Source organism: Halorubrum sp. Ib24 (genome assembly GCF_002252745.1).
Classification (GTDB): Archaea; Halobacteriota; Halobacteria; order Halobacteriales; family Haloferacaceae; genus Halorubrum.
Genome location: NZ_NHOX01000040.1, coordinates 167,442 through 224,610 on the forward strand (window position 1 = coordinate 167,442; position 57,169 = coordinate 224,610).

48 protein-coding genes and 1 pseudogene (2 of these 49 only partly in view) are annotated in these 57,169 nt (G+C 65.8%); 29 read left to right on the forward strand and 20 right to left on the reverse strand.

All coding sequences use genetic code 11. From position 1 onward, the window contains the following. From DJ82_RS10925 to DJ82_RS10955, 7 genes are all read left to right on the forward strand, one after another. On the forward strand, positions 1 to 571 hold the 3' portion of the coding sequence (locus DJ82_RS10925) for a CocE/NonD family hydrolase (protein ID WP_094581792.1). Its footprint begins 473 nt before the window's first position; the window shows 571 of its 1,044 coding nt (coding positions 474–1,044); the start codon falls outside the window, past its left edge; it ends in the stop codon at positions 569 to 571. 181 nt (positions 572 to 752) lie between these two features. After that, positions 753 to 1,802, forward strand: a complete 1,050-nt coding sequence (locus tag DJ82_RS10930; RefSeq protein ID WP_094558582.1) for a succinylglutamate desuccinylase/aspartoacylase family protein — start codon at positions 753 to 755, stop codon at positions 1,800 to 1,802. A 278-nt stretch (positions 1,803 to 2,080) separates the two neighbouring features. Beyond that, positions 2,081 to 3,793, forward strand: a complete 1,713-nt coding sequence (locus DJ82_RS10935; RefSeq protein ID WP_094581793.1) for an ABC transporter substrate-binding protein — start codon at positions 2,081 to 2,083, stop codon at positions 3,791 to 3,793. Positions 3,794 to 3,866: 73 nt separating this feature from the next. Then, positions 3,867 to 4,850: an ABC transporter permease gene (locus DJ82_RS10940; RefSeq protein ID WP_094523997.1), complete on the forward strand. Its 984-nt coding sequence runs from the start codon at positions 3,867 to 3,869 to the stop codon at positions 4,848 to 4,850. 4 nt (positions 4,851 to 4,854) lie between these two features. Then, positions 4,855 to 5,835, forward strand: a complete 981-nt coding sequence (locus DJ82_RS10945) for an ABC transporter permease (RefSeq protein ID WP_094523998.1) — start codon at positions 4,855 to 4,857, stop codon at positions 5,833 to 5,835. Next, positions 5,832 to 6,872, forward strand: a complete 1,041-nt coding sequence (locus DJ82_RS10950) for an ABC transporter ATP-binding protein (RefSeq protein ID WP_094523999.1) — start codon at positions 5,832 to 5,834, stop codon at positions 6,870 to 6,872. Before DJ82_RS10945 ends, DJ82_RS10950 begins: the two co-directional genes overlap by 4 nt. After that, positions 6,869 to 7,960 carry an ABC transporter ATP-binding protein gene (locus DJ82_RS10955; protein WP_094524000.1) on the forward strand — a complete coding sequence of 364 codons (1,092 nt, stop codon included), beginning with the start codon at positions 6,869 to 6,871 and terminating at the stop codon, positions 7,958 to 7,960. Before DJ82_RS10950 ends, DJ82_RS10955 begins: the two co-directional genes overlap by 4 nt. 5 nt (positions 7,961 to 7,965) lie before the next feature. On the opposite strand, the gene DJ82_RS10960 is transcribed toward DJ82_RS10955, so the two are convergent. The 4 genes from DJ82_RS10960 to DJ82_RS10975 form a co-directional block, all read right to left on the reverse strand. Next, on the reverse strand, positions 7,966 to 9,426 hold the full coding sequence (locus DJ82_RS10960) for a metallopeptidase TldD-related protein (protein WP_094524001.1): 1,461 nt from the start codon (positions 9,424 to 9,426) through the stop codon (positions 7,966 to 7,968). Between the two features lie 97 nt (positions 9,427 to 9,523). Beyond that, a complete protein-coding gene (locus tag DJ82_RS10965) occupies positions 9,524 to 9,766 on the reverse strand; it encodes a hypothetical protein (RefSeq protein ID WP_094524002.1) in 243 nt (80 codons plus the stop codon). A 116-nt stretch (positions 9,767 to 9,882) separates the two neighbouring features. Next, positions 9,883 to 12,675, reverse strand: coding sequence for a PGF-CTERM sorting domain-containing protein (locus DJ82_RS15000; protein ID WP_094581794.1), 2,793 nt, complete (start codon positions 12,673 to 12,675; stop codon positions 9,883 to 9,885). 147 nt (positions 12,676 to 12,822) lie between these two features. Further along, positions 12,823 to 13,749 carry an NAD-dependent epimerase/dehydratase family protein gene (locus DJ82_RS10975; RefSeq protein WP_094581795.1) on the reverse strand — a complete coding sequence of 309 codons (927 nt, stop codon included), beginning with the start codon at positions 13,747 to 13,749 and terminating at the stop codon, positions 12,823 to 12,825. Between the two features lie 546 nt (positions 13,750 to 14,295). On the opposite strand from DJ82_RS10975, the gene DJ82_RS10980 reads away from it, so the two are divergent. The 4 genes from DJ82_RS10980 to DJ82_RS14595 all read left to right on the forward strand — a co-directional run bounded on the left by DJ82_RS10980 (position 14,296) and on the right by DJ82_RS14595 (position 18,731). Then, positions 14,296 to 15,000 (forward strand): glycosyltransferase family 2 protein, encoded by a 705-nt coding sequence (locus tag DJ82_RS10980; protein ID WP_094581877.1) that lies wholly within the window; start codon positions 14,296 to 14,298, stop codon positions 14,998 to 15,000. Continuing rightward, positions 14,997 to 16,469 carry a sulfatase gene (locus DJ82_RS10985; RefSeq protein ID WP_094581796.1) on the forward strand — a complete coding sequence of 491 codons (1,473 nt, stop codon included), beginning with the start codon at positions 14,997 to 14,999 and terminating at the stop codon, positions 16,467 to 16,469. Before DJ82_RS10980 ends, DJ82_RS10985 begins: the two co-directional genes overlap by 4 nt. After that, positions 16,466 to 17,365, forward strand: a complete 900-nt coding sequence (locus DJ82_RS14590; RefSeq protein ID WP_143420538.1) for a glycosyltransferase family 2 protein — start codon at positions 16,466 to 16,468, stop codon at positions 17,363 to 17,365. Before DJ82_RS10985 ends, DJ82_RS14590 begins: the two co-directional genes overlap by 4 nt. A 769-nt stretch (positions 17,366 to 18,134) precedes the next feature. Continuing rightward, positions 18,135 to 18,731 (forward strand): hypothetical protein, encoded by a 597-nt coding sequence (locus DJ82_RS14595; protein WP_143420540.1) that lies wholly within the window; start codon positions 18,135 to 18,137, stop codon positions 18,729 to 18,731. Positions 18,732 to 18,753: 22 nt separating this feature from the next. Here the strand turns inward: DJ82_RS14595 and DJ82_RS10995 are convergent, their stop codons facing one another. Beyond that, positions 18,754 to 19,818 carry a Gfo/Idh/MocA family protein gene (locus DJ82_RS10995; protein WP_094581798.1) on the reverse strand — a complete coding sequence of 355 codons (1,065 nt, stop codon included), beginning with the start codon at positions 19,816 to 19,818 and terminating at the stop codon, positions 18,754 to 18,756. A 108-nt stretch (positions 19,819 to 19,926) separates the two neighbouring features. Here DJ82_RS10995 and DJ82_RS11000 point away from each other — a divergent pair, with 108 nt between their 5' ends. From DJ82_RS11000 to DJ82_RS11015, 4 genes are all read left to right on the forward strand, one after another. Beyond that, positions 19,927 to 20,832, forward strand: coding sequence for a glycosyltransferase family A protein (locus tag DJ82_RS11000; protein WP_094581799.1), 906 nt, complete (start codon positions 19,927 to 19,929; stop codon positions 20,830 to 20,832). Positions 20,833 to 20,923: 91 nt separating this feature from the next. After that, positions 20,924 to 21,925, forward strand: a complete 1,002-nt coding sequence (locus tag DJ82_RS11005) for an LTA synthase family protein (RefSeq protein WP_143420541.1) — start codon at positions 20,924 to 20,926, stop codon at positions 21,923 to 21,925. Between the two features lie 159 nt (positions 21,926 to 22,084). Then, a complete protein-coding gene (locus DJ82_RS11010; protein ID WP_094581801.1) occupies positions 22,085 to 22,282 on the forward strand; it encodes a hypothetical protein in 198 nt (65 codons plus the stop codon). 1 nt (position 22,283) lies between these two features. After that, a complete protein-coding gene (locus tag DJ82_RS11015; protein WP_094581802.1) occupies positions 22,284 to 23,732 on the forward strand; it encodes a lipopolysaccharide biosynthesis protein in 1,449 nt (482 codons plus the stop codon). 50 nt (positions 23,733 to 23,782) lie between these two features. On the opposite strand, the gene DJ82_RS11020 is transcribed toward DJ82_RS11015, so the two are convergent. Together DJ82_RS11020 and DJ82_RS11025 are read right to left on the reverse strand one after the other, a co-directional pair. After that, positions 23,783 to 24,820 carry a glycosyltransferase family 4 protein gene (locus DJ82_RS11020; protein WP_094581803.1) on the reverse strand — a complete coding sequence of 346 codons (1,038 nt, stop codon included), beginning with the start codon at positions 24,818 to 24,820 and terminating at the stop codon, positions 23,783 to 23,785. Further along, a complete protein-coding gene (locus tag DJ82_RS11025) occupies positions 24,817 to 25,959 on the reverse strand; it encodes a glycosyltransferase (RefSeq protein WP_094581804.1) in 1,143 nt (380 codons plus the stop codon). The genes DJ82_RS11020 and DJ82_RS11025 overlap by 4 nt, the downstream gene beginning before the upstream one ends. A gap of 154 nt (positions 25,960 to 26,113) precedes the next feature. On the opposite strand from DJ82_RS11025, the gene DJ82_RS11030 reads away from it, so the two are divergent. The 4 genes from DJ82_RS11030 (at position 26,114) to DJ82_RS15505 (ending at position 31,577) form a co-directional block, all read left to right on the forward strand. Beyond that, the gene (locus tag DJ82_RS11030; RefSeq protein WP_094581805.1) at positions 26,114 to 29,254 is read left to right on the forward strand and encodes an oligosaccharyl transferase, archaeosortase A system-associated; all 3,141 of its coding nucleotides are present in this window, start codon (positions 26,114 to 26,116) and stop codon (positions 29,252 to 29,254) included. Between the two features lie 6 nt (positions 29,255 to 29,260). Continuing rightward, a complete protein-coding gene (locus DJ82_RS11035) occupies positions 29,261 to 30,205 on the forward strand; it encodes a DUF368 domain-containing protein (RefSeq protein ID WP_094581806.1) in 945 nt (314 codons plus the stop codon). A 66-nt stretch (positions 30,206 to 30,271) separates the two neighbouring features. After that, positions 30,272 to 31,399, forward strand: coding sequence for a CapA family protein (locus DJ82_RS11040; protein ID WP_094581807.1), 1,128 nt, complete (start codon positions 30,272 to 30,274; stop codon positions 31,397 to 31,399). A 46-nt stretch (positions 31,400 to 31,445) separates the two neighbouring features. Beyond that, positions 31,446 to 31,577, forward strand: a complete 132-nt coding sequence (locus tag DJ82_RS15505; RefSeq protein ID WP_254922203.1) for a hypothetical protein — start codon at positions 31,446 to 31,448, stop codon at positions 31,575 to 31,577. Positions 31,578 to 31,715: 138 nt separating this feature from the next. Here the strand turns inward: DJ82_RS15505 and DJ82_RS11045 are convergent, their stop codons facing one another. Continuing rightward, the gene (locus tag DJ82_RS11045) at positions 31,716 to 32,984 is read right to left on the reverse strand and encodes an amidohydrolase (RefSeq protein WP_094581808.1); all 1,269 of its coding nucleotides are present in this window, start codon (positions 32,982 to 32,984) and stop codon (positions 31,716 to 31,718) included. Positions 32,985 to 33,109: 125 nt separating this feature from the next. Here DJ82_RS11045 and DJ82_RS11050 point away from each other — a divergent pair, with 125 nt between their 5' ends. After that, positions 33,110 to 34,132: an NADP-dependent oxidoreductase gene (locus DJ82_RS11050; RefSeq protein ID WP_094581809.1), complete on the forward strand. Its 1,023-nt coding sequence runs from the start codon at positions 33,110 to 33,112 to the stop codon at positions 34,130 to 34,132. A gap of 174 nt (positions 34,133 to 34,306) precedes the next feature. Here DJ82_RS11050 and DJ82_RS11055 read toward each other — a convergent pair whose 3' ends face one another. Further along, positions 34,307 to 35,473, reverse strand: coding sequence for an FAD-binding oxidoreductase (locus tag DJ82_RS11055; protein WP_094581810.1), 1,167 nt, complete (start codon positions 35,471 to 35,473; stop codon positions 34,307 to 34,309). Positions 35,474 to 35,614: 141 nt separating this feature from the next. On the opposite strand from DJ82_RS11055, the gene DJ82_RS11060 reads away from it, so the two are divergent. The 5 genes from DJ82_RS11060 to DJ82_RS11080 all read left to right on the forward strand — a co-directional run bounded on the left by DJ82_RS11060 (position 35,615) and on the right by DJ82_RS11080 (position 42,318). Beyond that, positions 35,615 to 36,598, forward strand: a complete 984-nt coding sequence (locus DJ82_RS11060) for an ornithine cyclodeaminase family protein (RefSeq protein WP_094524944.1) — start codon at positions 35,615 to 35,617, stop codon at positions 36,596 to 36,598. A gap of 172 nt (positions 36,599 to 36,770) precedes the next feature. Next, positions 36,771 to 38,051: an amidohydrolase gene (locus tag DJ82_RS11065; protein WP_094581811.1), complete on the forward strand. Its 1,281-nt coding sequence runs from the start codon at positions 36,771 to 36,773 to the stop codon at positions 38,049 to 38,051. Positions 38,052 to 38,144: 93 nt separating this feature from the next. Continuing rightward, positions 38,145 to 38,792, forward strand: coding sequence for a hypothetical protein (locus DJ82_RS11070; RefSeq protein WP_094524942.1), 648 nt, complete (start codon positions 38,145 to 38,147; stop codon positions 38,790 to 38,792). Positions 38,793 to 39,251: 459 nt separating this feature from the next. Then, entirely contained in the window at positions 39,252 to 40,889 is a 1,638-nt protein-coding gene (locus DJ82_RS11075; protein WP_094524941.1) for a BCCT family transporter, read from the forward strand. A 67-nt stretch (positions 40,890 to 40,956) separates the two neighbouring features. Then, the gene (locus tag DJ82_RS11080) at positions 40,957 to 42,318 is read left to right on the forward strand and encodes an aminotransferase class III-fold pyridoxal phosphate-dependent enzyme (protein WP_094581812.1); all 1,362 of its coding nucleotides are present in this window, start codon (positions 40,957 to 40,959) and stop codon (positions 42,316 to 42,318) included. A gap of 309 nt (positions 42,319 to 42,627) precedes the next feature. Here DJ82_RS11080 and DJ82_RS11085 read toward each other — a convergent pair whose 3' ends face one another. The 5 genes and pseudogenes from DJ82_RS11085 to DJ82_RS11105 all read right to left on the reverse strand — a co-directional run bounded on the left by DJ82_RS11085 (position 42,628) and on the right by DJ82_RS11105 (position 45,900). Next, complete coding sequence (locus DJ82_RS11085) at positions 42,628 to 42,852, reverse strand: HalOD1 output domain-containing protein (RefSeq protein WP_094581813.1); 225 nt, start codon at positions 42,850 to 42,852, stop codon at positions 42,628 to 42,630. Between the two features lie 39 nt (positions 42,853 to 42,891). Beyond that, positions 42,892 to 43,272 (reverse strand): hypothetical protein, encoded by a 381-nt coding sequence (locus DJ82_RS11090; protein ID WP_094581814.1) that lies wholly within the window; start codon positions 43,270 to 43,272, stop codon positions 42,892 to 42,894. 92 nt (positions 43,273 to 43,364) lie between these two features. Next, on the reverse strand, positions 43,365 to 44,024 hold the full coding sequence (locus DJ82_RS11095) for a helix-turn-helix domain-containing protein (protein ID WP_094581815.1): 660 nt from the start codon (positions 44,022 to 44,024) through the stop codon (positions 43,365 to 43,367). A gap of 268 nt (positions 44,025 to 44,292) precedes the next feature. Continuing rightward, a pseudogene (locus DJ82_RS11100) lies at positions 44,293 to 44,581 on the reverse strand (serine/threonine dehydratase); the annotation flags it as partial. After that, on the reverse strand, positions 44,578 to 45,900 hold the full coding sequence (locus DJ82_RS11105; RefSeq protein WP_094581816.1) for an amidohydrolase: 1,323 nt from the start codon (positions 45,898 to 45,900) through the stop codon (positions 44,578 to 44,580). The pseudogene DJ82_RS11100 and the gene DJ82_RS11105, both read right to left, overlap by 4 nt. 135 nt (positions 45,901 to 46,035) lie before the next feature. Here DJ82_RS11105 and DJ82_RS11110 point away from each other — a divergent pair, with 135 nt between their 5' ends. Beyond that, entirely contained in the window at positions 46,036 to 47,022 is a 987-nt protein-coding gene (locus tag DJ82_RS11110) for a D-2-hydroxyacid dehydrogenase (RefSeq protein WP_094558332.1), read from the forward strand. 63 nt (positions 47,023 to 47,085) lie between these two features. On the opposite strand, the gene gdhB is transcribed toward DJ82_RS11110, so the two are convergent. Both gdhB and DJ82_RS11120 read right to left on the reverse strand, forming a co-directional pair. Further along, positions 47,086 to 48,372 carry a glutamate dehydrogenase GdhB gene (gdhB, locus tag DJ82_RS11115; RefSeq protein ID WP_094581817.1) on the reverse strand — a complete coding sequence of 429 codons (1,287 nt, stop codon included), beginning with the start codon at positions 48,370 to 48,372 and terminating at the stop codon, positions 47,086 to 47,088. 168 nt (positions 48,373 to 48,540) lie between these two features. Then, positions 48,541 to 49,722: a M24 family metallopeptidase gene (locus DJ82_RS11120; RefSeq protein WP_094581818.1), complete on the reverse strand. Its 1,182-nt coding sequence runs from the start codon at positions 49,720 to 49,722 to the stop codon at positions 48,541 to 48,543. Positions 49,723 to 49,948: 226 nt separating this feature from the next. Between DJ82_RS11120 and DJ82_RS11125 the strand changes: the two genes are divergently transcribed. Continuing rightward, on the forward strand, positions 49,949 to 51,616 hold the full coding sequence (locus DJ82_RS11125; RefSeq protein WP_094524932.1) for an aldehyde ferredoxin oxidoreductase family protein: 1,668 nt from the start codon (positions 49,949 to 49,951) through the stop codon (positions 51,614 to 51,616). Between the two features lie 82 nt (positions 51,617 to 51,698). On the opposite strand, the gene DJ82_RS11130 is transcribed toward DJ82_RS11125, so the two are convergent. After that, complete coding sequence (locus DJ82_RS11130; protein ID WP_094526003.1) at positions 51,699 to 53,075, reverse strand: aspartate aminotransferase family protein; 1,377 nt, start codon at positions 53,073 to 53,075, stop codon at positions 51,699 to 51,701. A 179-nt stretch (positions 53,076 to 53,254) separates the two neighbouring features. On the opposite strand from DJ82_RS11130, the gene DJ82_RS11135 reads away from it, so the two are divergent. Next, the gene (locus DJ82_RS11135) at positions 53,255 to 53,614 is read left to right on the forward strand and encodes a hypothetical protein (RefSeq protein ID WP_198948055.1); all 360 of its coding nucleotides are present in this window, start codon (positions 53,255 to 53,257) and stop codon (positions 53,612 to 53,614) included. A gap of 733 nt (positions 53,615 to 54,347) precedes the next feature. Here the strand turns inward: DJ82_RS11135 and DJ82_RS11145 are convergent. Beyond that, positions 54,348 to 54,677 (reverse strand): cupin domain-containing protein, encoded by a 330-nt coding sequence (locus DJ82_RS11145; protein ID WP_094524929.1) that lies wholly within the window; start codon positions 54,675 to 54,677, stop codon positions 54,348 to 54,350. Positions 54,678 to 55,286: 609 nt separating this feature from the next. Between DJ82_RS11145 and DJ82_RS11150 the strand changes: the two genes are divergently transcribed. Continuing rightward, the gene (locus tag DJ82_RS11150; protein WP_094524928.1) at positions 55,287 to 55,748 is read left to right on the forward strand and encodes a DUF4112 domain-containing protein; all 462 of its coding nucleotides are present in this window, start codon (positions 55,287 to 55,289) and stop codon (positions 55,746 to 55,748) included. 324 nt (positions 55,749 to 56,072) lie between these two features. On the opposite strand, the gene DJ82_RS11155 is transcribed toward DJ82_RS11150, so the two are convergent. Then, the gene (locus tag DJ82_RS11155; protein WP_094524927.1) at positions 56,073 to 56,513 is read right to left on the reverse strand and encodes a DUF6653 family protein; all 441 of its coding nucleotides are present in this window, start codon (positions 56,511 to 56,513) and stop codon (positions 56,073 to 56,075) included. A gap of 131 nt (positions 56,514 to 56,644) precedes the next feature. Beyond that, on the reverse strand, positions 56,645 to 57,169 hold the 3' portion of the coding sequence (locus tag DJ82_RS11160; RefSeq protein ID WP_094524926.1) for an NADPH-dependent FMN reductase. The gene runs 72 nt beyond the window's last position; 525 of the gene's 597 nt are visible here — the last part of the coding sequence; the start codon falls outside the window, past its right edge; the stop codon is at positions 56,645 to 56,647.

Here is a 57,169-nt window from a genome sequence, read left to right on the forward strand (position 1 = left end):
GGAGCCGACGTCGCACCTGTTCGAGGCGGGTCACCGGATCCGACTCGCGGTCGGGACGGCGCTCTTCCCCGAGGTGGCGGCGATTCCCGGACCGGACGGGCCGTCGCTCGGCGAGCCGACCACGGTTCGGTCGAGCCCGGCCGCGCCGTCTCGCCTGCGGTTCCCCGGCCGCCGGCACGCGGCGGCCGACCCCGCGTTCGCCGACGCGATCCGGATGGCGGGACCGGACGAGGAACGGATCTCCGCGCGCGCCGAGCGGGCGACCGGATCGACCGAGTGGGAGACGTCGCGGACGCACGTCTCGGACGGGGTCCGCGCCGTCAAGTCGAGCGAGCAGCGCGTCGACCTCCCGCACGGAGCGTTCGCCGCCGAGTCGACTCACGAGGCGACGGTCGACGGGGGCGATCCGGCGTCGATCGACGCCCGGAACGCCCACCGGATGACCGTCGAGAACGACCTCGGAACGTTCCTCGTGGACGCGACGAGCCGGATCTCCCCGTCGGAGTGTCGCGTCCGGACGACGGTCGCTCACGAGGGAACCACGCTGTACGAGGGCGAGTGGACCCGGTGAGTGACCGGCGGTCTCGTCCGCGCCGCGGTCGCCTCCGCCCGCCGGCGTGCGCCGCGGTCGCGTCTGTCCGCTCGCCCGACGGAGCACAAGTCAGCACATAAACTGATAGTGCCGGGCCCACTCGAAGCGACGTGATGACCGCTCGAAACGACGACCACCGAGGGCACGACGGGGGAGACCGATGAAGGTCGGCACGGCCGAGGCCGGCCCCGGCGAGACGGCGACCGGGCACCGGACGGTGGCGGAGCTCCCGGTCGGGGGGTCCGAGGACCTCCCGGTGACGGTGCTCAACGGCGGCGAGACCGGTCCGACGGTGTGGGTAACGGGCACGATCCACGGCGACGAGCCCACCGGAACGGCGGTGATACACGACCTCTCGGAGCGAGTCGACGTCGCCGAGCTCGCGGGGGCGGTCGTCTGTCTCCCGGTGATGAACCCCACGGGGTTCCGAACCGCCTCCCGGACGTCCTCCTATCACGGCGACGACCCCAACCGCTACTTCGGTCGTGACGACGGCTCGAAGACGCCGCCGCGCGTCCAACAGGTGATCTGCGACCGGATATACGACGACATCCGCGCGACGGCCGACGCGCTCGTCTCGCTTCACACCTCGTGGGTCGCGACCCACCCATACACCATTCAGCCGCGGGTCTCGTACGGCGAGGACCGGAGCGTCTCGGACGCGGCGGTGCTCCGCGACCGGCTCATCGAACTGACGGAGGCCTTCGGGCTGCCGGTCGTCAACCAGTTCCCGCCGGACGAGACCGAGACCCGCGATCTCCAGCACTCGCTCAGCGGCGCGGCCGTCGCCGACGGGATCCTCGCGTTCACGCCGGAGCTCGGCGGCCGGCTCGTCGTCGAGCGCGACGTCGTCGCGGCGGCCGTCGACGGCGTCTGGAACGTCCTCCACGCGCTCGAAATGGTCGACCGGCCCGCCGACCGGCACCCCGAGTTCGCGTTCGACCGCGACGGCGACCTCAGGCGGTTCGACGGTCCCCACACCGACGTCGCGGGGATCGTCCGCTATCGGGCGACGGAGGGCGACTTCGTCGAGGCGGGCGACGTCGTCGCCGAAATCGTCGACCAGCACGGCGAGCTGAAGTCCGAAGTCGCCGCCGACCGCGACGGATACGTCCTCAGCCGCCGCGAGCGCGCCGCGGTGTACGAGAACGACGTGCTACTCGACATGGCGGTCCCCGACGACGACCCGCTGTTGGTCGAGTCGGAGTGAGGCCGTTCGCCCCGGTCCCTCGGACGGGCCGGCCCTTTCGCCGCCTTCCGCGGGCGAACACCGCGCGGTCGGGAGACGAGGCCGAATCGAACGCGGGCTCGGTGTTTCGATTGTTTATAATTAACGACCATGAGGATATGTGGGTTCAGAAATAGGGGCCAAAACAGTACATTCACAGGGGGAAACGGCGATTGTCTCCCACGTTATATGGATAAAAGACTGCTGAAGCGGATGGGCCGTAAATTTATATACTATCTCCTGAAATGGTAGGCCGTTCCATGGTCCTGTCAGACGAGGACGTTAATCGACGCAAGTTCCTGAAAGCGACGACTGCGGGCGGTACGGCCGGTCTCACGGCCCTCGCCGGCTGTAGCGGCGGCGACGGCGGCGACGGCGGCGACGGCGGCGACGGCAACGACAGCAGCGAGGACGGCAGCGACGGCGGCGACGAAGCCGGCAACGAGGGAAGTAACCTCCCGACGTACACCTACGTCAACAACGCGCAGAGCTACAACCCACCGCGACACGACGCGATCAACCTCATCGCGAGCCAGTTCGGTGACGAGCTCGGCCTCGACATGGAGGTCGACGTGCTCGAGTGGGGGACGCTGTTCAGTCGCGTCTCCCAGGAGTACAACTACAGCTTCGCGACGTGGCACACGTTCTTCGTCTCGGAGCCGGTGACCGAGCTGAACAACCTGTTCAACTCGGGGAACACCGACCCCGGCGAGGGCAACTACTCGGGGTACGAGAACCCCGACCTCGACGAGCTGATGGGCAACTACCTGGGCGAGCCGGACGCCGACACCCGGATCGACCAGTGTCACGAGATCCAGCAGATCCTGATGGACGACGTGCCGACGATGCCCATTACCCAGATGCCCCAGGCGGCCATCTTCAACAGCAACCAGGTGAGCAACTGGCAGGCGGACCTCGCGAACGGGTTCAACTCGTACTGGACGATGATCAACCTGGAGATGGAGGGCGACACGAGCACCCTGAAGGGGTACTGGCCGGAGACGCTCTCGACGATGAACGTGCTCGGGCACAACGACGAGAGCAAGCACGTCTACCAGTTCAACATGATGTACGACTTCCTGGTCCAGCTCAACAACAACGCCGAGCCGGACCCGGAAGTCAGCCTCGCGACCGACTGGAACCGCGTCGACGAGACCACGATGGAGTACACGATCCGGACCGACCACTCGTGGCACGACGGCGAGGACCTCACGGCCGAGGACGTCGCGTTCACGTACAACTACATCAATGACAACGAGGTGCCGCTGTACTCCACGCAGTCGCAGTACATCGACAGCGCGGAGGTCGTCGACGAGGAGACCGTTCGGATCAACATGGCCGAGCCGCTCGGGCCGTTCAACCTCGCGGTCGCGAACCTCATCCCGATCATCCCCGAGCACATGTGGGCCGACCGGGACAACCCCAGTCAGGCGAACATCGAGGAGCCCGTCGGGAGCGGTCCGATGATGTTCGACTACTGGGAGCAGGGCAGCGAGTTCGGGATGGTCAAGTTCGACGACCACTTCGCGCCCGTCAGCTTCGAAGAGCGCTTCTGGCGCGTCATCCCCGAGGCGTCGACGGTGTGGGAGAACCTCATCAACGGCGAGCTCAACTACGAGCCGTTCGGCCGGATCGACCGCCAGCTCGACCAGAACCAGGACAACGAGAACATCGGGACCCAGTTCCAAACCGCTCCGACGTTCTGGATGTTCACCCCCAACGAGCGCCAGGAGGGACTCGGCGACGTCCAGATGCGGAAGGCGCTGGTCGAGGCCATCCCGCGGACGGCCATCGTCGACCAGATCCTGTTCGGCTTCCCGGAGCGCGGGTTCAACATCGTCTCGCCGGCGTTCGGGCCGCTCCACACCGAGGACGTCACCGAGTACGAGGAGAGCATCGACGCCGCCCGGAGCCGGCTCGAGGAGGCCGGCTACACGTGGAACGACGACGGCGCCATTCAGGCGCCTGAGTAGAGCGAACGGCCGTTCCACGGGTTTATCGACACAAAGTTTAAACGAATAACTGTGATACCAGTGAGCAAGTAACATGGGAAAAGCTAGTTTCGTCGTCAGGCGCACGCTCCAGCTCGTGGTGACGCTGTGGGCCGTCGGGACGGTCCTGTTCGGGCTGTTCAGGCTCATGCCCGGCGATCCGACGTCGTACGTGATCTCCTCGCAGATGACGCAGGAGGCCCGCAGACAGCTCATCGAGAGCTACGGACTCAACGACCCGTTGTACATCCAGTACTTCCGGTTCCTCGAGAACCTCGTCGTGTTGAACTTCGGCCAGTCGTTCCACTCGAACCAACCGGTCACCGACGTCATCGCGACGTACCTGCCGAACACGCTCGTGCTCATGCTGACGGCGTTCGTCATCGCGTACGCCATCGGCATCACGCTCGGGGTGTTGTCGGGGTGGTACCGCGGCTCCCGCTTCGAGCGGAGCACGGTCATCACCGCCCTGACCGCCCGCAGCGTGCCGACGTTCTACGTCGGCCTCATCGTGCTGTGGATCTTCGGCGCGACCTTCGGCGTTATCCCGATGAGCGGGATGACCAGTCTCGGCACCGGCGGGCAGAGCACTGGGTTCCTCGATATGGTGTTCACGATGGACTTCGTCCGTCACCTCATCGCCCCGGCGGCGGTGCTCGCCTTCTACTACATGGGGTACCCGCTGTTGATCATGCGCTCGAGCATGCTCGAGGTGCTCTCCGAGGACTTCATCGACGTCTGTCGCGCGAAGGGACTCAAAGAGCGGACGATCATGTTCAAACACGCCGCCCGCAACGCCCTCCTGCCGATCATCACCGCGGCGGCGATCGCCCTCGGCTACGCCGTCGGGGGGAGCGTCCTCATCGAGACGGTGTTCGCGTGGCCCGGTATCGGCCGGGAGATGGTCCGCGCGGTGCTCCGACGCGACTTCCCCGTCGCGCAGGGGACGTTCATCGTGCTCGCGTCGACCATCATCTTCCTGAACTTCCTCGCGGACCTCGCGTACGGCTACCTCGACCCGCGGGTGACTTACGACTAACACAATGGCCCAAAAAGAACAATCGAGCCAGTCGATATTCACCGACCTCGACGACGCCAGTACCGACGCGGAGGTCAACAAGTGGCAGCGGACGTTCCGCCTCTGGCGGGAGACCCTCCGAGAACACTGGGGGATGCTGACCGACGAGCTGTCGGTCAAGCTCTCGATGCTCACGGTGGCGGGGTTCGTCGTCATCGCCATCTTCGCGCCGTACATCGCGACCCACCAGCCCCTCGTCCGGCAGTACCAGGGCGACGCCGGGGTCCTCATCGACAAGTGGGTGGAGCCGTCGCTGCTCGGCGCGGACTCCGAGTACCTGCTCGGAACGACGGCCGCGGGCTACGACATCTTCAGTCAGCTCGTGTACGGCACGCGCGCGGCGCTGATGGTCGGCATCATCGCCGCGGTGTTCACCGCGGGGATCGGTACCCTCGTCGGGCTCGTCGCGGGCTACTACGGCGGGAAGGTCGACGACGCGCTGATGCGGCTCGTCGACTTCCTCTACGGGATGCCGCTGCTCCCGACGGTCATCGTCCTCGTCGCGGTGTTGGGGCCGAACCTCTGGAACATCATCCTCGCGCTGATCGTCCTCCAGTGGCGCTCGACCGCCCGCGTCATCCGCTCGCAGTCGCTGTCGCTCCGTGAGCGCCCGTTCGTGAAGGCCGCAGAGGTCGCCGGCGCCAGCGACTGGCACATCATCAGCAGACACCTCGCGCCCAACGTGCTCCCGATGACGTTCCTCTACGGGTCGTTCGGCATCGCGTGGGCCATCCTCGCCGAGGCCGGCGTCTCCTTCATCGGTCTCGGCGACCCCAACACGGTCTCGTGGGGAACGATGCTGCAGGCCTCCCGCGCCTACTCCGCGCTCTCGTTCGGGGCGTGGTGGTGGTTCGTGCCGCCGGGAATCTGCATCGGCCTGCTCGTCATCAGCGGTTTCCTCATCGGCCGCGGCTACGAAGAGATCACGAACCCCAAACTACAATGAGCCAATTGGAAGTCGAAGACCTCGAAGTCTACTACGAGACCGAAGACGGGCCGGCACAGGCGGTCGACGGCGTCTCCTTCGAACTCGAACAGGGGGAGAACCTCGGCATCGTCGGCGAGTCGGGCTGCGGGAAGACCACGCTCGCGAAGGCGATCATCGGCATCCTCCCCGACGCCGGCTACATCAACAACGGAAGCATCAACTTCAAAGGCGACGACCTGACGGAGATGCCCGAGCCCCAGCGCCGCCGCCTCAAGTGGGAGGAGATCTCCATGATCGCCCAGTCGGCGATGAACTCGCTGGATCCGGTGTACACCATCCGCGAGCAGATCGTCGAGGCGATCGAGACCCACCGGCCGGGAACCGGCCGCGTGGAATCCGAGGAGATCGTCACGGAGATGTTCGAGCTCGTCGGGTTGGACCCGGAGCGCGCCGACGACTACCCCCACCAGTTCTCCGGGGGGATGCGCCAGCGCGCCATGATCGCGATGGCGCTCGCGCTCGAACCGTCGCTGATGCTGGCGGACGAGCCCACCACGGCGCTCGACGTCATCATGCAAGACCAGATCCTCAAGCGGATCGGCTCGATCCAAGAGGAGATCAACTCCTCGATGCTGGTCATCACGCACGACGTGAGCGTCGTCGCCGAGACCTGTGACCGCGTCATCGTGATGTACGCCGGGAAGGTCGCCGAGGAAGGTCCGGTCGAAGAGATATTCGACCAACCGTATCACCCGTACACGATCGGGCTGAAGCGCGCGTTCCCGAACATCCGACAGAGCAACCAAGACCTCCTCTCCATCTCGGGGTACCCGCCGGAACTCATCGATCCGCCGCAGGGGTGCCGGTTCGCCGAGCGCTGTCCGATGGCGACGGACCGGTGCCGAGAGGAGGAGCCCGAGGCCCACTACGAGAACGGGCTCCGGTCGTACTGTCACTACGCGGACGAGATCGACACCGAGCTTCGGCCGTACGCGGATGACCCCGGGACGTGGAACCAGACGACCGCCGCCCCCGACGGTGGTGTCGAGGAATGAGCGGCAACGACGTCCTCCTCGAAGTCGAGGACCTGAAGAAACACTTCAAGGTCAATCAGGGCTGGATCGCGAGCCTGATGGAGTCGTTCGGCGGCGGCGGGCCCGACTACGTCCACGCGGTCGACGGGGTGAGCTTCGAGCTCCGCCAGGGGGAGACGCTCGGGCTGGCGGGCGAGTCGGGCTGCGGCAAGACCACGACCGGCATGTCGATGGTGAAGCTCCACGAGCCGACCGCCGGCGACATCGTCTACGACGACACGCGGCTCTCCGAGGCGAGCGACGCCGAGATCAAGCGGTTCAGGCAGAACGCGCAGATGATCTTCCAAGACCCCTTCGAGAGCCTGAACCCGCGGATGACGGTGTACGACACCGTCGCCGAGCCGCTGCGGATCCACGACATCCGCAACGAGACGGCGCGGGTCCAGCGCGCCCTGGAGTTCGCGGAGCTGCTCCCGCCCGAACAGTACTTCAACCAGTACCCGCACGAGCTGTCGGGCGGCCAGCGTCAGCGTGTCGCCATCGCGCGGGCGCTCGTGCTCGACCCGGACTTCATCGTCGCCGACGAGCCGGTGTCGATGCTCGACGTGAGCCTCCGTGCGGGCGTCCTCTCGCTTCTCGACCGGATGACCGAAGAGTTCGGCCTCTCAGTCGTCTACATCAGCCACGACCTCTCGCTGCTCCGGCACATGTGCGACCGGCTGGCGATCATGTACATGGGAAAGATCGTCGAGAAGGGCCCCACCGACCAGGTCATCGAGAACCCCCAGCACCCGTACACCCAGGCGCTCATCAACGCGGTCCCGGTCCCCGACCCCTCGGTGGGACGGGAGCGCGTCGAGCTCCAAGGGGAGGTCGGCGACATCGTCGACGTCCCGACCGGCTGTCGGTTCAAAGACCGGTGTCCCGACTACATCGGCGACGTCTGCGACCAGGTGGTGCCGCCGCTCGAGGCGAAGACGGCGTTCGAACAGGAGGTCGCCTGTCACCTCTACGAGAGCGCGGAGGGGTACGACCCCTACGAGGAGCTCGAGGGGAGGCCGTCCGCGGCGGCCGGTGACGGCGCCGAGTCGACGCCGGCCGACGACTAGGCCCGTTACTCCTTCTCGCGGATCGGCGCCGTCAGTCGGACGCCCGGCGCGGTCACCGCGAACGGGAGCCGCGACTTGTGTTTCTCGCAGACGCCCGTCACGGTTTCGCGGACGGCCCCGATCCGCGATATCGTCTCCAACACCTCGGGCGTGTAGTCCACGGCGAGCCCGTCGACGCGGCCGGCCCGCGCTCCGCCGTCGAGCCGGTACGCCTCGGCGACCGGGAACTCCGCGGAACCGCAGTCGGGCCGGTCCTCGCTCTTCCGGTCGATGTCCCTCGCGTAGAGGGCGCTCGGCGGGAACAACCCCTCCCGCTGGACGCGTTCGAACTCGTCGCGGAACCACGGCTCCCCGAACCGCTCGACGTACACGTCGGCGCCCTCGCGGAGCGCTCCGGGGTCGGCGTCGCCGGCGCCGACTTCGAGGTGGCGGGCGTGGATCCGCGGCGGCTCGGCGAACCCGAGGCTCGGGACGCTGTTGCCCGCCGGATAGGCGTCCTCCTCGGCGGCGGTGGTGGTGTTGTGGAGCCGTCGCTCGATCCGCCCGTCCGAGACCAGCCGCGTCGGCGTGGTCGGCTTCACCTCGGTGTCGTAGGCGCGGGCGGCCCACGAGCCGGCGCGGATCCCGTCCTCGATATCGAGGTCGTCGGGACCGATACGGTCGCCGACGGCGTAGGGGCTCATCCCCATGTAGCAGGTGTCGGTCTCGAGGTAGTGCGACACGAAGTGGAACAGCTGGCCGGCCGCTTCAGGGCTCAACGCGACCGTCGTCTCCCCGGACGGCGCGTCGACCGGGTCGGCGCCCGACAGCGAGCGCGCGTCGGCCGCGGCGGCCGCGAACGCGTCACCCATCTCGTCGAGGAAGGCCGCCCCCGCCGTCGACCCGGCGTGACGGCTCACCTTCGGCCCGTCGGCGAGCGAGAGGCTGAAATCGACTTTCGCCCGGTCGAGCGTCGTGCGGACGACGCTCCCGGTCGTGGTGCCGACCGCCTCCTCGACGTGCGCGTCCGTGTAGTTCGCCCACCGGCGGTCGAGGGCGAGGTCGTCCGCCGCCGCGAGCCCGTCCTCCACCGCGGCGACCTTCTCGTCGAGCGGGCGGGCGTGTATCCCCTCGTCCGCCCAGCCGCCGTGGGTCCCCCGGTGAACCGTGTAGGCGTCGAACCGCCCGGGCTCCTCCTGCGCGAGCACCTCGCCGCTCCGGATCGCCCGGTCGGCGGCGTCGCGCAGGCTCTCCTCGTCGAGCGCGTTCGTGTAGCGGTAGTCGGCCGCGCCGTCGGCGAAGACGCGGAGCCACACGCCCGTCTCGGTGAACTCCGTCGCGTTCCGGGGGCCGTCGCCGGTGACGACGAGGTCGGTCTTCTCCTGGTAGACGCCGCCGACCTCCGCGTACGACACCGCGTCGTCCGCCTCGAACTCGTCGAGTAGCCAGTCCATCGCGTCCGACACGCTCTCGCGTCCGTCGCTCATGCTCGTGGTATCTCCGTTCACTCACATGAAACCCCGGACTCTCCGGCGGCGATTTCCGGGGACGGCGCCCGGACCGGCGCGGAGCGCGTCCCGCCGATCAGTTCCCGCCGTCCCGGCGCTGCTCCTCGGCTTTGGCCTCGTACTCCCTCGCCACTCGCTTCTCTTGGAGTTTCTTCCTGTACTCCCAGTAGCCGGCGCCGAAGACGAGGAGGCCGAGGACGACGCCCTGAATCGGCGCCCCGGCGATAGCGAAGTAGGCGACGGCGCCGACCGCGAACAGCAGCGAGAGCCCGAGGGTCGCCCTCGCCCACCGCTGTTTCGGCACGCGAGGGAGGTTCATGCACGTGAATCCGACGCGGGACGTATCAACGTTGGGCTTCGAGGGGCGCGTTCGGCTCTCTCCTATGCCCTCGCGGTCGGCGTTCGAGACCACGGGTCTACGGACCCACGGGCGGGCTACGGCCGTCGCCTCCGGACCCCGAGCCCCGCCACCAAGAGCGCGAGCACCGCGGCGACCACGCCGAATCCCGGGGCGGTCTCGCTCGTCTCGGCGCCCGTCGACGTCGACTCGGCGTCGCCGTCGCCGTCGCCGCGGAGTTCGATCGACCCCGCTTCGTCCCCTTCGAGCGACACCGTCCCGCTCTCGGGCGGTTCGAACGTCACCCCGATGGTCGCGCTCTCGCCCGGGCCGAGCGACACGCGCCGCTCGGCGACGGGGTCGCCGTGCATCGCGACGGTGAGATTCCGGGTCGCCGGGCGGTCACCGGGGTTTTCCACCGTCGTCCGGAGGGTCGCCTCGTAGCCGGCCCGGACCCAGTCCGCCGGCACCTCGCTCTCAGTGATCCGGACGCGACCGGGTTCAAGCGCGACGACCGCCACTGGCGTCGCGTGCGGCAGCGTGACCGTGTGGGTATCGCCCTCCCGGTCGTGCGAGACGTTCTCCGTCGTCCACTCGCCGTCGGCGTATCGCAACGCCGCGACGTGCTCCGGGCTCGCCTCGCTCGGGAGCGACTCGGAGTCGACGGCGAACCGAAGCGTCGCCGCGCTCGTGTCGGCCGGGTCGAGCGTGGAGTCGAACGCCACGTACCCGAGCTCCGTCCCGCGCGGGACCGGGTCGGGACCGTCTGGCTCGGCCGCCGGTCGTCCGATCGTCGCCTCGTACGCCCTGGCGTCACCGGCCGGGTCGATACCGACCGCGGACACCGACACGACCGGTCGCGAGTCCGACGGGCCGGCGAGGTCCACGGCGACGTCGCGGCGTTCGCCGTCCGCTCCCTCGACGTCGACGGTGACGGCCCCCTCCGATTCGGAGCGGATCACCGTCGGCTCGGGGTCGTCCGGCTCGTCCGGCTCATCGTCGTCGTCCGACGCGTCGAAATCCCGCGGGGATTCCGACTCGTCAGGCTGGCTCGACTCGTCGGGGTCACTCGACTCGCTGGACTCGTCCGAACCGTCTGACTCCTCGGTACCGTCCGACTCCTCGGTACCGTCCGACTCCTCTGCCGGCTCAGTGTCGTCCGAATCGCCAGACTCGTCCGGTTCCGCTGAGTCCTCGGGCGCCTCTGACACCTCGGTATTCTCGGAATCGTTCGGATCTGCCGATTGAACCGAGTCGTTTGAAACGTCTGAGTCGGTAGACCCCGCAGGATCGTCCGACCCCTCGGGTTCGTCCGATTCCGCAGACCCCACCGACCCGTCGGGGTCGTCTGAGTCGTCGACCTCCTCAGCCTCGTCCGGCTCGTCGGTGTTCTCGGACTCCTCAGAGCCGCCTTCGTCGTCGGTGTCGTCGCTCTCTCCAGCGTCGCCCGGGTCGGCAGACCCCGCAGATCCGTTCGAATCATCAGACTTTCCGGAGCCGTCTGGCTCGTCGGTATCGCCCGCTTCCCCGGACTCTTCGGTCTGTTCGGGATCGCCCCCTTCGTCGGCCTCGTCCGACGCGTCCGGTCCCTCGGAGTCGTCCGATCCCTCAGCGTCGCCCGGATTCTCGGGACCGTCCGACTCCGCAGCGTTCCCCGGGTCGTCGCGATCGTCCGTCCCGTTCGGCTCCCCGTGGCCACCGGTGTCGTCCGACTCGTTCGACTCCTCAGCACCGCCCGGACCGCCGGGATTGTCAGATCCGTCCGAGCCGTCTGAATCCGCCGACTCATCGGCCTCTTGCGGATCTTCCGACTCGTCGGAGTCGTCGGGATCGTTCGACTCCCCAGAGTCGTTCGACTCCTCCGGGTCGGTGGGACCGTCCGTTCCCCCGGGGTCGTCCGAATCGTCTCGCCCGTCCGAGGCGTTCGACTCCTCAGAGCCGCCGGGGGCACCCGTCTCGTTCGACTCCCCAGTGTCGCCCGGACCGTCGGAATCGTCAGGACTCTCAGAGCCGTCGGAACCGTCTGACTCACTCGGATCTTCCGATTCGTCCGGTTCTTCCGACTGGTCTGACTCCTCGGTTTCGTCCCGTTCGCTGGGATCGTCCGACTCCTCAGGACCGTTGGACTCTGCAGGCGCCTCGGATTCGTCCGTCTCGCCCGGATCGTCTGTTCCCTCAGAGTCCGTCGAATCGTTTGTCTCCTCAGATTCTCTCGGTTCGTCGGGCTCGTCAGACGCGTTCGACTCCTCCGACTCCCCGGGGGCGTCCGGCTCGTCTGAATCGTCAGACTCCTCAGTATCCTCCGGATCGGTCTGCTCCTCGTCGGTGTCGTCCGAATCGTCCGGTTCCTCGGAGTCGTCTGGCTCGTCGGCGTCGCCGGATTCGTCCGACTCCTCGGTCTCGTCTGCCTCCTCAGAGTCCTCTGGCTCGTTCGAATCTCCGGGCGCGCCCGACTCGCTAGTGTCGTCCGAATCGTCGCTCTCGTCTGGGCCTCCCGGTTCACCGGGCTCGTTCGACGCGTTCGACTCCTCAGCCCCATCAGGGTCGCTTGGCTCGTTCGGCTCCGCAGGCTCGTTCGAATCGTCAGGCCCCGCAGGCTCGTCCGGTCCTTCGTGGCCTTCTGACTCCTCGGATTCGCCCGTGTCGTCCGTCTCCTCAGGGGCGCTTGGACCGTCCGACGCGTTCGACCCTACGGGCCCATCGATTTCGCTGGTCGCGATGACTGTCGCGCGGTCGGCTCCACCGGTCGTGTCAGCCGCCGGATCGGCGTCGACGACTCGTAACTCGGCGTCGATATCGGCGGCCGAGACGCCGACGCCTCCGGAGAATGAGACCACGGCGAAGACCACCAGGAGGCAGGCACCGCCGACGGCGACCTCGCGGCCGAACATACGCGCTCAACCCGACCGAGAGTGATTGTAATAAACGACGAATTTGAATTAAGTCAGAGTTAGGGCTACTGTGTCGGATCGGTGACTGTCAGTCCGAGCGATCGTTGCCGCCTCGTCTCGGTCGGGCGTCGTCGACCGAGGGACGGCTCAGCGCTCCGCGTCGTTCAGGTACGGCTCACACACCAGCTCGACGCCCTCCTCAAAGCCGATCTCGGGTTCCCAGCCGGTGGCCTCGTGGAACTGCGAGTAGTCGGCCATCGTGTCGTGGACGTAGCCGTCGAAGGGGCACTCAATGTACTCCGGGTCGATATCGGTGCCGAGCGCGTCGTTGATCATCGCGACCATCTCGTTGAACGAGTACGCCTCTTGGGTGCCGACGTTGTAGACGCCGGTGATCTCGTGGTCGGCGGCGAGCTCGCAGGCGCGGGCGACGTCCGTGACGTGCGTGAAGTCGCGGGTCTGGCTGCCGTCGCCGAACAGCTCGGGCGCCTCGCCGTTCGCGATGGCGTCCGCGAACTGCGCGACCGTGTTCGCGTACTCCCCTTTGTGCTCCTCGTTGCCGGCGAAGCCCTGGTAGACGGAGAAGAAGCGAAGCCCGGCCATCGCCATCTCGTGGTGGTTGGCGTAGTACTCGGCGTAGCGCTCGCGGGCGAGCTTCGAGGCCTCGTAAGCGGTGTGCGCCTCCACGTCCATCTCGACGGGCGAGGGCTCGGTGCGGCTGCCGTAGATCGAGGAGGTGGAAGCGTAGACGACCGTTTCGCACCCCTCGCGGCGGGCGCGCTCGACGGCGTTGACGAACCCCTCGACGTTGACGCGGCAGCCGCGCTGGGGGTTCTCCTCGTGCATGTTCCGCGAGGAGAGCGCGGCGAGGTGGAAGAGGACGTCGACGTCGGCGGGGTAGTCGTCGTCGAGGACGGAGGCCTCGACGAACTCGACGTCGTCGTCGAGGTTCTCGGACGTGCCGAGGTAGGTGTCGTCGACGGCGATCACGTCGTTTTCGGCGGCGAGGCGGTTCGCGAGGGTCGAGCCGATGAAGCCCGCGCCGCCCGTGACGAGAACGCGTTTGTTCTGCATGCGAGAAGATGGTTGGGACGCCGGGATTATCGTGTCGATTTTGCGTGGCTATCGTTCGTTACACGACTCCACATCCAACAGAGAGGCGATCCGGATCGCTGTGATGATGGGGCCTCCCGTCTCTGTTCAGAGCGTTACGACATCACAGTCAGGTAATTTCTCGCATATCATACTGTCGTGATAAGTGCAATCTTCTGGCTGTCTATTGAATGGCTCCTCGAACTGGCTGGCTTCGTCTTAGATGAGAAGTTGCTCGGATGTCGAACGGCACAGTAGCCGACTAGCGGTCGTCCGTATACACCATCTGTCGAGAGCGGTAGTAAGCCAGATCAATCACGCAGTCTCTGTTTTTGCGGTCCTCAAGAACCGCATCGAGTGAAACCAATGTCCCAAGGCCTAACTCATTTATAACTTACAGAAATTGGAAATGAGCGAATAGGCACAGTGAATTGTCATAAATACTAATAGTAGAACGAGCGAAAGGGTCTTTACCGGTACTCACTAGCAGATACACCATGTCCGATATCTCTTTAACTGGTGGTGTCGATGAACGAGAAATTTGAAAGCGTACCTGGGCCGGGAATCGAGGCGGAAGACGCCCACGGACCGCTTGATGTCCGGTCGGCACTTGAAAACGTCTCGATTGTCATCCCTACAAATCGAGAGGAGAACTTCACTGTATCGAGTACGCCGGACTGGGTCGAAACCGTTGTTCGTCGCGATGAAGGGCTGAATGTCGCTCGGAACAAAGGTGTTGAAGCCGCAGAGAATAACTGGATAGTTCTCGCCGACGACGACATTACGTTTCCAACTGAACTTACTGCGATGCTCGTAGACTCGATGCACGAGAGGCAACTAGTCGGTCTGGAAGACTTCTGGCCGATGGACTGGGTCATCGGTCGATTCATGATCTTTCACCGTTCACTCTGGAAAGCTGCTGGTGGTTTCGACGAATCTCGGCCACACGGCGGCGACACGGATTTTGCGATTCAGTGTGACCGAATCGGTGCACGCGTTCTTCGACTCCCTCGAAAGATTATCCCTCACCACGACGAGATGACCGAACCCACGACCAGCGGACACTTGGAATGGCTCTGGTACTTACTACGCCGCCATCCGCTTCAGATTGCTCCAAAAGCAGGCTTGCTCGCGCTCTCGAAGTTCGGGTGGTCGCCAACCACACTTGACTACCCGGACGGATGGAAGAGTCAAGTTAATGTACCTCCTGAGGAGTCTGGTGCTAGGGAATGAATTCGCCCAACGTCCTTCTCATCGTTATGGACAGTGTCCGGGCGGCGAACACGAGCCTCCATGGGCACGAGCACGAGACGACGTCTTTCCTCGAGGAATTCGCGGAGCAGGCGACTGTCTACGAACAGGCGCGCAGTCCGGGCACGTGGAGCCTGCCGAGCCATACGAGCATGTTCACGGGGATGCACGTGGCGGAACACGGCGTTACGCGGGCGCGTCACGAACTCGAACCCGGGCACACGATCTTCGAGATGCTCGCCGACGACCACGGCTACGACACCGGCGTTTTTTCCGAGAACACGTGGATCACGGACATGCCCGTCGGTCTGAAGGAGGCCTTCGACACGGTAGAGGGTGCGCGCAACCTGCTGTTCCCCGGCGCCGTCGACCCCTCGAACTTCGTGCTCTCGGAGGGGCAGGGCCACTACGTCGAGTACCTCAAGCATTGTCTGGAGCGCGACGACACACTGAAATCGCTCGCTAACGGCGTGTTCACGAAACTCGCGTGGGACTACCCGCAATTGTTACCCGATCGCTTCCAATCTAGCACGCCAGCGCGCGTGTACGGCGACCTGTTCCTCGACTGGCAGGCCGAGCGCGACGGTCCGTGGGCGGCCTGCGTGAACTTTATGGACGGCCATCTTCCGTACCTTCCTGACGACGACCACGATGAGTGGGGCGGAAAGAAGCTTCGGGAGCTTCAGAACGAGATGGACGACCAGGTCTGGGAGTTCAACGGCGGCCAGCGGCCGTGGTGGCAGCGGAAGGCACTGGAGGGGCTCTACGACGGGACCATCAGACAGATGGACGCCGAACTGGAGCGCGTGCTGGGCGCGCTGGAGGAGCGGGGCGAACTCGAGGACACGCTGGTCGTGGTGACGAGCGACCACGGTGAGGGGTTCGGAGAGCCCAGTCGCATCCGCGGCGATCGCGACAGCCCGAAGCCGAACGCCAGAGTCGCGGCGCACGGCGCCGGGATTCATGAGGTGCTGACCCACGTACCGCTGGTCGTGCAGTTCCCCGGGCAGTCGGAGGCGGACACCGTCACCGAGGCGGCGTCGCTGACCCAGTTCCCGTCGGTCGTCGAGGGCGTTGTCGAGGGAACTGACGGTCTCGACGCCTTCGTTCCAGACGGGCCGGTGGTCGTCTCCTCACACGGATTGGAGGAACCGATGGAGGAGCGCGCCCAGCGGTACACGGGAGACTTCTACCGCTTCAACGGCGACGCTCGGGCGGTGTACGACGGAGCGGGCCACTGCGTGGAAAAGGCCCTGTCGTGGCGCGAAAAGCGTGCGACGGTGCGGGTGAACAACGCGGAGTCATCCTACAAGTCGAGTGACGCCGACGAGGCACGCGTAGACGAGGTGTTCGACGAGTTCACCGACCTCGGGGTTCGTAGTGACTCTGACGGGATGGGCGACGTGGACGACGCGACAAGGCAGCGGCTGGAGGACTTGGGGTACGCATGATACATGCCGAATCACCACATCCGAGAACCGATGAAATCACCGTAGCAACTAAAGTCTTCACTCGTACCGAAGCGTTTCGAGGGCTGTTAGAAAGTATCCCGCCCTACATTAACCACGTGATCGTTGCTGATGACGGACATACCCAATCTCGGGCCAGTATTTACAATTCGAGTTGGGATTTCGAACTCAACGTTCTCGACCTCGAATACGACGCGGGGATAGGTGTTGGTCGAGATGCTTTGGTAGATGCTTTCGATACTGAATTCTTACTAATGACAGATCCTGATCACCGAATACCGCCAAATGCCCACATTTTGCTCGAGCAACTAATAGAAGTGCCAGAGTTTGGTGGTATTGCTGGCCTTCTCGTTGAAGATGGTCGTGTTGGAGGATACTGCCATGACTTCAGAAATGAGGACGGAGGAAATATACTCGTTCGCTGTAGCAACGATACTGAAGTTCGTCGAATTGCTGATTACCCCCTTCTCGAGTTCAACTTTGTCCCGCAAGCTGCTCTCGTACGCCGAGACGCGCTAGCCGATTACTCCTGGGATCCGTATTTCCAGAGTGCGAAAGACCACCTGGATTTCATGATCGGCCAATGGGATGCCGGCTGGCAGTGGGGTGCGTCACCCAGCGTTCTGTTCGAACATATCGAAACGACTGATGAGGAATATAATAAGTCTCGTCAGGATCTGGTGTCGTGGTATAAGGCAAAAGAGCACATACTCAATAAATGGGAATATGATCAGATTGTTTCCAAACGGAATAGTGCTGCATTCACGGATCGGTCTCTCAAAACAGCAGTAACCGAATCGATCCCGGTTGGTATTCAACGATGGCTTAACGAGGCAGGTGACATTAAGAACCTTGCCTTGGGCCGATACCGAGCATGAACAGAAATATTGCTATTATCGTTCTCGACTCTGTCCGCAAAGATTTCTTTGATACTTGGGCACCTCGAATACAGTCGCACTCTGGGATTTCGATTGAACAGGCACGCGCTCCCAGTTCGTGGTCAACTCCGAGCCATGCGAGTATGTTTACGGGCGAACTCCCGTCTAAGCATGGGGTCCATACGTACTCCCGATCATTTGATGGGATTACGACGGATATATTGTCAGATTCAGATACCGAGCACAAAACAATTGGTGTGAGTGCGAACTCATTTGCCTCAGAAACCTACAATTTAGATGAATATTTTGACGTATTCCGTGAAGTTAGTACTTTTCAGAGATATCCAAACGGAATTGGCTCTATTGACTTTGATTCCAAACTTCAGTTCGTGTTTAAATCTGTAAATAGAGGTCATACCACAGCGAACCTTTTGAATGGTATTACGGCTTTCTTGCATCATCGGAAGAAATCTATTCCAGGGCCAAAATTAATAGACGATACTGGCAAGGCGGTTTGTCGAGAAGTGAAGAGAACTGTTAAGCGGACAACGGAGCCATGGCTACTATTTGCGAACCTTATGGATGCACACGTCCAGCTCAAGCCTTTTCGGGGACTGAATAAATCTATCCACGGGGCCCCCTCTTCGTGGTGTTCTGACAAATACGATACGTGGGAATTGATGGGGAATAATCATCGAGAATACTGGGAGGTGAGAGAAAGGGTCTATGCAGCCATCATTGATTATATGGACCAATTAGTATCAGGTTTGTGGAGAAAATACGGAATCTTTCGGAGTTGCCGACGACCGTGATTATCACAGCAGACCATGGGGAGAACCATGGAGAAAAAAGTGCACACGGATTGGTAAATCATAAAAGTAGTCTTTCAGAGCAATTATTACATGTGCCTCTTGAAATTATCAATCCTCCCAGAGGTGGCAATTCTACAACAGAATACGTGAGTCTATTAGATTTGCCCGAATTGATTCTCGGAATGGCAGAAAACCGCTGGTGTGATATCACCAGATCCGTTGTTCCTGCAGAAGTAATTGGATTGGGTTCAAATTTGGATATACCTGATCAATATGACGCGGAGTTCTTCAGCCGAGGGATTCGCTCTGCGTGTCGGAACAATACAAAGGTAGTCTGGGACAGCCTCGGAAATGCGTATAAGTATCATTTGAACCGGCATTATTCGAGTGATCAAGACCTTTTGGACAACTGCAGTAGTGTCCCGGACTGGGCGAAAAGCCAGTTTGATAGTACTATCGAGGACGTAGTGACAACAGCACGTGCTAGCTCAACTGATGAGTCAGATGTCTCAGACTCTGCTCAATCCCGGTTGAAAGAGTTGGGTTATTTATAGTGGTCGACAAGTCCTTAATTCTTCACTCTTCCAACGCCTCTAGCACTACGACAGTCTCTAACGACTCCTCCAGCGTGACTGGAACATTGGTGTCCGTCTCTACGGCTTCAATGAACCGGTCAATCTGCACATAGTGTCCGTTGCTCTCCTCGCTCCGCGAGTCGTCCATCTTGCGGTAGGCGATGCGTTTCGCGAAGCCGACCCCCGTCTTTAGGACGTTCGAAACCAACTGGAGGGTCGAACTCGCGTTCTCGGTGGCGAACGACTTCGCGGAGTAGCGCTCCTTGTTCGTGGTGACGAACACGCCGCGCTTGACGAAGTCGACCTGGAGCTCTCCTTTCGTTCCGTGGACGAACAGTGTGTCGCGGGTCGCGGAGTTGGCGAGCATCTTGATCGAGATGAGACGGCGCCCCTCCTCGTCGAGCGCCTCGACCCCCGCGCCGTCGAACTCGACCGGCGGTTCGTAGTTGCGGTAGTTCTGCGTCCCGACGCCACAGATCTCACCGAGACCGTCCACGAAGCGGAGCGGGACGTACACCTGGTGGGGACTCCCCTCGCCGAGTTCGCCACCCGGGAGGTCGAACACCCAGTCGCCGCGGAAGGTCTCCGTGAGGTCGTCCTCCTTCGAGAGGAGCATCGTGACCGAGACGACATCGCCGATCTCGCCGGACTCCACGCGGTGAATCGCCTCCTGTACGTGGGGGAGGAAGAGCCGGTTGTGGACGACAGAAACTGGCGTCCCCGTCTCGTCCCGTACGTCGATGAGCTTCGCTACTTCGTCGGAACTCATCGCGACCGGTTTCTCGATGAGGACGGGGACGCCCGCCTCTATCACGTCCGACGCGATGTCGAGGTGGGTCTGTGGGGGCGTACAGAGGTGGACGGCGTCCAACTCCTCTGCGTCGAGCATCTCGTGGTAGTCGGTGTACGTTGCGATGTCCCGCCCGGAGGCGGCGTCTTCGAGTCGGGACTCGTTGAGGTCACAGAAGGCGACGGCCTCCGCGCGCGGGTGGGCGTCGATAGCCGGTAGGTGTCTGTTCGGCCCTGCGTTTCCCATACCGACGATGGCAATACGGAACGTTCGCATAGCGCCGAGTGCGCTCGGAATGAAAATAAATCCCCCGAGACGAGGCCAGCAAGAACCCAGCAGTAGAACAATGGATATCCTTTTTCGCCTCCCGTCGATAGCGGGTGTATGGTCCGGTACTCTATCGCTGTCTGCAACTACAATATGGCGGACACCTTGGAGCGGTCTCTTCGCAGCATAGTCGACCAAGTGGACGATAGCTACGAAGTCGTCGTCGTGGACGGGGGCTCGACGGATGGTAGTCGGGATATCCTCCGCGAACTTGAAGACGAGTACGCGAAGCTCCGAGCAATACTTCACCGGGCCGACGAGTACGACACACTCGGGGGCGATCGAAATATTGCCGTCGAAGAATCGAACGGGGACTACGTATTCGTACAGCTAGACGCCGACAATCGATTCTTCGACGGCGTTATCGAGGATTTCGCCGCCGTCTACCATCAGTTAGAATCTGGCATGGGGCGGCCGTTTTTCCTCTCTGGAATGAGCATCAACATAGCACCGCGATCACTGCTGATGGATCATCCGTATCCGAATTTGCCGGTGGGGGAAGACCGACATCTGTGGCAGCAACTGTTCGCCGAGGACGCGATACTCTGGCTCGAACACGGCTCCGTCTGTGAATCTATCGGATACGACAAGGACTTCTCGGCTGAACTCAAGCGGGATATCCGTGTGAAGATCTGTGACTTCCAGTCCGGTATCACGCTCCGTTCTGCGCTCGCGTGGTCGCTCCACCACGATCGGTACTACATCCTCGAGCGGGACCGCGGACCGCTTCTGAACACATTCAAGAAGCCATATGATTTCCTCTCACACTGCTATGCCTACTGGAAGGCCCGCGATAGAGAGCAGTATGACACGCCCCCGGGGTTCGAGACTAAGGGAACGCTCGAATGCCGGATCGCCGAGGAGCGCAAACCACTCAATGAACTTGCCGACCAGTACGGCATCGAGGTGGACTGTTCCCAGCTGAGTGAGACTGGGCGCCACGTGTACTGCCAGAAATCCTAATTGGTGATTGACGTTATGGTAAGGTAGTGCTGTGTACAACGGAACCGTTTTATCCAACTGGGGGAACCGATATACAGTACGAAGCTATCGAATGACGTTCGCTGAATGGATTCAGGAAACCCGACGCAAGTTCCGTAATGACCCCTTCCCTATAGCGGCCCGCGGTGCAGCCCAGGACTTCTGGGTCGGCGCCCTCTCTCGCGGACTCCATGTCGTTCACAGTGGCGAGACCGAACCTATCTGGAACCGCGAGTTCGACGTCTGCCTCGTCATAGACGCTTGCCGGTGGGACCTGATGGCGGAGGTCTGCGCCACTGACGAGTATGACTACCTCCCCGAGACTCCCGGCGAGATGCGGTCTGTCGGGTCGATGAGCCCCGAGTGGATCTCGAACACGTTCGGCTTGGACTACGAGGAACAAGCCCGCCGTGTCGCCTACATCACGGGCAACACGTTCTCGGGCAACGAGAGCGATAGCTGGCCACAGCTTCCACTCGACGAGAGCCGTTTGGGGTTCCTCGACGAGGCGTGGCGGACCCACTGGGAGGCCGACGAAGACGTCGAGGTCTCCACCGTCCCACCCGAGGTACTCACCGACAAGGCTATCGACGTGTGGCGGCGCCGAGACGAACTCGGCGTCGACCACCTCGTCGTCCACTATATGCAACCACACACACCGTTCCGTAGCCGTCCCGAGTGGTTCGAGGCCCGGGGCGGCGATCAGGCAGAGACAGCCACCGACAAGGACCTATGGAAACGCTGTCGAGACGGCGAACTTCCGAAGGACAAGGTGTGGGACGCGTACCGTGACAACCTGTGTTGGGTGCTCGACTCTATCGACCTCCTGTTGGACAACTGCGACGGCACTGTCGCGATCACTTCGGACCACGGCAACGGCTTCGGCGAGTGGGGTGTCTGGGGCCATCCACCGGGCAACCCGCTCGAAGAACTTCGGCGGGTCCCGTGGGTCACGGTCGAGGGACGCGACCACTATTCCTACGAGCCCACCGTCCGCGGGCGGGACCGAGACGAAACCGGCTCTGACACCGAGGCGGATATCGAAGCGCAACTCGACGCTCTCGGATACCGATAACCGCCGTGCGTCGAGACGGACCGCACCGACGCAATCGGTGTGGTTTACAACTTTCGAGAAGAACCTAGAGTGGCCGTGTTGTGTGTCGAATCCGCGCCGGTCGGCGGATTCACAAACCCTATTAGACTCGGTATCGAACGCTCTCGCCACGCGACTCATATGGAGCTTCTCGTTATCGGCCTCGACGGCCTCTCGTACAATATGCTGGAGCGGTTCGACGTGGACTTCCCCTATCTCGACCCGATGGCCGCGGTGGACCTCCCGGAGCCGCGAACTCGCGAGGAAACTACTAGAGAGCGCGAGGAACGCGAAGCGGTCGTCGAGGAACGCCTCTCCGACTTGGGTTATATGGAGTAAGATGCGGGACACCACGTCAATCGGCATCGGTCGTGAGGCACTTTCCTCGCTGGTCTCGAACGTGGTAATGGGTGCCGTCGGGTTCGGTGGCACAGTGCTTTTCGCGCGCGTACTCGGTGCGTCGGGACTCGGCGTCTACCAGACCGCCATCGCGGCCGCGTTCGTGTTCGCGAAAATTTCCGGTGGCGTGGCGGCCGCTGTCCAGAAACGCGTCAGCGAGGTGGATGTCGATCCATCTCCGTTTCTCGGAGCTGGCCTCCTCTTCCACATAGCATTCTCGGTGATGATCTTGTTCGGGTCGCTCCTGTTCTTGGGCCCCATCGCGAAGTACCTGAGTTCGGCGACGGTGGCATTGGCCGCGGTTGGCGTCGTAGCTTCGCTCGGCCTATTCAACGTCGCCAACCAGTTGCTCGCTGGCGTCGGCTATCCCGCGCGGTCGTCATGGATCGACACGGTCCGTAGTGTGGTGACCATAGCGTGCCAGGTGACGCTGTTGTGGCTCGGTCTGGAGGCGTTCGGTCTCGTCGCGGGACTCGCGCTCGGAACCGTAGCAACGACGCTCTTTTCCGTACTGCTCGCCGGTGTCCGACCGACTCTCCCGGGTCGGGAGACGGTGACGAGCATCTTTCAGTACGCCCGGTGGAGCGTCCCGAACGGATTGCTGAACAAGCTGTACTCGAGTCTGGATATTCTGGTCGTCACCGCAGCCGCCGGGAGTACCGCTGCCGGATTTTACGCGGTCGCGCGACAGTTGACTCAGCCTGCCACGTTCCTCTCTAGCAGCATCAGTGGCGCGTTCGCCGTCAGAGCAAGCGGTCGGCACTCAGCCGGTGAGGGCGTCTTGGTGGACCTGCTGAACTCCGTCTCCTACTCGGGTCTGTTCGCGATTCCGATACTGTTCGGCGCGCTCGCGATGCCGCGTGCCCTTCCGCGGACCGTCTTCGGCGGAGAGTTCGCCGCGGCTGGTGGCGCCCTCGTCGGAATGGCCGTCTTCCAGGTCTGCAACGTCTACGCCTCACCACTACAGTCCGTGTTCGAGGGTATGGACCGTCCGGATGTTATCTTCCGGGTCAACGCCGTCGTCACAGTGGCTCACCTCCCGATGGCGGTGGGGCTCGGTTACGAGTTTGGACTCCTCGGCGTCGTCGTTGCGACCATCGTCGCGGAGGCACTCCGGCTCGTCGTCTTGCAGTACCTCGTCTACACGGAGTTCGGCCGTCTCGCCGTCACCAGGCCGATGTTCGAACAAGTTGCGAGTGCGCTGGTGATGTTCCTCACGCTCGAAGCCGCACTCACGACTGTCGCCGTGCGGAGTTGGCTCCTGCTGCTCGCTCTTGTCGGAACGGGTGCGGCCGTGTATTTCGGAACGCTGCTGGCCGTCAGCCCGCACTTTCGACTAGCGATTCGTCACGTAGTCCCGGTGGAGTACGGGCCCCTGAAGACGCCCTGACCCGGACATCACCACTCACCGGACCCTGATATCGACTCGCCCGATCCCACTCACCCGTACGCCGCCACAACCCTATCAACTAGCTCCTCCCACGTCGGCAACCCATCCACGTCCGTCTCGCGACCCACAGCCTCACCTACCGCTCTAGCAACCACTGCCGGCGACACGTCTGCCACGCCCACACACCCCTCCCTGCCGACCCAGTCCACCAGCGCGCCGCATTCCCGGACCACACACGGTGTCCCGGCCGCAAGTGCCTCCCCTACAGTCATCCCGTAAGCCTCGAACGCCGAGAGCACCAGATGCACCTCGGCCCCGGCGTACAGCCCCGGCAACTCCTCTCCGTCGACATACCCCAGAAACGACACCCGCTCCCCCACACCCACCTCACGCGCCACCTCGCGCAACCGATCGCCGTACTCCCCGCTCCCCGCCACCACCAACTCGTACTCGGGCAAGTTGACTAGTGCCCGAATCCCGTGCTGGACGCCCTTGTATTCCTCCAGACGGCCGACCGTCAACAGGTACGGCTGTTCACGCTGTGTCGGCTCGGCAGTCCGGAAACGCTCGACGTCGACTCCATTCGGAATCACAGTCGCTTCGAGTCCGAAGTCGCGCTGTAACTGCTCACGCTCCCAGTCACTGACGGCGATGACTGCGTCGGCCTGGCGAAGTGCCCACGCACCAGCGGGGCGGTACAGAGACAACAGCCGGTCCCGGAACGAGGACGCGCTTCCGCCGTGGTAGTGTGGCGTCGCGACGAACCCGGCGTCGCGTGTTCCGATTGCCGCGAACAGCAGCGGGAGGGAGTGGTAGTTGTGCGTGTGGACGATGTCAGGGTCGCGTCGTCGAAGGGTCTGCAGTATCCCTGGAGCGACGTGAAACGCACCGTTGGGAGCGAAGCCGCGGTGACGAATCACCCTGACGCCGTTTCGCGTTTCCGAAGTACGTACTTCTTCGCCGTCGTCGGCCGTCAGGACTGTCACGTCGTGGCCCCGTTCGACGAGGCGCTCGCTCACCTCTTTGACGTGCGTTTCGATGCCACCAGTCCGCGGAGGATACCGGGGAACGACTTGAACGACCTTCATTCGAATAACCGGCGAGACTCGCGGTCGACGTCCCACATTCCAGTTACGTCGCCCAGTGCGAGACGGAGCTGTGCAACGAGCAACGAGACCTGCGAGTCCGCGACAGCGTATACTGGCTGAATCGGCCCGAGATGGTCCTGCTGACCGAACCAGAAGAACACGAGCCCTAAAACGGGGACGCCCAGTCCAGCCACTCCGAGTAAGCTCACGGCGGCCGCTGTGGCTAGGATGCCAGTGAACGCGGCCAGCCAGGGTGAGAGAATCATGAACCACCAATTAAAGGGGAGAACCACGCGCCCGTACTTACCGTATTTCCCAAGTGCGTCTCTGTTCCGGGCGAGCAACTGAACTAATCCCATCGCACGACGGTCTTTCCGTGTCCTTCGGTCGACGAAGCCTGAAGCGCCCGATTCGACAAACTGAATCGCGGGGTCCATCACAACGCGACTCCCCGATCGCCGGATGTTTACGCCGATCTCGGTGTCGTCCGCGAGCGAGTCGGGTGTGAGGGGCCTAAACTCCGAGCGCGCAAACGCGAAACAGGGTCCGTGACAGATGAATGTCGAGTCGAGGTATGATTCGAGAATCTGGTTTCTCGCGGTTATGTCACGGTAATCCTGTTCGACCTGACTATCGCCTAACACGTCTGTCTGCTGCCCGGTGACGGCACCGACATCCTCGTCGGCGAGGTTTGCTACGGCTTCACTAAGCGCGTCAGCGGCCAGCTTCGAGTCACAATCTGTCCGAAAGACAATTTCTGAGGAAACGGACTCCATCGCTTCGTTTATAGCTCGTGCGACACCATTTCGCTCTCCTTCCTCAACAATCGTTAAATCCGGATCGTCTAGGTCCGCGAAGTAGTCCCTGATGATCGCTCGCGTCTCGTCCGTTGAGGAGTCGACGACGACGAGCTCCACCTTCTCAATGGGGTATTCCAGCGCCATGAGGTCGTCGAGCTTCGTTTCCACGATCGCCGCCTCGTTGTAGGTGGGGAGGACGACACTCACCTCCGGCTCCCACGCCTGCTTATCTGCAGGCGAGCCGGACGGCCGAATCCACGCGTAGAGGGCAAGGTAACAGACGTACGGCGTGGCCGTCAGTGCTAAAAGCCCCAGCGCGACTCCGCCGACCACATACATACGGCCCGGTTGCACTACCGTCAATAAAACCCCTCCGGCGTCGTTTCCGGCCGATTGACTGGAGCGGTAACGGGTGAGCTCAGGTCGCCTCCGTCAGACGGTAGGCCACAGATATGACAAGCCTTATGCGCGTTTTCCCAGTCGTCTTGAGGTAATGAGCGATTCGAACGACCCGCCGGACGGATCGGCGTCGTCCCCCGTCGATCTGCTCGGACGGTGGTATCACGTTCTGGTTCTTCTCGTCGGAATGGCGTTCATGCTGTGGACTCGCCTCCGCTCGTACGGGAACTTCGTCCGAAACGGCGAAGTGTACTTCCGCGGTAACGACGCCTGGTATCATTTCCGCGAGACGACCTATCTACTGGAGAACTGGCCGAACACCCTTGGGTTCGACGTCTGGACCGGTTTCCCAATCGGTAATCAGGCAGGCCAGTTCGGCACCCTCTGGGACCACATCATGGCGGTCAGCGTCTGGATCGCCCGTCCGATCATGGGCAGCACCCAGGAGGTCATGCTCGTCATGGCCCCCATCGCCGGCGCGCTCGTCGCGATCCCGACCTACTTCATCGCGCGCCGGTTCGTCGACCGGTTCGCCGCGGTCGGCGCCGTCGTCGTCCTCGCGCTCCTCCCGGGGACCTTCTTCAGCTACAGTCTCGTCGGCTTCCCCGACCACAGCGCGGCCGAGGTCCTCTTCCAGAGCCTCGCCGTCCTCGCGTTCCTCGTCGCCTTCGCGGTCGCCGAGCGCGAGGCACCCGTCTGGGAGCTCGTCGTCGACCGCGATTGGGACGCGCTCAAACGCCCCGCCGCGTACGCCGCGGCCGCGGGCGTCGCGCTCGGCCTGTACATGTGGACGTGGCAGCCCGGCGTCCTCCTCGTCGGGGTCACCGGCGTCTTCCTCGCGGTCAAGCTCACGAGCGACGTGTCCCACGGCACCACGCCCGAACCGATCGCGTTCGCGGGCGCGGTGTCGATGGGCGTCGCCGGCCTCATGCAGTTGATCCCGCTCGACACGTTCTCGTTTAACCCCACACAGTACTCGCTCCTCCAGGTCGTCCTCCCGCTCGGCGTCGCCGTCGGCGCCGTCTTCCTCGCGTGGCTCGCCCGGCAGTGGGAATCGCGCGAACTCGAGGTAAACACGTACCCGCCGGCCGTCGGCGGGCTCATCCTCGCGTCCGCAGGTGTGGTCTGGCTCGCGCTTCCGTCGCTGTGGTCGACGCTCACGACGAATCTCCTGAACTTCGTCGGCTTCAGCGCCACGGCGCAGTTCCGCACCATTGGAGAGGGCCAACCCCCGCTCCAAGAGGCCGCCTTCTCCGACTTCGTCCTCTCGCAGTACGGCTTCGCGTTCTTCCTCGCGCTCGCCGCGGTGCTCTACATCGTCGCGCGCCCCCTCTACCGCTCCGATGACGCCAACCACACGCTGTACATCCCGGCCGCGCTCGCGGCCGTCGGCTCCGTCTACGCGGTCCCGCAGCTCTACGGTGCTATCGGCGGCGTCGTCGGCGTGAGCTGGCAGGTGGTCGGCCTCGTCATCGCCGCGGCCTTCCTCGTCGGCGCGACGTTCCTCGTCGAGTACGACGCCGAGGAGCTGTACTTCGTCGTGTGGGCGGCGTTCATCGGGAGCGCCGCGTTCACGCAGACCCGCTTCAACTACTACCTCGCGGTGATCGTCGCGGTCGGCGCGGCGTACTTCCTGCAGGTCGCGCTCGACGCGATCAGCCTCCGGTCGCTCGACGACGTCCGCGACGTCGAGGGGTGGCAGGCGATGGTCGCGATCGCCTTGGTCGTCGTCCTCATCGTCCCGCTCGTCGCGATGGTGACCCCCGTCTGGGCCGCCGGCGCGAACACCGGCCCCGGGGGCGTCACCCAGTGGGACGGCAGCCTCCAGTGGATGAACGACGAGACGCCGACGCCCGGCGAGCTCGAGGGCGCGGACAACCCCATGGAGCTGTACGGCACCTACGAGCGCCCGGCCGACGGCGACTTCGAGTACCCGGAGGGCGCGTACGGCGTGCAGTCGTGGTGGGACTACGGCCACTGGATCACCACGCGCGCCGAGCGCATCCCGAACGCGAATCCGTTCCAGCAGAACGCGGGCGAAGCGGCCGACTACCTCCTCGCGCCGAGTGAGGAGGCGGCCCGCGAGGTGCTCGCCGGCCAGAGCGAGGAGGGCGAACACACCCGCTACGTGATGGTCGACTGGCAGATGGCCTCGCCGAACTCCAAGTTCGGCGCCCCCGTCACGTTCTACTCGGGCAACGAGACGCGCTCCGACTTCAACCGCGTGCTCTACCAGCAGACCGAGCAGGGCGGGTTCCAGACGGTGATACAGGTGAACACCCAGCGCTACCACGAGAGCCAGATGATCCGGCTGTACGAGCACTACGGCAGCGCGGTCGACCCCGAGCCGGTCGTCGTCGACTGGGAGACGCGGACCGCCCAGACGCGGAGCGGCGGGCAGGTCGAAGTGAGCACCCTCCCGAGCGACCCGCGGACGACGGTCCGGCAGTTCGACAACGTGACCGCGGCGCGCGAGTACGTCGAGCAGGACGGCAGCGCGCAGGTCGGGGGCGTCGGCGACCTTCCCTCCGAGCGCGTCGCGGCCCTCGAGCACCACCGGCTCGTCCACGCGTCGCAGTCGCCGGGGCAGTCGCCATCCGCGCTGCAGGTGCAGGTCCTCGGCCGACTCGTCCCCGAGGGGACCGGCGTCGAGGACGTCCTCGGCGTCGGCGGCTTCCAGGCGCTCCGAGACAACTACGTGAAGACGTTCGAACGGGTGCCCGGCGCGACGATCGAGGGGTCGGGCGCCCGACCCGGCGAGGAGGTCGAGGCGACCGTCGAACTCGAAAAGGCCACGGGACAGACGTTCGAGTACACGCAGTACGCCGAAGCGGACTCGGACGGCGAGTTCGCGTTCACGGTGCCGTACTCGACGACCGGGTACGACGAGTTCGGCCCGGAGAACGGCTACACGAACACCAGCGTCCGCGCGACCGGCGCGTACAACATCACCACCGCGCAGACGACCGGCGACGACCTGTACACCACCCAGCGCGTCGGGCAGGTCGAGGTGACCGAGGGGCAGGTCGTCGGCGCGGACGACGCCGCGGCGACGGTCGAGCTCGAAGAGGAGATCGTCGACTGCCCGAGCGGCGACCCCGACTGTCCGGTCGACGGGAGCGGCTCCGACGGCGGCGACGGATCGAGCAACGAGAGCGCGGCGGTCGCGCCCGCGACGCCGGTCGCGGCGGACGCCGCCGTCGACCTGACCGTCGGCGTCGGCGCGAGCCCGTAACCAGCGATGGTCGGCCTCCGGGACTGGGCGACGGTCTACCTGAAGGGCATCGCGATGGGGAGCGCCGACGCGGTCCCCGGCGTCTCCGGCGGCACCATCGCGCTCATCGTCGGCATCTACGAGCGCCTGATTGCGGCCGTGACCGCGGTCGACCCGTCTCGAATTCGACGCGTGCTCGCCGGCGTCCGCCCCGCGAACGTCCCGGACGCCCGCGCCGCGTTCCACGAGATCGACGGCGCCTTCCTGCTCGTGCTCGGCGCGGGGATCGGCACGGCCGTCGTCACCGTGCTGAGCGGCGTCAACTACCTGCTCGCGACGCGGCCGGTCGCGACGTACGGCTTCTTCTTCGGGCTGATCGCGGCGAGCGCGGCGGTGTTGCTCCGCGGCGTCACGCTCGACACGCCCCGGCGGCAGGCGGCGGCGGTCGCGGGCTTCCTGCTCGCGTTTCTCGCCTCGGGCGTCGCCTCGGCCGGCCTCGGCAGCTCGCTGCCGCTCGTCTTCGTCGCCGGCGCGGTCGCGGTCAGCGCGATGGTGCTCCCGGGCATCTCGGGGTCGCTCCTCCTGATCGTGCTCGGCCAGTACGAGTACATGTCTGGGACCGTGAGCCGGGCCGTCGACGGGCTCGCCGCGTTCCTGACCGGGAACGGGAGCGACGCGCTCGTCGAGACGCTCCCGCCGGTCCTGACGTTTCTCCTCGGCGGGGTCGTCGGGCTGTTCACCATCGCGCACACGGTCAGGTACGCGCTCGCCCGCGCTCGGGCCGCCACGCTCGCGTTCCTCGTGAGCCTCGTCGTCGGCGCGCTCCGGGCGCCGCTCCTCGAGGTCTCGACTCGACTCGCCGAGAGCGGGGAGTCGTGGCGGGGCGCGGCGCCCCGGTTCGCCCTCGCCGCGCTCGTCGGCGCGGCGTTCGTGTTCGTGCTCGACCGGTACTCCGCGACGATCGAGTACTGACCGCGATCGGACGCGGCCGGTGCTCACTCGGTGGCTTGAAATCGACGCCGGCCGAAGCCGCGAGCGATGCGAACTCGTCGAACCCTGCTGGCGTCGGGCGCCGTCGGACTGGCGGGCGTCGCCGGCTGCGTCGCGTCCCCGTCGGGCGGACGTAACGACGAGGCCGGGGGACGCGAGGACCCGAACGCCGCCGACGTCGACGCGCGGCTCGGGTTCGTCGGCGACCTCATGCTCGGGCGCAGCGTGAACGAGCGGTGGGCCGACGACGACCCCGCGGGGGTCTGGGGGCCGACGCTGCCGCGCCTCGCGGAGCTCGACGGGCTCGTCGCCAATCTGGAGTGTTGCGTCTCCGAGCGCGGCACGCGGTGGCCCGACAAGGTGTACTACTTCCGGTCGGATCCCTCGTTCGCCGTGCCGGCGCTGGAGGCCGCCGGCGCCTCGTTCGTCTCGCTCGCGAACAACCATATCCTCGACTTCCGCGAGCCCGCGCTCCGCGACACGCGGACGCACCTCGGCGACGCCGGCATAGCCCACGCCGGTGCCGGGACCGATCTCGGGGCGGCGCTCGAGCCGGCGGTGTTCGAGGCGGGCGACGTCACGGTCGCGGCGTTCGGCCTCACCGACCAGTCCGAGGCGTTCGCTGCGGCTCAAGAAGAGCCCGGCACCGCCTTCGCGACGCTCGATCCCTCGATCCCAGCGACGCGCTCGCTCGTCGAGGGGGTTCTCGAGAGCGCCCGCTCGCACGATCCGGACCTCGTCGTCGCCTCCCTGCACTGGGGCGCGAACTGGGAGACCGAACCGCGGCGGGTCCACGAGCGGTTCGGGCGGTGGCTCGTCGATCGGGGCGTCGACGTCGTCCACGGCCACAGCGCGCACGTCCTCCAGGGCGTCGAGGTGTATCGGGGGCGGCCGATCGTCTACGACGCGGGCGACTTCGTCGACGACTACGTCGACTACGTCGACCGGCAGGGGGTTCACAACAAGCGCAGCGCGCTGTTCGAGCTGGTCGTCCGCGACGGCGACCTCGACGAGCTGTTCGTCGAGCCGACCGCGATCGTCGACGAGGCGGCGACGCTCGCGGACCCCGACGTCGCCGAGTGGGTTCGGGAGACCGTCGCGGAGCGCTCCGCGGCGTTCGGGACCGACGTCGAGCGCGTGGCCGGCGGCCTCTCGATCCCGTTGGGCGAGGGATGAACTAGGGCGGCGACGACGGTCACCCGCTGGATAGCTTGAAATGCGCATGACCGCTAGCGGGGATCTGTTCGGTCTGAGCGCGGCGCAGCTGGAAACGATCATGCCGGTCCTCCTGATCGCGATACTGGTGATCGGCGCCGCGTGCGCGTTGTTCGTGCTGTCGACGGACTCGACCTGAGCGTCCCGCCTCGGCGCGTCCGCCGGGCGTCCGCCGGGCATCCGCCACCGTATCAGACCCCCGGGTTGGATACGTCAGACCCCGGGTTGGATACGTCAGACCCCGGGTGGGATACGTCAGACCCCCGAGCGGGATACGTCAGGCCAGCCGACCGATCGCGTCGACGATCACGTCGACGCCGACGTCGATCGCGTCCTCGTCGACGTCGAAGTACGCCGTGTGGTGGCCCGAGGGATTGCTCGCGCCGACGCCGAGGTACGTGGCGGTCCCACCCTGGTCCTGCACGCGGCGAATGAGGTAGGAGGCGTCCTCGCTGCCGCCGAACTCCTTCTCGATGATCCGGTCGACGCTCGGCGTCGCCTCCGCCGCGGCCTCGACCACGTCGACCACCGCGTCGTCGTTGCGGAAGGTCGTGGTCTTCCCGTAGAGTCTCGTCTCGACGTCGACGTCGTGCATCGTCGCCGCGCCGTCGACGACCTCGCGGGCCCGCCCGAGCATGTACTCGTTGAGGTCGTGGGTCTCGCCGCGCACCTCGACCCGCATCGTCGCCTCCTCGCAGACCACGTTCTGGGCGTTGTCCGCGCTCACCCTGCCCACGTTGACCCGCGTCGCGCCGTCGCCGTGGCGCGCGATCCCGTAGAGGTTCCCGATCGCCGCGGTCGCCGCCTGCAGCGCGTTCCGCCCGGCGTGCGGCTCGCCGCCCGCGTGGGCGGGCTCCCCGGAGAACGTCACGTCGACCTTCGCGTTCGACAGCGGGGCGTCGTAGCTCGACACGACCGTGCCCGTCGGCTCGTCGAGGCCGACGTGGACGGCGAGCAGGCGGTCGACGTCGTCGAGGTGGCCGCTCTCGGCCATCGGCTTGCCGCCGCGCCCGCCCTCCTCGGCCGACTGGAAGAAGAACTTCAGCGTGCCGTCGAACCCGCTCTCGGCGAACGCCCGGGCCACGCCGACGCCGATCGCGGCGTGCGCGTCGTGGCCGCAGGCGTGCATCTCGCCGGGGTGGACGCTCGCGAACCCCTCCGCGGCCGGGCGGTGGTCGTCGTCCATCGCCTCCTGTCGTTCGAGCGCGTCGATGTCGGTCCGCAGTCCGATCGTCGGGCCGTCGCCGAACTCCCGCGTCGCGATGACCCCGGTGATGTCGCCCATCGCGTCGAGGTACTCCGCCGGCGCGCCGGCCTCCCGAGCGCGCTCCTTGGCCGCGGCGACCTCGTCGGCCGGCGGCACGCCCATCCGCTCGTCCGGCGCGACGGTGTCCTCGCCGACGAGCACGTCGTACCCCAGGCCGTCGAGTTCGGCCGCCAGCAGCGCGGAGGTCCGGAACTCCTTCCAGCCCGCCTCGGCGTGGCGGTGGAGGTCTCGTCTGATCGCTCGCAGCGTCTGCCCCTCGAACGAGTGCAACGCGTCCATACCCGTCACCCTCGCGGGCCGTCGGAAAAAATCACCCGGCGAAGCTGGGTCGCCGTCGCCCCCCATTCGGCCCCGTGCCCTGCTGGCGTCCAAACCCTATTGGGGCGCAGGGGTCAACGCCGACCGTGACTGACACCAACCGCGAGTGGGTGCTCGCCGAGCGCCCGACCGGCGAGCCCGACGAGGACTGTTTCGAACTGCGGGAGACCGACGTCCCGTCCCCCGCGCCGGGCGAACTCCTCGTTCGCACGCGCTACCTCTCCGTGGACCCGTACATGCGCGGTCGGATGCGCGACGCCGAATCGTACGCCGAGCCGTGGGCGGTCGGCGACCCGCTCAACGGCGGCGTCGTCGGCGAGGTCATCGAGAGCGAACACGACGCGTACGACGCGGGCGACCTCGTGACGGGCGAGGGCCGGTGGGCCGACTACGCGGCGCTCGACGCGGCCGACGTCGCCCCGGTCGACCCCGCGGTCGCCGCCCCCGAGGCCTACCTCGGCGCCCTCGGGATGCCGGGGCGGACCGCCTACTTCGGGCTCCTGGAGGTCGGCGAGCCGAAGCCCGGCGACACGGTCGTCGTCTCCGGCGCCGCGGGCGCGGTCGGCTCGGTCGTCGGCCAGATCGCGAAGCGAAACGGCTGCCGCGTCGTCGGCTTCGCCGGTAGCGACGAGAAGACCGACTGGCTCACCGACGACCTCGGCTTCGACGCGGCGATCAACTACGAGACGACCGACGACTACCGCGCCGCGCTGGAGTCGGCCGCGCCGGACGGCGTCGACGTCTACTTCGACAACGTCGGCGGGCCCATCACGGACGCCGTGTTCGCGCAGCTGAACCTCGACGCGCGCGTCGCCGTCTGCGGGCAGATCGCCCACTACAACGACGAGTCGGTCCCGACCGGCCCGCGGAAGCTCCCCCAGCTGATCCCGGTCCGGGCGCGGGTCGAGGGGCTGCTCGTGAGCGACTTCGCGACCCGGTTCGGCGAGGCCAGCGAGCGGCTCGGACGGTGGGTCGCGAGCGGCGAGCTGAAGCACCGCGAGACGGTCGTCGACGGCCTCGAGAACGCTCCGGACGCCTTCCTCGGGCTGTTCGCCGGCGACAACATCGGTAAGCAGGTGGTGCGGGTGTCGTCGCCGGACGGAGAGTAGCCGGAGTCGGTTCCACGCACGGTACGTCTTCCTCGATTTTCGCCTCCTTGTCGCCCTCTCGTTTCCTCTCGCTCTCCCGCTCCCTGCCCCTCTCGTTTCCTTCGCTCTCCCGCCCCCTCCCGGCTTTCTCTCGCTCTCCCGCCCCTCCCGCTCTCACTGCCGCCCCGCGGCCGTTCAGGCGACGTGTCGCTCGGTGAGCGTCTCTCCGCGCTCGAACCGGTCCAGCGACAGCGGCGAGGCGTCGAGGAGGGCCGTCTCCCCGTCGACGGCGAGGTCGGCGGCGATCCGGCCCGCGGCGGGCGCGTGTTGGAAGCCGTGGCCGGAGAACCCGGCGACGGTCACGAGGCCGGGGAGCGTCTCCTCGACGATCGGGTGGTGATCGGGCGTGACCGCGTACAGCCCGGCCCACCCGCGCTTGATCCGCGTGTCGGGGCCGAAGTACTCGGCGTAGTCGGCGGCGTGCTCGACCGCGCGCGCCGCCCACTCGACGTCCATCCCCTCGTCGTAGGCGTCGGGGTCTCGCGCGGGGTCCGCCTCGTCGAAGTGGCCCCCGACGAGCGCCGCCCCGTCCCGCTCGGGGCGGAAGTACGAGCCCGTCTCGAGGTCGATCGTCAGCGGGACCGACTCGGGGACCGGCGGCGCGGGGTCGACCACGGCGATCTGTCGGCGCCGGGGCGATATCGGGAGGTCGACGCCGGCCATCGCGCCGACCGTCGCGGCCCACGCGCCCGCGGCGTTGACGACGCGGTCGACCTCGCGGCGCTCGGTGTCCGTCGCGCCGGCCGCGCGGACGTCCGCGCCGACGACGCGGTCGCCCTCGCGGTGGAGGCCCGTGACGGCGGTCTTCGTCCGGACGTCGACGCCCGGTTCGCGGGCGGCCGCGGCGTATCCCCGGACGGCGAGGTTCGGGTCGGCGAACCCGTCGTCGGGGTTGTACGCGGCCGCGACGAACGGCTCCGGGTCGAGGCCCGGACAGCGTTCGGTCGCCGCCGCCGGCGTGAGCAGTTCGCTCTCCGCGCCGAGCGAGCACTGCATGTCGACGTTCGCGCGGAACCGCTCCGCGACCGCCTCCGTCCGAGCCAGGAGCAGGTAGCCGGTCTTCCGCAGCCCGATGTCGACGCCGAACCGCTCCTCGAAGGCGTCCCACACCTCCTTGCTGGCGAGCGAGAGCTCGACGTTCACGCGCGAAGAGAACTGCGACCGGATCCCGCCGGCCGAGCGGGCGGTGCTGGCGTTCCCGAGCGACCCCTTCTCGACGAGGGTCACGTTCGCGCCGCGGTCGGCCAACGCGTACGCGGCCGAGAGCCCGAGGACGCCCCCGCCGACGACAAGCGTGTCCATATCCCCCGATCGCCCCCCGAGATCATAAACCTCCGACGCCGACCGGCTCCCTTCGCGACCCCGCCGCGGTTCGGAGAGCGAGCCGGCCCGAACGGGTCGTCCGACGAACGGGCTAAGTCGCCGCGGAGCGACGACCCGGGCATGGTGATCGCACTCTCCGCGGAGGCGGTCGACCGCCGCCTCGACCTGGCGTCGCTCGTCGACGTGGTGGACGACGCGTTAGTCAAGCAGGCCGCCGGCGAGGTCGAACGACCGCACCGGCCGCATTTCCCGGTCGGCGCGGGGCTCGACGGCGACGACCCCCTCGGAACCGGCATCGCGATGCCGGCGTACGTCCACGGGGCGGACCACTACGCGACGAAGCTCGTCGGCGTCCACGAGGCGAACGCGGAGCGCGGGCTCCCGACGATCAACGCGCAGATCGTGCTCACGGAGGCCCGAACGGGTCTCCCGAAGGCGTTCATCGCGGGGACGGCGATCACGAACGCCCGAACCGGCTGTATCGGGGCGGTCTCGGTCCGGGCGTTGGCTCCGGAGCCGGACGGCGAGGGGCTCACTCTCGGCGTCGTGGGGGCCGGCGCACAGGCGCGCTGGCAGACGCGGGCCATCGCGACGATCGCGGCGCTGTCGGACGTGCGGGTCCACTCGCCGAGCGACTCGCGAGAGGCGTGTGCGGCGGACCTGCGCGACGAGGGGGTCCCGGCGCGCGCGGTCGACACGCCCGGCGAGGCGGTCGCGGGCGCCGACGTGGTCGTGACCGCGACGACCGCGACCGAGCCCGTCTTCCCGCCCGACGCGCTCGACGAGGGGACCCTCGTCGTCGCGGTCGGCGCGTTCACGGCGGAGACGCAGGAGCTCGATCCCCGCGTGCTCGACCGCGCCGAGCGGGTGTTCGCCGACGTGCCCGAAGAGGCCGCCGAGACCGGCGACCTCCTCGCGAGCGACCTCGACGCCGACGACCTGGTCGAACTCGGCGTCCCCCTCGCGGACGGGTACGTCAGGGAGTCGCCCGAGGACGTGCTGGCGGTCGTGAGCGTCGGGTCCGCGACGCTGGACGCCGCGGCGGGCGAGGCGGTCTACCGGCGGGCGGTCGAGGCGGGCGACGGTACCGAGGTCGAACTGTAGCCCGGTCGACGGCGGCTCGCCGACGCGGACGACCGACGGCTCGGCCGAAACCGCGGGCGATGTCGGCCGCGGGCGACGCGGACCGACCCTCGCGGCGGACGTCGTCGACGGCGACCGGAGAGATGAGGTATCGACTATTCTTAAGTAGCCTGACCGCTTTCGCTCCGAACAGATGTCCCACGACGCGCGAGCGAGACTGAGCGACCTCCGGCGGGCGCTCCACCGCCACCCGGAGCCGGGGTGGCGCGAGTTCCGGACGACGGCGCGCGTCGTCGAGGAGCTCGAACGGATCGGCGTCGACGAGGTCGCCGTCGGCCGCGACGCCCTCGCGACCGACTCACGGATGGCCGTCCCCGACGACGACGAGATCCGCCCGTGGCTCGACCGCGCCCGTCGGGCCGGGGTCAGCGACGACCTCCTCGAGCGCACCGCGGGCGGCCACACGGGCGTCGTCGCGACGCTCTCGCAGGGCGAGGGGCCGTGTATCGGCCTGCGCGTCGACCTCGACGCGATCTCGATCCACGAGTCCGAGGACCCCGACCACCGGCCGACGGCGGAGGGGTTCCGGTCCGAACACGACGGCTACATGCACGCCTGCGGTCACGACGCGCACCTCGCGATCGCGCTCGGCACGATCGAGGCGATCAGAGAGAGCGCGTTCGAGGGGACCCTCAAGATGTTCTTCCAGCCGGCGGAGGAGATCTCCGGCGGCGGGAAGGCGATGGCCGAGAGCGGCCACCTCGACGATGTCGACTACCTGTTCGCGCTCCACGTCGGGCTCGGCCACCCGACCGGCGAGATCGTCGCCGGCGTGGAGAGCCCCTTGGCGATGGCGCACCTGACGGCCACCTTCGAGGGGGCGAGCGCCCACGCGGGAAAGGCGCCGAACGAGGGGGCGAACGCCATGCAGGCCGCCGCGACCGCGATCCAGAACGCGTACGGGATCCCGCGCCATCGCGACGGGGCGACGCGGGTGAACGTCGGCAAGATCGAGGGCGGCTCCGCGAGCAACGTCATCGCCGAGGAAGTGACCATCGAGGCGGAGGTCCGCGGCGAGACGACCGCGCTGATGACGTACGCGCGCACCGAGCTCGAGCGGATCCTCTACGCCGCTGCCGAGCTCCACGACTGCGACGTCGCCCCGCGCGTGATCAGCGAGTCGCCGTGCGTCGACAGCCACCCGGCGCTCCGGGAGGTCGTCGGCAACGTCGCGTGGGACGTCGACGGCGTCGAGCGCGTGATCCCGTCCGAGGAGTTCGGGGTGAGCGAGGACGCCACGTACCTGATGCGGCAGGTCCAAGAGGCGGACGGGCTCGCCTCGTACTTGCTCATCGGCACGGACCACCCGACGAGCCACCACACCCCGACGTTCGACGTCGACGAGGCGAGCCTCGCGATCGGCGTCGACTTGCTAACGGACGCGTTCGTCGAGCTCTCCCGGCGGCGCCCGTAACCGGGCGCCGGCGGGAGGCGTCGGATCGGTCGACGGGCGGGACCCGTTGGCACGACCAGTACCGTTAATCCGCTGGCCCTCGGTATTTAGGCCATGAGCCAGAACGACGTGCCGGAGTCGCTGGAGGCGGCGGCCGAGTCGGACCGGCCTCGCGGTATCCTCACGCCCTCCGACCGTGACTTTCTGCTCGGACGGAAGACGGACTACACGGACCACTCGCGGAAACAGAAGCGGAACCGAATCCGCCGCCGCGTCCGGAACGCGATCCTCGATTTCAGCATCCTCTTCGAGTGTCTGGAAGAGCGGGACCGGAAGACGGTGTTCGACCCTGACGGCGAGGACCGCGAGGCGTACACGCAGGGGATCACCGACATGCTCGCGTTCCTCCATCTCGGCACGATGGGATACCACACCCCGTTCAAGGACATGCTCTCCGAGGGCGTCGGGAAGGCGGAACAGCGGCTCGCCGGGTCGAACTACCGCATGGTCAACGTGGAGTTCAACGTCGAGCCGGTCGGCCAGATCGACGTCGACGAGGTGGTCGAAAAGCTCGAGAACGACGAGTTCGCGGAGCTCACCGACGAGGAGCTTCGCGCGTTCGTCCGCCTGCTGACCATGTCGGAATCGTTCTCGCCGGAGGAGGCCGGCGAGGAGATCAAAGACCGCGTCGACGAGTTCGCCGAGAAGCTGACGGAGAGCGCGACCTCTCACGAGCGCACGCTCGAAGAGCTGACGAACTGAACGGGTCGGCGACTCGCTCGCTCCCGCCGCCTTCTCCACCTCGGCACGCTACCCGACCGATGATCCGCTGCCGCGTACCGACTGATTTCCGCCGGTAACGGATATCGATGACACCTCGCTGCCCGCCCCGGGATCGCCCGCGTGCCGGGCCGTCGGAGATCGGGATGCCCCCGTCCAGATTCCGACGTGATTCCAGCCGGTGTTTCGGGTAGAGTCGCTTTTTCTATTCAAACGTTCAATTATTTCAGATAGATATGCCAATAGCGGTGAGTCAACCGCTCATTTCAGAATACGTTGAATACATATACGGATTACATAATACGGTTATACTTTCGGACACTGAGAAACACTTATTGTGTATACTTTCGATCGACATCCCATGCCAGCACGTGGCATGGTACTCGACCGGCGGAGGGATCGCGGGCCAACTAGTGGTCACGGTCGTCGGGGTGGCCCCGTATGAGCGGTGCGGACCGGGGGATGGTCGAGGAGTTCCTCGACGAGATCGACCCCGTCGTCTTCGCGTTCGGCGCGCTGTTGACGGTCGGCGTGATCGCGGCGTTCTTCATCGATCAAGAGTTCGTCTCCAGCGGAATCGCGACCGTCCAGTCGCAGGTTCTCGCCTATCTCAACTGGGCGCTGCTGGTGATCGTGTTCCTGATCGTCGTCTTCCTGCTGTTCCTGATCGTGGGCCCCTGGGGGAAGATCAAGATGGGAGACACGGATCCGGAGTACAGCTTCCTTTCGTTCTTCGCGATGCTGTACTCGGCAGGGTTCGCGGCCGGCGTCGTGTTCTGGGGACCGACCGAGGCGCTGTTCTACTACGACAGCCCGTCGCCGCTGTTCGGCATCGAAGGCGGGACGGCGGAAGCGGTTCCGATCGCGATCCAGCAGACGCTGTTCCACTGGGCACTGCCCCAGCTGGCGGTCTTCACGATCATGGGGCTCGCGATCGCCTACTTCGCGTACAATTACGAGAACGTGCCGCTGCGCGTCTCGTCGGCGCTGACGCCCGTCCTCGGCGCTGACAACCTCGACGGCCCGGCCGCGAAGGTCATCGACATCCTCGCCGTCTTCGCGACGATCGGCGGCGTGGCGACGTCGCTCGGGTTCATCGGAAGCCAGTTCATCGCCGGCCTCAACTACCAGTGGGGGATCGACTTGGGGAACGTCGGTATCCTCCTCGTGGTGACCACGATGACGCTGTTGTTCACGATCTCGATGGTGCTCGGAGTCGACAGGGGTATCCGGCGGCTGTCGAACTTCAACATGATCCTCTTCGTCGCGCTCATGCTCGCGACGTTCATCCTCGGCCCGACCCTGTTCCTGCTCACGCTGGGGTCGCAGGCGGTGGGCGGCATGATCGCCGACTTCACCTCGATGAGCCTCTTCGCCGGCGTCGGAACCGAGGGCGGCACCGGATGGGTCAACGCGTGGACGGTGTTCTACTGGGCCTGGGCGCTCTCCTGGTCCCCGTTCGCGGGCCTGTTCATCGCCCGCATCTCCAAGGGTCGGACCGTCCGCGAGGTCGCGTTCACCGGTATCGTGGCGACATCGGCGGCGACCATCCCGTGGTTCACGTTCGTCGGCGGCACCGCGCTGCAGTACCACCACACCGGCGTTGCCGACTTCGCTCCCGTGATCAACAACTTCACCCCGGAGATCTCGGGCTTCATCCTCTTCAGCGCCTTCCCCTTCGGAACGGTGTTCATGATCGCGTTCATGATCCTCGTGACGACGTTCTTCATCACCTCGGCCGACTCCTCGACGCTCGCCGTCTCGATGATGACGACCGGCGGGAAGGCGCGGCCCTCGACGATCAACCGGGTCTTCTGGGGCGTCGTGCTCGGGATGACCGCGGCCATCCTCATGATCATCGGCGGCGCGGGCGGAGCGGGGGCGCTGCAGGACGCGGTCATCATCACCGGCGCGCCGTTCGCCTTCGTCTGCTTCCTCGCGATGCTCTCGCTCATCAGAGAGTTCAGTTCGAACTACGGTCGGGTGTTACTGCAGGACGAGACCGTGCTGTACGGGGGGTCCAAGGAGAGCGACTCCCGGTCGGCCTCGTTCGAGTCCGCCGGATCCGACGACGACTGACGGCTCGCGTTCCGTTTTACCCTCGTTTATACCAAGTTTTAATGTACGGCGTATACATAATCTGTGTATGGATAGGGATACGGCTGAACCCGCCGCGGACGCGCTCCCCGGCCCGAACGGGAAGCGTTGGGTCGAGTTCCACCAGTCGCACTCCGCGCCCAGCGAGTACTCCCACGAGTTCGTCTGGGACGTGACCCGCGAGGCCGACGGGCCCTTCGTCACCGACGTCGACGGCAACGTCCTCTTAGACTTCACCTGTCACATCGGCGCGGCCCCGCTCGGCTACAACAACGAGAAGGTGCTCTCGAAGCTCCGCGAGTTCGACCTCGTCGAGCCGATGAAGATCGCCGGCCAGGACATGTACTTCGGCTCCGGACCGAGCCCGGAGGAGGCCGACTTCCCGGGGTCGAGCCACCTCATGGACCGGCTGACCGACGTCTCCAGCCAGTACGGGATGGACACCGTCTTCCTCTCGAACTCCGGCGCCGAGGCGATGGAAAACGCGATGAAGATCACGCACGACCACCGGTCGCCGGCGAAGTACGGCGTCGCCTTCGACGGGAGCTTCCACGGCCGCACCCTCGGAACGCTCTCGCTGACGAAGTCGAAGGACGTGTACACCCGGCACTACCCGGAGATTAGCGGCATCGAGACGGTGCCGTTCTGCGCTGACCGCGGTTGCGACGCCGCGACCTGCGACTGCGGCTTCTTTGCCGGCGGCGGCTCGCGGCTCCGGAACATGCTCGCGCCCGAGGGCGGGCACGTCGACCCCGCGGAGATCGCCTTCCTGACGCTCGAACCGATCCAGGGCGTCGGCGGCTACCGCTTCCCCAGCGAGGCGTTCATGGACGAGGTCGCGGCCGTCACCGACGAGTACGACATCCCGCTCGTCGTCGACGAGATCCAGTCGGGGATGGGCCGCACGGGGGAGATCTGGGCGGCGGACCACTACGCCATCGAGCCGGACGTGATCGCGGCCGCGAAGGCGCTGCGCGTCGGCGCGACGATCTCCCGGTCGGAGGTGTTCCCGTCGGAGAAGAACCGCCTCGGCTCGACGTTCGGCGGCGGCGACCTCCTCGGCTCGATGATGGGGGCGTTCACGCTGGAGGCGATCGAGGAACACGACCTGCTCGACAACGCGACCCGGAGGGGGCGGCAGGCGAGGGAGCTCCTCCGCGACGACGCGCCAGACACCGTCGTCGACGTCCGCGGCAAGGGGTTGATGCTGGCGGTGGAGTTCGACACGGCGGAGCGGCGCTCGGCGGTCGTCGAGGCCTCGCTCGACCGCGGGCTCCTGACGCTCGGCTGCGGGACGAAGACGATCCGACTCCTTCCCCCGCTCGACGCGACCGAACGCGAGATCGCGCTCGGTACGGGGCTCTTCCTCGACGCGATCGACGCCGTCAGCGCGAGCGCGGCGGCGAACTGAGGAACTGAACCCGGCAGTGCGGCGCGTGTTAAATCACTCACTCGGAGAAACAGTCCGGCTCGTTTCGATCAGTACGGATCACCTGCGGACCGGATTCGGTCCGCTATCGCTTCCGTCAGGAACGCCTCGCGAGACACGGATGGTTCTGCGGTCGGGGACGCGTCAACTCACGTTTGCGGCGCGTTCGGGCTGTCGCACGCGCTCTCGCTCTGGAGGCACTTGGACACGCTCGAGTGTCTCCTCCGGACCCGTGTACTCTGCTACTATCTCCCGCGTGAGACGTCGGTAAAGGCGGGTCTGCTTCGCATTTCACTGGATATCGATGTCACCTGCTGCAGACACACGCACCGTGTATCCACAGAATTCGAACCTGAGAGCACCGACCGAATCTCGCTGGTTCCTTTCCAAAGACATCATCAACTGATCTAGCGCATCAGGATCGACTACGTCACCCAGCGTATCATCCAAATCGGTCGGATGGACACCTTCTTTATCGGCGACTCTGCGCACAATCTGAACGCTGTATTTGGTCATATTGCGTCTGCTACAAATCCGGGCAAAACGCGTCGCTATTCATAATAATTCGTTTACAGAAGCCGAAACGCCGAGGATGTCGCCGGTCGTCGTAACGACCAGTTCCCGTAGAGCGGGAGCGATCGCAACGGTGTCGTTATCTCTATCCCAACTCACCATTCCGGCCTCGTTGAGCATCGGGAGGTGGACGTGGGAGAGGGAGACGTGCGTATCTGACTGCTGTTCGGTCGGGACGGCTGACGATTCGGAACCGTACTCGAGGGCCGACATTTCAGTCGCTAGCTGTGTGGTCGGGACCGGTTCCGGATGATCGGCCAAATACCGGAGCATTCTCCGCCGCTTCCGGTTGGCCAAGGCTTTGTACAGCGTATCCAACAGTTCGTCCTCGCTGAGTCGCGATAGCGGTATTGGCTCGATCATCGCTACATTAGTTATTAGCGTGTGTTATCTAAACTTGAACCCTTGTACAGTAAAGCCGATTAATATTACAGCTGGCCTGCGTTTCTGGCCGCTCAGAGATCAAACGACGGTTGCCCAGCCATAGCGGCTCTCATCACCTTGTTCGTCGCGCGGCGGACGCGCTCCGACACCGCCTGCTCAGAGACGCCGAGTTGACCAGCCAGTTGCTCGTACGTGACTTCTCGCGGAATTTCGAAATAGCCGCGTTCGACTGCCAGTGATAGCGCTTCGTATTGGGGTTCTGTGAAGGCGTAGCTTTTTTGAAAATACTCCGAGTCGGTCAACGCCGAGACGCGCTTGAGCCGATACTCGATACCGTGTGAGGCACAGTACTCGCTGAACGCGGCCAGCCCCCCGTTATCCTCGAAGCGTATCTCGAAGGTCCACGTGTCGTCACTCTGTGCCTTGAGAATCGTCGCCGTCGTCTCTGCGAGCCCCGCGATGAGCCGTTCCGTAGGGTCTTCCCACTCGATTTTGTACAACGCCTGGTTGTCGACCCGATCCACGGCGGTAATCGACTCGACGTTCGGATGCTCTCGCATCGCCGTAACGAACTCGTCTAAATCGTCACCGCATCCCCAGATATACGGCATGATTCGGTTCCCAGTCGGGACGACCCGCTCTATTTCTACGGCGACATCAGGGAAGTTCGCGATGATCCTCCCCAGTAGAAACTGGTCAGCCTCTATGGAGAACTCGGCTAGGACGGTCATGTAACTACTACAGAGCAAAGTGTAATAATCTCTCGCACGGCTATCGAAACGCCTCTCTGAACTGGTAGAGTCCTCCGGTCTCCGTTGCCCCCCTCTCAGCTCCCGTCGACGACCGATCGCTCGACGACCGACACCCCGTTGACCTCGGCGACCGCCGTGCGGCGCGCCCGTTCGAGGGCGTCGAGTTCGGCGCCCTCGGCCGTCACGGCGTCGACGACCTCGCCGACCCGCGCCAGCCACGACGCGAGCGCGAGCCGCGCCTCGGCGACGACCTTCTCCCGCTCGACCGGGGACAGCCGCGCCATCGCGTTGTACGCCCCGCGGATCTTGAACGAGCCGGTCCGCTGGAGCTGTTCGAGCTTGAGCCCCGGCGAGTCCGCCCCGCTCATCTCGGCGAAGGTGCGCGAGGTGTCGAGCGGCGTCCGATGCGCGACGCCGGCGAGCCGGTCGCGTGCGGCCTCGACGTCGGCGCGCGTGACGGTCGCCGACGCGTCCGGCTCCCCGGGGTCCGGGTCGCTGTCAGCGCGGTCGCGGTCGTCGGGATCGCCCTCGGTCATTCGGTGGTCGGACGCGCGTCTCCGGGCGTCTCGGCGCGCGGAACCGGGTGTCGCCGTTCGAGGTCGCGGATCGCGCCGACGAGCACGTCCACGCCGTGACCGATGCTCCGCTCGTCGACGTCGAACGTCGGGGTGTGGTGGCTCGTCGGGTGGTCCGTGCCGACGATGAGGTACGAGGCGAGCCCGTCCGCCTCCTGAACGCGCTCCATCAGGAACGTCGCGTCCTCGCTCGCGCCGAAGTCCGCCGCCGGGAGCACGGTGTCGATCCCGTCGACCCCCCCGGCCACGTCCGTCACCAGCGCCTGCAGCTCCGGGTCGCTGTCCGCGCGCGGCGACTCGCTCACCACGTCGACGGTCCCGCGACAGCCGTGCATCGCCGCGGCGGCGCGCACGGTGGTCTCGAAGCGGTGTTTCATGTACTCCATCAGCGCGGTCGTCTCGCCGCGCGCCTCGGCCTCCATCCGAGCGCGCTCGGCGATGACGTTGCTCGCGGTGCCGGCCTCCGCCTTCCCGACGTTCACGCGCGTCATCCCGTCGGCGTGGCGGGCGATCCCGTACGCGTTCACGATCGCCGTCCCCATCGCCTGCATCGCGTTGTCGCCCTCGTTCGGCGCCTTCCCCGCGTGCGCCGACGTGCCCTCGATCGTCGCGTCTAAGTGCGCCATCGCCAGCGGCTTCTCGATCCCGGCGACCACCTCGCCGGTCGGGTGATCGAGGCCGACGTGGACCGCGAGCAGGTAGTCGAGGTCGTCCGCGAACCGGCTCTCCGCCATCGGGTGACCGCCGCCCCCGGTCTCCTCGGCCGGCTGGAAGAAGACGACCAGCCGCCCGGCGAAGTCGCTCTCGGCGATGGCTTCGAGGACCGCGAGCCCCCACGTCATGTGGACGTCGTGGCCGCAGGCGTGCATCGTGCCGTCGATCTCGGAGCGGAACCCCTCGTCGACGGGGTCGTGGTCGGGGTCGGTCGACTCCTCGATGAACAGCCCGTCGATGTCGACGCGGAGCCCGATTACGGGCCCGTCGCCGCGGTCGAGCACGGCGACGGCGCCGGTGTTTCCGCCGGTCATGCGGTCGAGTAGCTCCGGGTCCGCGCCGCGTTCGCGGGCGCGCTCGACCCACGGGCCCAGGTCCGCCTCGGGGACGGCCATGCGGTCGGCCGGGTCGTACGCGTCCGGACCGATCGCGAGCTCGTCGACGCCGATCGCCCGGATCTCCTCGGCGAGCGTCGCCGTCGTGAGGAACTCGCGCCACGCCGGCTCCGGGTGGCGGTGGAATCGTCGGCGGACGCTGGCGAGCCGATCGCGGATCGGTTCGTTCATGCGAGTGGCTCTCTCACTCGACCGTCTTAAGAGTAGTTGATCGTACACAATTGTCGTGTACGTAGGATACACAAAAAGCTAAGAAACCCCCTCGCGTTGATCCGCCAACGCGTCGTTCCGACGCGCCCACCGCTCATGAGTTCACACCAGACCGCCGATCCGGACGTCGTCGTGCTGCGGGAGGGAACGGAAGGACTGTCGATGGCGTCGTACGCGGACGCGCTCCGCGAGCGGCTCCCGGACCGCACGGTCGCGCTCGCGCGGACGCCCGCCGAGGAGCGCGACCTCGTGCCGCGGGCCCGCGTCGCGACCGGCATCACGCTCGACGCCGACCTCCTCGAGCGCGCCGACCGACTTGAGCTGTTCGCGTGCACCTTCGCCGGCACCGACCACGTCCCGACCGACGCGCTCCGCGATCACGGGGTTTGCGTGACGAACGCGGGGGGTATCCACGCCCCCGGAATCGCCGAGCAGTCGATCGCCAACATGCTCGTCTTCGCGCGCGACCTCCACGAGGGGTTCCGCCGGAAGACGAACGGCGAGTGGCGCCACTTCCAGTCGCGCGAGTTCACCGACAGCACGGTCACCGTCGTGGGGCTCGGCTCGATCGGACAGGCGGTCGTCCAGCGGCTCGCCGGGTTCGAGGTGGAGACGATCGGGATCCGCTACACGCCGGAGAAGGGCGGCCCCACCGACGAGGTGCTCGGGTTCGACGACGAGGACATCCACGCGGCGTTCGCGCGGAGCGACTACGTCGTGCTCGCGTGTCCGCTCAACGACCTGACCCGCGGGATGGTCGGGGAGGCGGAGCTGGCGACGCTCCCGCCCGAGGCGGTCGTCGTCAACGCGGCCCGCGGCGGCCTCGTCGACACCGACGCCTTGGTGTCCGCGCTGCAGACCGAGGGCATCCGCGGCGCCGCCCTCGACGTCACCGACCCCGAGCCGCTCCCGTCGGACCACGTCCTCTGGGACTTAGAGAACTGCCTCATCACTCCGCACACGGGCGGCCACACGCCAAAGCACTGGGACCGGTTGGCCGACATCGTCGCGACCAACGTCGCGGCGCTCGAGGAGGGCGGTGAGTTGGAGAACGCGGTCGTCACGCCGGACGCGGACGACTGATCGGGCGGATCCGTATCGCGCGGTGACAGGCGCCGGGCGCGGCGCCTCAGCGCCCGCGACCCGTCAGGGCCAGAGCCCGCGCGCCCCCTTCGCCTCGGCGACCCGGGACAGCGCGACCACGTAGGCGGCGTCGCGCCACGTCAGGTCGCGCGCGTCGACCTCGTCGCGCACGTCGCACCACGCGGACAGCATCTGTTCTTCTAACTCCTCGTTGACGCGCTCCAGCGACCACGTCCGCCGGTTGATGTCCTGGAGCCACTCGAAGTACGACACCGTGACGCCGCCGGCGTTCGCGAGGATGTCCGGGATCACCGCCACGTCGCGCTCGGCGAGGATCGCGTCGGCGGCGAACGTCGTCGGCCCGTTCGCCCCCTCGACGACGATGTCGGCGTCGACAGCGTCGGCGTTGCCCGCGGTGATCACGTTGCCGACGGCCGCGGGGATCAGCACGTCCACGTCGAGTTCGAGGACCGCCTCGTTCGACAGCGTCTCCGGCGCCTCGTGGGTGAGCACCGCTTCGGGCTCCTCCTCGTGGGTTGGGACCGCGCGCGTGTCGAGGCCGTCCGGATCGTAGATCGCCCCGTTCACGTCGCTGACGGCGACGACGGTCGCGCCCCAGTCGTCGAGGAGGCGGGCCGCGTTGGCGCCGACGGAGCCGAACCCCTGCACCGCGACGGTCGCGTCGGCGAGCTCGCGGTCGTAGTAGTCGACGGCCTCGCGCGTGATGATGGCCGTCGACCGGCCGGGCGCCGCCTCGCGGCCGTACGACCCCCCGATGACGGGGGGCTTCCCGGTGACGACGCCCGGGATCGTCTCGCCCTGCTGCATCGAGTAGGCGTCCATGAACCACGCCATCGTCTGGGCGTCGGTCCCCATGTCGGGCGCGGGAACGTCCTTCGTCGGCCCGACGACGTCGCGCAGTTCCTCCGCGAACCGCCGGGTGAGCCGCTCGCGCTCGTCGTCGGTCAGCGATTTGGGATCGACCGCGATCCCGCCCTTCCCGCCGCCGAAGGGGAGGTCCATCACGGCGCACTTCCAGGTCATCCACATCGAGAGGCCGGTGCACTCGTCGGCGGTGACCTCCGGGTGATACCGGAGCCCGCCCTTGTACGGGCCGCGGACGTCGTCGTGCTGGGCGCGGTAGCCGGTGAAGACGTCGACGCCGCCCTCCTCTCGTTCGAGCGGCACGGAGACCTGCTGGACCCGCGTCGGGTGTTTGAGGCGTTCGATGATCGCCGGATCGACGTCGACGTTGGTCGCGGCGCGCTGGAGCTGCTTCCGGGCGGTCGCGAGGGTCGATTCGGACTCTGTCTCTGCTTCTTCGTCGTCGACGGTGGGTGTCGTGCTCATAAGTGGTGTCGGCCGTAGCGTGGCTCGTGTGGTCGGCGCGGGACGGTCGGTGCGGCGTGGTCAGCGCGGGACGGTCGGTGCGGCGTGGTCAGCGCGGGACGGTCGGTGCGGCGTGGTCAGCGCGGGACGGTCGGTGCGACGTGGTCGGCCTCGTTCGCTCGATCTCGGTCAGGCGGTGAACAGCTCTCGGGGGAAATCGGCCAGCGTCTCCGCACCGGTGGACGTGACGCGGAACGTCTCGCTGATCTCCATGCCGATCTCGTCGGTCCAGATGCCGGGGATCATGTGGAACGTCATGTTCTCCTCGAGGACGGTGTCGTCGCCCGGGCGGATGCTCGCGGTGTGCTCACCCCAGTCCGGCGGGTAGCCGAGCCCCATCGAGTAGCCGATGCGGTCCTCCTTCTCGAGCCCGTACCGCTCGATCGTCGTGCGCCACGCCTGCTCGACGCTCTCGCACGTGACGCCGGGCTCGACCGCGTCGAGCGCCGCCTCGATCCCCTCGACGACGATATCGGCGGTCTCTTGCAGTTCGGCCGGCGGCTCGCCGACGAACGTCGTCCGCGCCAGCGGCGAGTGGTAGCGGTGCCGACAGCCGGAGAGCTCGATGATCACCGGGTCGCCCGCCTCGTACCGCCGGTCCGTCCACGTGAGGTGGGGCGTCCCCGTGTGGTCGCCCGACGGCATCAACGGGACGATCGCGGGGTAGTCGCCGCCGTACTCGTCGGTCCCGTCGATCAGCTGCTGGTAGATGGCGGAGGCGACCTCGTACTCCGGGACGCCTTCGCCGACGGCGTCGAGGCCGGCCCGCATCGCGTTCTCGGAGATGCGGGCGGCCTGCCGCATGTACTCCAGCTCTTGGTCGGACTTCTTGACCCGGATCCAGGCGACGAGCAGCGTCGCGTCCGCGAACTCGGCGTCCGGGAGGTTCCCCTGCAGTCGGGTGTACGACTTCGCGGTGAAGTAAGCGGCGTCCATCTCTAAGCCGATACGGCCGTCCGCGACGTCCAGCTCCTCGAGGACGCCGGCGACGTAGTCCATCGGGTGGAGGTCTTGGGGCGACTGCACGTGGTCGTCGCTGTACGCGCGGACGCTCTCCTCGGCGAGGTGCGTCGTCGCCCGCGCGCCGTCGCCGTCCATGTCCCGACCGATCCAGATCGGCTCGTCGCGGTCGGGCGTCACCACGACCGCCTGGTGGACGTAAAACGACCAGCCGTCGTAGCCGGTCAGGTAGTTCATGTTCGCCGGGTCGCTGACGACGATCGCGTCGAGGTCGCGCTCGCGCAACCGCTCTTTCGTCCGAGCCACCCGCCGCTCGTACTCCGCCTCGTCGAAGATGTGTTCCCGTGGCATGATAACAGGACGTCTACGAAGGAGATCAGACAGCAGGAGTATAAATTTATCGTGTACATTAAAAACAGATACTGTGTACGCATCTCCCGCGAATCCCGCGAATTCGCCCCGAAGCGTCGCTGAGACGCCGCGCGAGCTGTCTCGTGAGCGCGGTCGAGAGGGCGTGAAACCCTCAATTCGGGCGGTTTGGGTCGGTTTTTTGTACCGCGTCTACTGATAGTCGCACATGCTACACAGTACCGGGCCGCTGCTGTCGATCGACGTCGGCGAGCGGACGACGTCCGAGACGGACATCACGGGGGTTCAGGAGCGATACATCGGCGGACGGGGCGTGGCGACGCGGCTCGCGCACGAGCGGATCCCGTTCGACGCGGATCCGCTGGGCGACGAGAACCGCGCCGTGTTCACCACCGGGCCGATGCAGGCCTCCCAGATGAGCTTCACGGGGCGGACGAACTGCACCGCCCTCTCGCCGCTGACGGACGGGCTGCTGTCGTCGAACGCCGGCGGCTTCGTGTCGCGCCACCTCGCGGCGACGGGGTACGGGGCGATCGAGCTGGCGGGCGCGAGCGACGAGCTCGTCGTCGTCCACGTGCGCGACGACGGCGTCGAGTTCGAAACCGTGCCGGAGCTCGCCGGAGCGACCATCTCGGAGACGGCCGACTACCTCGACGACGAACACGACATCTCCAGCGACCGGACGGCGGCCGTCGGGCCCGCGGGCGAGAACGAGGTCCGGTTCGCGTCGATCATGACGACCGAGGAGCGCGCGTTCGGCCGCGGCGGGTTGGGCGCGGTCCTCGGCTCGAAGAACGTCAAGGCCGTCACGTTCGGCGGCGACTCGGCGCCCGAGCTCTCGATCGACGCGACCGCCAACGACGTCCACCGCGAGGCCGCCACCGAGGACCACATCATGAAAGAGCAGGGGACGGTGGCCGTGATGGACCTCGCCAACGAGATGGACGGGCTGCCGTCGTACTACTTCTCCGAGCGCTCCTTCGAGGGCGTCGAGGGGATCAACGGCGCCGCCGTCGCCGACAAGAAGTACAAGAAGGGGACGTGTTCGGCGTGCGCGTTCGCCTGCAAGCTCCCGACCCGCGACGAGGCCCGCGGCGTCGAGACGGAGGGGCCCGAGTTCGAGGTGGCGATGGCGTTCGGCTCGAACTCCGGCGTCGACGACATCGTCGACGTGATGGAGTCGAACCGGCTCTGCGACGAGTACGGGCTCGACGCCATCTCCGCGGGCAACACGATCGCCGCGTACCTCGCCGCCGAGGACGAGTTCGGCAACCGCGAGCTCATCTGGGACCTCGTCGAGCAGATCGCCCACCGCGACGGCGTGGGCGACCGGCTCGCGGAGGGGATCGGCCGGATCCACGACGACCTCGGCGTCGGCAACTGGTCGGTGAAGAACATGGACTTCGCGGCCCACGAGGGGCGGCTCCTCCACGGGCAGGCGCTCTCGTACGCGGTCGCGAACCGCGGGGCCGACCACATGTACGCGACGTTCTACTCCGTGGAGTACCCCCTCGTCGAGGAGGGCGAGGCGATGGAGCCCGCGGGGTTCGAGGGGAAGGCGGAGCGGCTCGTCGAGCGCGAGAACCTGATGGCGCTCAACGACAGCGGCGTCGTCTGCAAGTTCTCTCGGGACTTCATGACGCCGGAGCGCTACGAGCTCCTCTTCGACGCCGACTTCGAGGAGCTGCTCGCCGCGGGCGCTCGGACCGTCACCTTAGAGCGCCACTTCAACAATCAGCGAGGGCTCGACGTCGACGACGACCGGCTCCCGTACGAGGAGGAGCTCCCCGGGCTCGACGACGCCATCGAATCGTACTACGAACACCGCGGGTGGGACGAGGACGGGACGGTGCCCGATTCGGCGCTGCCCGCGTGAGGTCGCTTCCCGGCCGCGGGCGACGTTTCTGAGCGCGCGCGATTCCACCGGAACCGGGACGCGATACGTTGCCGGAGCCCGACTACTCCGCGATCGCCAGCTCCGCGGTCGCTTCGATCGCGTCGGCGATGACCTCGGTGCCGACCTCCGCCTGCCGCTGGGTCAGGACCAGCGGCGGCAGCAGCCTGACGACGTTGCCGTACTGGCCCGCCGTCCAGACGAGCACGCCGTGCTCGTAGCAGTACTCCTGGATCGCCTCGACGCGGTCGTCGTCCGGGTCGCCGTTCGCGTCGACGAACTCGGCGCCGACGAACAGCCCCTTGCCGCGGACTTGGCCGAGCCCCGGGTCGCCGTCGCCGGCGTCGCGGAGGCGGTCGCGGATCCACGCGCCGACCTCCGTCGCGTGGTCGAGCAGGTCGTGCGACTCGATGTACTCGATCGCGCGCAGACCGCCGACCATCGCGGGGACGTGGCCTCGGTAGGTGCCCGCGTGATCGCCCGGCCCCCACGTGTCCAGGTCCTCGTGGTACATCGTTCCGGACAGCGGCTGGCCGTTCCCGCCGAGCGCCTTCGCGGTCGTCATCACGTCAGGCGTCACGTCGTAGTGTTCGGACGCCCACCACTCGCCGGTGCGTCCCATCCCGACCTGGATCTCGTCGAACATCAGCGGGAGGTCGTTCTCGTCGGCGATCGCGCGGAGTCCCGAGAGGAACCCGTCCGGCGGGGCGACGACGCCGCCCTCGCCCTGTATCGGCTCGACGAAGATGCCGGCCGGGTCCGTGAGGCCGCCGTACGGCTCCTCGACGATCGCCCTGACCTCTTCGAGCGCGCGGTCGACCGACTCCTCGGGGCTCCGCCCCTCGCGGAAGGGGTACGGGAACGGCGCGTGGACCACGTCGGGCAACAGCGGCGCGTACGGCTTCTTGAACTTCTTGTTCGACGTGATGCTCATCGCGCCGGCCGTCGCCCCGTGGTAGGAGTTCCGGAACGCGAGCAGCCCGTTGCCGCCCGTGTTGTACTTCGCGAGCTTGATCGACGCCTCGACGGCGTCGCTGCCGGTGGGACCGCCGAAGACGAACCGGCTGTTGCCGGCGAGACTCCCGGGCGCGATCTCGTCGAGCTTGTCGATGAGATCGAGGCGGGGCTCGGTCGGGAAGTCGACGGTGTGGGTGAGCTTGTCGATCTGCTCGTGGACGCCCTCGTTGACGTACGGGTTCGCGTGACCGACGTTGTAGACGCCGATGCCGGCGAAGAAGTCGAGGAACACGTTCCCGTCGGCGTCCTTGAGGGTCGCGCCCTTCCCCTCCTCGAACGCGAGGGGGATGTCGTTCGGGTACGCGACCGCGCTGCTGTCGATGGTGTCCTGTCTGTCGAGCAGGCGCCGCGAGTTCGGGCCGGGGACTCGGTCGACGCTCGGTTCCTCCGCGAAGTGTAACTCGTGGATCGGCGGTCCCGCCATGTGCCAACGGATACGACACGCCCACATATGAGTGGTGAAACCAGCAATCAATGACGGTGTACACGGAATCTGTTTTCGTTCCGATCTTCGCCCACTCGGCGGCGGTGATATCCCGAGACCGACCCCGCCGACTGTGGTCGCGACGGAAGAATTATTGAACGCGAACCCAACGCAATCGTGTGCAACACCGACCGTCGCGGTTCCTCTTGGCGTCGACGGCCATCTGCGCTGTCACGTGTGCCGGCGTCGCGGTGCTCCCGCTCGCGGTCGATAGCTCCCGTGCGTTCACGGGGAGCATCGGTTCGAGCGGGCTCCTCGGACTGGTGTTCGCGGCGCGGAACCTCCAGCTGCTCCGGGCGACGGGGGAGCCGAGCCTCCCGCCCGCGGTCCTGACGACGGCGTTCGGCGGCTGGTTCATGCTGGCCCCGCTGCTGTACCCCGACGTCGGCTTCCTCCCGACCGCAGGCACGCAGCTGGCGGGAACGGTGATGGCGACGTTCGGGCTGTACGTCGTGGTCGCCGGCCTCAGCGAGGAGTGAGTGTTCGCGGCCCCCGCGTCTCACGCTCCGAGCGGGACCTTTCGGTATCCCGGAATCCCGAAGAATTCTCAGTGCAACGGCTCCTACGACACGTAGCAGTTGATCGGGTCTGAGTCGATTCCGGTTTGGGCAGGAGACGCACCACTAATGCAGAGTCTTTCCCCCACATCGTGTCAGAAACGACGTGCGAGATACAGAGGATGTAGTCATCACCCACTTGGCCGCCTGAATGTGTAGCTTACCGTATCTGCGTCAACTGTGAGAGTGCCGGCGTCGTGATCTATGACAACCGCAACGGTGTCATCGTACGTGAAATCGTGCAATGGCATCCCAGCCTGGAGCGTCCCATCGCGCGACAATTCGACACGTGCAGAGCCGATGTCGATGTGAATCCGATCATCAGTAGCCGTTACATCACCCGCACGACCGAATCGACGTAGTTCGTCAACCAGTGTATCCCACTCGTTGAGTTGCACTCGTGGTGTCATCCGTCATTCAATCGTGATGCCGCGTTCACGAAAGTCTTGATACGAAATCTAGGCCACCGAAGTAACGCGGAGAACGACGAACGATCCACCGACTGGTAAAACACTCGTGCAACATTTAGAGGCTGTAGTCAGCAACCGGAGTTGGTTCGTTAGATGAGTCGAACTGGCCGTCCGGGACGGCTCAGGGCGGAAGCGTTAGGCAGGGGCGGAGTTAGTGACTATCCTGCTGCGAGGTCAATCAATCATTATACCGCTTGAGAGCCCTCTGCGGGCGCGTATATCACCGTGACGGTGAACTCGTCGTCGAAGTCGGTAAATTGGTGATCTGTCCCGGACCCGAGATGGATAACATCACCCGAGGCGACCTCAACGGACTCGTCTTCGGTCACGAGTGTCGCTTCGCCCGTGTTAACGAGGTAAATTTCCTCTTCAGCGTGAGCATGCATCGGATCCTCGTCACCCGGCTCGAACCGCATCACTTGGAGACTGAACGAGACCTCACGCATCAGTTCGGTTTCCATTTCTCCGTCCTCAGCCAACTGGTCCGCTACGTCAGCCACGTTAATTTGATTCACACCTTTTCTATCGTTTTAGTGCATATACGTCTTTGCCACTATCAAAAAAAGGGAGGAAGGCTGAGAGACGACTGTGTCGCCAGAGTAGTATATTTGATGGCTGCTCTGCTCGGTCTGCTGGGATGCTACCGTGCAAGACTCGCGGCTTGTATACAGCAGCGCCGTTTCATATTCTCTGCAGTCTGTCAGTATGGGTGTAACCGATACAGAGGGGGGCAGTCTTCGGAATGCCGTTAGGTGACTTGCTCCGTTTCGAGCCACTCTTTAAACTCCCAGAAACAATCCGAACACAGACGACCATCCAGCGTCTCGATCGAATCCGATGCGTGCTCAATTTGGTATTGCTGGTGGCGGGCCTGCGATGGGTCAAGTTCAGTCCCGCACTTATCACAGTGTTCAGCCATGCCACAGGGTCGTCGCTGACGAGGAGAATATCTGAGGTTTTCCCTCCCTCAAAATTACCAACTAGGGTTGCTTCAGACCCGAACTGCTAGATACAGCCGATAGGCGACCCATACTGGAAGGATAGTACCTCGCGATCGAACTCCCACTCGTGTCGCACGACATCCACCACGCAGGTTTTCCGTCTCCCACCCGAAACGTTGGGCCATGCCCGCGGCCTTCGAATCACGGTTCGACATCGACTACGATGGTGAACTACCGGAGAACGTCGACGAGGCCGCGCTCAAGCGAATGGAGACGGTCGCGTATATACTCGACGAGAGCGTGCGCGTTCCCGGCATCGGTTTCCGCATCGGAATCGATCCCGTTCTGGGAGCACTCCCCGTCGCTGGCGACCTAGTGAGTGCCGCCTTCTCCCTGTACATCGTCGCCGAGTCGGCGTATCTCGGAGTCTCCTTCACGACGTTGGTAGAGATGCTCACGAACATCAGTATCGACGTGGTGGGGGGATCCATCCCCTACGTTGGTACTGTGGTCGACGCGCTCTGGAAGGCGAACAAGCGCAACGTCGCGCTCACGCTGGAAGACCTCGCCGAGGCGGTGGAGACAGATGGGGCCGGCGGCAGGGCGGACGGCGGCGTTGACATCCCTGTCGAACCTGACGACTGAGGCGAATCGCTGGAGTCAGCGTGATCGTCGAGGAAGTCTACGATCCGCGTGTAGAGCTTAATGCGGCCGATATTGTTGGTGTGTTGGTGAATTCAATCTAGCTGTTCAGCGTTAAACAGGCAATAGGGCGACCTCGTACTGCATTCGCGCTGTGTATCTCGCACGACTGTCGGGACATCTCTTCGAACTAGTAGAATCCGTAACAATCAGTTAGTACGCCTCAGCGCCCGGGCGTTTCAAACGAGAATACGTCTGAGGAAGACGATTTTAACAGAGCCAGCGCAACGAGTCGCTCGGCGACAACGCCAACGCGCGTTCGCGACGCTACTCGTCTCGGCGGTCGTACCGCCTCACCAACACGCGGAGCCACCAGAGCTTCAGGGCGACGCTGGCGACGGCGCCGAGCGTCGCGCCCCTCGGCGACCGGCGCCACGCGGCGGACAGTGCGTAGACGAAGCCGAGCGCTCCGGCGGCGTTACAGACGTTCGGATAGCCGAGCCCGACCGTCCGGTTCCCCGCCTCGCCGATCCACCACCGCTCGGCGAGCACCGCTCGGGTCATCCAGGCGTCGTCGGTCTCGGGCGGCGAGAACAGGAGCGGGTTGATCGCCGTCCACGCGAGCGCGGCACAGAGCAGTCGCCAGTCGCGGCGGTAGACGGCGTACACGATGACCGGACCCAGCGGGACGCGCGTCCAGCCGCTCTTGGGGTTCGAGTGCCGCCGCCAGAACCGGTCGCCGAGCGTCCCGGAGGCGTCGGTGGTCATACGCGGCGGTCGTGCCGGCGGCGACATAACTCTGACTGGCACCGAGCACCGCGCCGTAGGAATCCGACGAGCGCCGCGGCCGTCGTCTCGGTGATCTCGCGGACCCTGGTGACGCCGAGGGCCCGGGGACGCTACACCGCCGGTCCGAGCGACCCGAGTGCGTCGCCATCGTCGATCGCCGCCGCCAGCTCGACGGTGGCCTCGCCGAGGGTCGCGAGCCGGTCGCCAACCCCCCCGTCGACGAGCTCTCCGTCCGCGAAGTCGTCGCCGCTCGCGTACGTCGCGCCCCCGACCGTGTGGGCGCCGAAGAACGCGAACGCCGGGCGGAGCTCCTGGTCGACCGCGAGGAAGTGGTGGTCGGTCGCGCCCGTCGCGACGAGCCCGACCGCGGCGTTCTCGAAGGGCGCGACGTCGCCCTGCCACTCCCCGCGGGGCACCATGTCGAAGAGGTTCTTCAGCGCGCCCGAGTACGACCCGCGGTAGACGGGCGTGCCGACGACGTACGCGTCGGCCTCGACGATCAGTTCGAGCGCGTCGGCGGTGTCCCCCTCGTGGTTGCCGATCCCGCGCCCGTCGGCGGTCGCGAGGTCGTAGTCGGCGAGGTGAAGGACAGCGGTGTCGACGTCATGCGTGTCAGCCGCCGCGTCCAGCGCGAC

Excerpts from the sequence above, each read along its gene's own strand:
- DJ82_RS11155 (WP_094524927.1), bottom strand. The coding sequence starts at position 56,513 with ATGACCACCGACGCCTCCGGGACGCTCGGCGACCGGTTCTGGCGGCGG.
- DJ82_RS11005 (WP_143420541.1), top strand. The coding sequence starts at position 20,924 with ATGACGTTCGCTGAATGGATTCAGGAAACCCGACGCAAGTTCCGTAAT.
- DJ82_RS11000 (WP_094581799.1), top strand. The coding sequence starts at position 19,927 with ATGGTCCGGTACTCTATCGCTGTCTGCAACTACAATATGGCGGACACC.
- DJ82_RS11055 (WP_094581810.1), bottom strand. The coding sequence starts at position 35,473 with ATGGACACGCTTGTCGTCGGCGGGGGCGTCCTCGGGCTCTCGGCCGCG.
- DJ82_RS11105 (WP_094581816.1), bottom strand. The coding sequence starts at position 45,900 with ATGAACGAACCGATCCGCGATCGGCTCGCCAGCGTCCGCCGACGATTC.
- DJ82_RS11030 (WP_094581805.1), top strand. The coding sequence starts at position 26,114 with ATGAGCGATTCGAACGACCCGCCGGACGGATCGGCGTCGTCCCCCGTC.
- DJ82_RS10945 (WP_094523998.1), top strand. The coding sequence starts at position 4,855 with ATGGCCCAAAAAGAACAATCGAGCCAGTCGATATTCACCGACCTCGAC.
- DJ82_RS11085 (WP_094581813.1), bottom strand. The coding sequence starts at position 42,852 with ATGACCAAATACAGCGTTCAGATTGTGCGCAGAGTCGCCGATAAAGAA.
- DJ82_RS11070 (WP_094524942.1), top strand. The coding sequence starts at position 38,145 with ATGAGCCAGAACGACGTGCCGGAGTCGCTGGAGGCGGCGGCCGAGTCG.
- DJ82_RS11015 (WP_094581802.1), top strand. The coding sequence starts at position 22,284 with ATGCGGGACACCACGTCAATCGGCATCGGTCGTGAGGCACTTTCCTCG.
- DJ82_RS11025 (WP_094581804.1), bottom strand. The coding sequence starts at position 25,959 with ATGTATGTGGTCGGCGGAGTCGCGCTGGGGCTTTTAGCACTGACGGCC.
- DJ82_RS10965 (WP_094524002.1), bottom strand. The coding sequence starts at position 9,766 with ATGAACCTCCCTCGCGTGCCGAAACAGCGGTGGGCGAGGGCGACCCTC.
- DJ82_RS11040 (WP_094581807.1), top strand. The coding sequence starts at position 30,272 with ATGCGAACTCGTCGAACCCTGCTGGCGTCGGGCGCCGTCGGACTGGCG.
- DJ82_RS11045 (WP_094581808.1), bottom strand. The coding sequence starts at position 32,984 with ATGGACGCGTTGCACTCGTTCGAGGGGCAGACGCTGCGAGCGATCAGA.
- gdhB (WP_094581817.1), bottom strand. The coding sequence starts at position 48,372 with ATGAGCACGACACCCACCGTCGACGACGAAGAAGCAGAGACAGAGTCC.
- DJ82_RS11065 (WP_094581811.1), top strand. The coding sequence starts at position 36,771 with ATGTCCCACGACGCGCGAGCGAGACTGAGCGACCTCCGGCGGGCGCTC.
- DJ82_RS15505 (WP_254922203.1), top strand. The coding sequence starts at position 31,446 with ATGACCGCTAGCGGGGATCTGTTCGGTCTGAGCGCGGCGCAGCTGGAA.
- DJ82_RS10930 (WP_094558582.1), top strand. The coding sequence starts at position 753 with ATGAAGGTCGGCACGGCCGAGGCCGGCCCCGGCGAGACGGCGACCGGG.
- DJ82_RS10995 (WP_094581798.1), bottom strand. The coding sequence starts at position 19,818 with ATGCGAACGTTCCGTATTGCCATCGTCGGTATGGGAAACGCAGGGCCG.
- DJ82_RS15000 (WP_094581794.1), bottom strand. The coding sequence starts at position 12,675 with ATGTTCGGCCGCGAGGTCGCCGTCGGCGGTGCCTGCCTCCTGGTGGTC.
- DJ82_RS11010 (WP_094581801.1), top strand. The coding sequence starts at position 22,085 with ATGGAGCTTCTCGTTATCGGCCTCGACGGCCTCTCGTACAATATGCTG.
- DJ82_RS11130 (WP_094526003.1), bottom strand. The coding sequence starts at position 53,075 with ATGGCGGGACCGCCGATCCACGAGTTACACTTCGCGGAGGAACCGAGC.
- DJ82_RS10955 (WP_094524000.1), top strand. The coding sequence starts at position 6,869 with ATGAGCGGCAACGACGTCCTCCTCGAAGTCGAGGACCTGAAGAAACAC.
- DJ82_RS11090 (WP_094581814.1), bottom strand. The coding sequence starts at position 43,272 with ATGATCGAGCCAATACCGCTATCGCGACTCAGCGAGGACGAACTGTTG.
- DJ82_RS11060 (WP_094524944.1), top strand. The coding sequence starts at position 35,615 with ATGGTGATCGCACTCTCCGCGGAGGCGGTCGACCGCCGCCTCGACCTG.
- DJ82_RS10960 (WP_094524001.1), bottom strand. The coding sequence starts at position 9,426 with ATGAGCGACGGACGCGAGAGCGTGTCGGACGCGATGGACTGGCTACTC.
- DJ82_RS10985 (WP_094581796.1), top strand. The coding sequence starts at position 14,997 with ATGAATTCGCCCAACGTCCTTCTCATCGTTATGGACAGTGTCCGGGCG.
- DJ82_RS11150 (WP_094524928.1), top strand. The coding sequence starts at position 55,287 with ATGCCCGCGGCCTTCGAATCACGGTTCGACATCGACTACGATGGTGAA.
- DJ82_RS10950 (WP_094523999.1), top strand. The coding sequence starts at position 5,832 with ATGAGCCAATTGGAAGTCGAAGACCTCGAAGTCTACTACGAGACCGAA.
- DJ82_RS14590 (WP_143420538.1), top strand. The coding sequence starts at position 16,466 with ATGATACATGCCGAATCACCACATCCGAGAACCGATGAAATCACCGTA.
- DJ82_RS11095 (WP_094581815.1), bottom strand. The coding sequence starts at position 44,024 with ATGACCGTCCTAGCCGAGTTCTCCATAGAGGCTGACCAGTTTCTACTG.
- DJ82_RS11110 (WP_094558332.1), top strand. The coding sequence starts at position 46,036 with ATGAGTTCACACCAGACCGCCGATCCGGACGTCGTCGTGCTGCGGGAG.
- DJ82_RS10975 (WP_094581795.1), bottom strand. The coding sequence starts at position 13,749 with ATGCAGAACAAACGCGTTCTCGTCACGGGCGGCGCGGGCTTCATCGGC.
- DJ82_RS10940 (WP_094523997.1), top strand. The coding sequence starts at position 3,867 with ATGGGAAAAGCTAGTTTCGTCGTCAGGCGCACGCTCCAGCTCGTGGTG.
- DJ82_RS10980 (WP_094581877.1), top strand. The coding sequence starts at position 14,296 with ATGAACGAGAAATTTGAAAGCGTACCTGGGCCGGGAATCGAGGCGGAA.
- DJ82_RS11120 (WP_094581818.1), bottom strand. The coding sequence starts at position 49,722 with ATGCCACGGGAACACATCTTCGACGAGGCGGAGTACGAGCGGCGGGTG.
- DJ82_RS11080 (WP_094581812.1), top strand. The coding sequence starts at position 40,957 with ATGGATAGGGATACGGCTGAACCCGCCGCGGACGCGCTCCCCGGCCCG.
- DJ82_RS10935 (WP_094581793.1), top strand. The coding sequence starts at position 2,081 with ATGGTCCTGTCAGACGAGGACGTTAATCGACGCAAGTTCCTGAAAGCG.
- DJ82_RS11020 (WP_094581803.1), bottom strand. The coding sequence starts at position 24,820 with ATGAAGGTCGTTCAAGTCGTTCCCCGGTATCCTCCGCGGACTGGTGGC.
- DJ82_RS11075 (WP_094524941.1), top strand. The coding sequence starts at position 39,252 with ATGAGCGGTGCGGACCGGGGGATGGTCGAGGAGTTCCTCGACGAGATC.
- DJ82_RS11035 (WP_094581806.1), top strand. The coding sequence starts at position 29,261 with ATGGTCGGCCTCCGGGACTGGGCGACGGTCTACCTGAAGGGCATCGCG.
- DJ82_RS11125 (WP_094524932.1), top strand. The coding sequence starts at position 49,949 with ATGCTACACAGTACCGGGCCGCTGCTGTCGATCGACGTCGGCGAGCGG.